The following is a 57,671-nucleotide window of genomic DNA, read 5'->3' on the forward strand; positions in this document are numbered from 1 at the left end:
ATGAGCTGGATCCGAAACTGAACAGGGACCCACGTTATACAGCCAGCATCATCGGTCAGGGAGATATGTTTGTCAATGAGCCCATCGACATATATGATCAAAACAGTCCCATGTTCCATGAAAAAGAACGTGCCAGCCGCTCGGGTTACTGGTTCAGAAAATTTGTAGACGAAACAGATGCATTCAAGGATAATGGCAATATGTACTTCCCGATATTGAGATATGCCGAAGTACTTTTGACATATGCAGAAGCCCGCATTATGATGAATAATATTGACAACCTTTCGAAAAGCTGTATTAACCAGATCAGGACCAGGGCCGGTCTCGATATGAAAGAAGCGGATGTTACCTTACCGAAATATGCGGCTTATACACAGCAGCAATGGATCGACCTGATCAGAAATGAGCGGAGAATAGAACTGGCTGGCGAGGGAGTAAGATATGATGATATCTTAAGATGGAAAATCGGAGACCAGGTAATGACTAAACCCGCTCTCGGACATACCCGGCTGGTGAACGGAACCCTTGTTTCACTAAAGATAGAAGACCGTTCATTTCAATCGCGTAATTATTTGTGGCCGTTTCATTCGGGCAGTTTGAAAATTGAACCGGGGTTGACGCAGAATCCGGGATATTAATCTGATTTATATCAAACATATATAAGTCAAGGGGCCGTCTCTTCTTTTGAGGCGGCCCCTTGTTTTTTGCCGGTCGACAGATGATCAATGAGTTGCGCGGACTGTTTGATGGCAGCTTATCTATTTCAGGAAAAAATTGTTTTTCCTGTTCTGTTTTGTTAACTTCAGTATCTCGAAATGACCGATGTATTACGCCATTATCTATATTGATCCCGTAGCCTCCATGCCAAGCAAGATATAACCTGAAATATTACCCGTAAAATCCGCCAGTTATGAAGAAAAAAACCTCCCTCCAAAAGAAAATGTCTTTTAACAAGACAATGATAGCATCCCTCAGTTCGCAGCAGCAGGCAATGATGGCCGGTGGCTTGCCTCCTATTACCAAACAGGCCGTCTGTCAGGATCAGACCTATGCCGTTTCCTGTGAAACTATCCGTTTCACAGCTGACCAGTGCGTTTCCTGCTAGTATCATCAATTTTATATCGCAATGGATCTGTATTGACGATCGGGATGGCCGCCAACAGTCGTTAGCTTTTTCTACAATTTTTATTCTTTTACCCGGCCTGCCCGGATGGTATGTTATTGCCCAAAATATCCACTAAAACAATAACCATGAAAAAGAAACAAGTATCTCTCCAGAAAAAACTGATCCTCGGTAAATCTACCGTGGCAACCCTGAACGCAAGCCAGCAACAACAGATCGCTGGTGGTCTCCCTACGATTACCAGAATCATCGACTGCCCTTCCAATGCTGACACCTGCGCGACCATCCCTCCCGGAGGTCACATATGCCAGTTCTGCGTTACAGCAGCATAGTGGGTCGGTAAAACGTTGTTTTCCACGGCCGCATTGTCCGAATGGATAATGCGGCTTTGCTCTTTTGATGTGCTTTGTAAGCTTCCTCCTGGCAGACTACCGTTTTTTTGTGCTATAAACACATTCAGTGTCGGTTACCTTGGTTGGATATAAACCAGGCTTGATTCACTTGAAATTACAACGTTATGCCGCCGTCGATAACGAATTCGCTGCCGGTAATATAGGAAGCGGCATCATCGCTGAGGTAAACCACTAGTTTCGCCACATCATGCGGTGTCCCTACTTTACGAAGCGGGATGTTTTCAGCAGACAATTTATCGAACAAGGCATCAGCTGAAGCCGCATCCAGCCCGTTCTTGCTCAACACCGCAGTACGGGTAGGGCCAGGACTCACAATATTCACCCGTATCTTCCTGGGTGCCAGCTCCGCCGCAGCCGTTTTCGCAATGGAGTTCAAAGCCGCCTTGCTAGCCTGGTAGATCGAACTATGTGGTTTATAAGTACTGGCCACAATGGACGACAGTATCACTACCGATGCTTCTTCTGCCAGCACCGGGATAAACTTACTAAGGGTGAAATAGGCGCCCTTAAAGTTGATATCCATTACATTGTCGAAATTCACTTCCTCAGCATTCTCAATCAACGTACTGTCGCCTACTATCCCGGCGTTGATAAACAGAATATCTACCTTGCCATAGTCCTGCTTTACATGCGCCACCAGCGCCTCGGTATCTTTTATACTGGACTGGTCCGCCACGATAGGTACGGCGCCAATCTCCGCGGCGGCTTTTTCGATCGCTTCCTTCCTGCGGCCGGTCACGATCACGGTGGCTCCCAGATCCACCAGAGCCGATGCTGTTGCATATCCAATGCCGCTGTTGCCTCCGGTTACTATCGCTACTTTGTTACTGAATTTTTTCATGATTGAATATTTTATGTCAAAGGTATTAGCAAAATGGTATACATTTGTAACCAGTATCACGAAGTATACCAATCAACACTACCGATCATGCACAGAAACCAACCAGAAGAACTCCGCGCTTTGCAGGACACCCTATACTTTATCGGCGGCAAATGGCGTCTCCCGATCATTAACTCCATTTGTGCCGGCAACCGCCGCTTTCGGGAAATAGAGCGCAGCATTCCCGGTATCACCACCCGCATGCTATCGAAGGAGCTGAAGGAAATGGAGATGAACAAGCTGGTGAAGCGCACTGTATACGATGCTTCCCCTGTACTGGTAGAGTACGAGCCTACCGAACATTGCCGCACCTTTGGCAGCATCATCACTGAAATGATAAAATGGGGCAAAGCCTATCGTAAGATCGTCACGAAAAAACAATGATTCCGGAATACTCACCTTCCCGGATGTCCTGTTGAGCCCCTATTATGTCCACTTCCCCGGAATGCAGTTGGCGTACCTGGTCACTATTCCCCAATTTTGTGTCATCAATCACCTAAAACACATTGACCATGACACAGAAATCCACTCTCATCACTTACTGGACCGGCGCATCTCTTTTATCCTTATGGTTTGGCGCCAGCGGATTCTTCGAGCTGACCCGTAATCCCATTGTATGGGAGATCACGCAACAACTGGGTTATCCTTCACATTTCATTTATATCCTTGGCGTATTTAAACTCACCGGAATCGGAGTACTGCTGGTACCCAACAGGCTGCTCCGCCTGAAGGAATGGGTATTTGCCGGTATTTTCTTTGACATCCTTTTTGCTTTCTTCTCCAAAATTGCCGTGCTGGGCTTTCCCGCCACCATAGACGCGATTATCGCTTTCACCATCGTTAGCGTGACCTATACCATGTTCCGGAAATTATACCCTGCCACGTTCGCAGTGGCAGCACCAGAAACACGCTTGGCGGACATTTGAGCATGAAGCGGAAAGTTTAACAAAAAGCCTGGCGTTCTCTTCGTCAGGCTTTTTTAATGCGATAATGTATGGCTGTATCAACGTGAAGCATTTGGAAAACAATAACAAAAATCTGTACCTTCCATTCATGTCAACATCCTACTACAATATTCGCGGTTACAAGGGCTTCTGGACAAGAATATTTCTCCCGCTCTCTCAACACGATGAAAAATATGCAACAAAAGCAGAAGAGATGCTTGGGGAATATCTTCGCTATTTGCCTTATAATAAAAAAACATTGTTGAGCTTTACTATTTATATCGAGCCTTCCATCGATTACTCCAGGCAATCGGATAGCCGCCTGGAATCCGGCTGGGATATGCAGTGTCACATTGACTATGATATCTTTACCAGGGCAAATCCACAGGAAAAACTTTAAATTCGATTTACAAAAACTTCAGTCCTATCTTACCAATAAGCTTGCTCACAAACAATTTGGACAAGGACTTACAGAGGTTTGTTTCCGTTTTGGGATCTTCAAATTTGATGGCCAAGCCACCTCTTATTTCGAAAGCAGTGAAAAAAACCTAGCCTACAGTACTAAAACGCAATCTCTGTACATAACAAGAAATATAGATTACAATATTATTGCAAAACTTAATAAAGACGAGCTGTTCAAGTATTACAAAGAAATCTTCAGGGAAAATATTGAATTAATAGCTGCCTCGCGAAAAGTTCCAAAAAAATTTGACCTCGCAGCTTTCAAACAATCGTTCTACAACTACCTTGACGCCTATATGCCATAACAGTGGTTAATGATGGATAAGACCTGTATAAATGCAGAAGTGATACCGGATACCGATATCACTTCTACATTAGTAATATGATTTGATCGATTATAATGTTGATGTAGGTTCGTCTGTATGCGTTACCGTAGTATCGCCTTCCAGTTGCTTTTCTTCTTTCTTACGACCGAATAATCTTTTTACAAATCCCATCAGTGCAACGAATCCCAGAAGAATAAATTTCCAGCCGGCCGCCAGGAACTTTGCGATGATGGCGAAGAATCCCACTTTAGCGAGTACCTTGCCGGCTACCAGTCCACCAATAGTCCATGCCGCCACATTATCAATCTTCGGATCAAAATCGAAGTAGGTATTACCCTCCGTGAAAGTAGCCATGTGCAATACTTTATCAATATCTGCCTTTACCAGGGGCAGTTCACGCATGGTACATACCGCATTCAGCGACAGGATGCCATGACGACCCAAAATACGGATCTGGTAGTTAAGCGTATTAGTGCCATCCTGATCACCGAAATGGATTTCCTTAGCCCAGTGCAATACTTTGTTTTTCTTGTCGTAGTAAGGTGTCTGAGCCCATCCTACCAGATGAATGCCTGGATAACCTTCTTTTAAACGTTGTTCATTTTCCTCCTTCTCATCTTTCTGCAAGTTTTTCAACATTTCATTGTAATCGATTTTTTCGGCATCATCATCTTTTACGTAGCCGACATCTTCGTATTCCACCACGAAAGCATAGCTGCTATCGGTGAAGGGATCTGACTTTTCGGGGAAGATCATACCAAGTGCATTCGCCGCACTGGACTCCGGATTGCCCCACAACCTAGTTAAGACAAACTTACTCTGTTCCTTATTCAGGAACTTAAACCCTGCAGGGATTTTGATCTCCGCCCTCCCTCCGGGGAGTTGAATAAGACCGGTTTCATACTTTTGGGCTTTGCGGATAGAGTCCACCAATTTGTCCATCTGCTGTTGGTAAATTTCGGCAGAATCACGTACAGGGGCTGCTTTAAGACATAGGGCTACAAATAGCAAACTAGCCAGGTATAGGTACTTTAACATAAATAAATGAATATTTCAGGCGGCAAAAATGCAACAAATATTTTAAACAAGAAAGTGGCTGCCGCTGAATATCGACCGGCATTACTTTCCTGAGCGTAAACCCACCATATTTCCTTCTGTATCTTCAATTAAGGCGATAAACCCGAAATCGCCTATCTCTTGTTTAGGACGGATAATTTTACCCCCGGCGGCTTCTACACGGCTCAATTCCGTATTGATATCTTCGGAATGAAAGTACACCAGGGTACCACCGATACCGGGCTTTGCCACATCCAGCTTCACCAAGGCACCACCTGCCCCTCCATTCATCTGATCACCAGGAAAAGCCGCATATTTCATTTGCGAATGTCTTTCATTATCTACAGGTATATCCGTTAATTCACATTGAAGTACGGCCGTGTAAAATTTCTTTGCTCTTTCAAAGTTTGAAGTATAAATCTCAAACCAATTCACTGCATTTTTCATTTTGTTCTGCTTTAAAGTTATTTAACACAGCAAAACTAGCCCCAATAATAAAAAGCAGACTTGCCATATGGCAAGAAATACTATTCACAGGAAATTTCTCTCCGGATTCTGCTTAATGAAGTATCAGTAATACCTAAATAAGAGGCAATATATTTTAATGGAGACTGGATAATAATCTGAGGTCTTTCTTTTATTAGATTGAGGTATCTGTCAGTAGCACTGGTTGTCAATGTACTGATGGAGCGCTGTTTCAAAAGAAATAACTGACTTGTTGCCCATGTTCTTCCCCACTCTCTCAGCCCTTCCACTTCACCAAGTAACTTCTGAAAAATATCATATTCTATTCTCCAGGCGGTAACGTCTGATATCGCTTGAAAATTTTCCATTGACGGCATTCTGTGAAACAGTGAAAAAGATTCTATTAGTATCTCTTTTGGGCAATAATACTCAGTAGTTATTTCATTGCCATTATAATCATAAAGGAATGACCTTGACAAACCTTTTTCAATGATATAAAATTCCTTGGCAGTTTTACCACTTTCCAACAGTAGCGTTCCGCCCGGAAATTGAATCCTGGTATGTGCTTTTCGGATCTCTTCATAATCATCCTGTTTGATGAGAGGATGATTGTAAATTGTTTGAAAAAAATCTATTTCCATTGAAAGGTATTATCGGTAATGCATCAAAAATCACTCCCTGCAAATGTAGAAAATCCATATGCATTTCCCAGCCTTTTCGGGGTAGTCTCACATATTCTCCACTCTTTATTTGTAAAAAACCGGCAGCCCTGCATTCGGTGTGATACCGGGATGCAGGGCTGTTAACGGCTTTGTCAGGTTTAATTTTTTATAAAGGTAACGGCACTGTTCCTTTTGCTGCCATCACCACTGATCTGAAGTATCCAGGAGCCGGTCGGAAGACGGCTTACATCCAGCTGTACGGTATGGGATCCATCATGAGATGCTACATAATACACCTGTTTTATACGCTCTAATGTAGTACTATGGAGGATTGACAGATAGAATTTTCCTCCTGCCGGTGCGGAGAATTTCACATTCAGCACATTACCGGTAACAGGATTGGGATACACTACCGCATTGTTGACAGCCTGACTGATGGCTGCTGTGGCCCCACAATCCCGTATGTATGTCCAGGGCTGTCCTGCTCCGCTGTTCAGGTCGGGTTGATTGTTTTGAGTCCACCAGTTAGCTTTATAGATTTTGTTTTTATAAACAGCCTGGTCGCCGGAAGAATAGGCTTTAGATGATATCCATTCGGCAATACCACTACAGCCGGTATCAGTCCGTGGGCCGCTGGTACAGGCGCCCAGCAGTTCCCAGGTGTCGCTGCTGCCAGGTACGCTGGCACTGCCTGCCCACCACTTATTGCGGTAAATATTGTTGTTATAGAGTACAATATTTCCTGCAGTAGTGTAGTTCTGGGAGGCTTGCCACTGCGGGAGATTGGCGCAACCTTCAAATGTACGGCTGTTCCATACTGCAAAACTTACGGTAGTGATAACTGTATCCAGTCCATTTCGTATACCCCTGGCCGTTGCAGTATATTTACTGTATGCAGGTGGCGTCCATTGTATAACAGAATCATTGAAAAGCTGGCCATTTACAGTGATCTGGATTTTACTGATCTCATTGCGGGGATCATTTTTGGTAACGGCCAGGGTAACCGGGCCTAATGATGTAGTGGAAAGGATTCCATTGGCGGGTTGCAGGAAACGGATAGATGTAAGGCTGGCACATTCTCCATTGTCAACGGTGAATCTGGACATACTGGCGCATCCGCAGTTGGCAGTATTATTACCACCGTTAAGTTCCAGGCTTACCTGCTTGATGGTGGCATAGCGCTGGTAGTGTGCGATACGGCTCAGCGCTTTGGTATTTTCCTGTCCGCTGCCGCATTCGATACCACCATTAATGATATTAACGGTAGCACCAAATCCTGGCTTGATGCCGACGGCTTGTTGGGCTGGTGTGGGTGTCCATTTGCCTGGAATCATTACATCATGGCACGACGGTTTGGGATACTGAGGAGCCATCCAGAACCAGATACCCGTTTCGAAGGCTATAGCGCCATCCTGTATCACTTTTTCAGGGTTGGCCAGCAATACGTTTTTGTCGCCGAATATCAGCTCACTGGCCTGGCCATAGTTGTAGTTGTAGCTGAGCTGAATAGGCCCCCTGCCATGATACGATTTTCCCGGTGCGGGAGGGTACATGGTATTGGTCTCATCCCGGTAACCGATGTTGTTGGTTCCTTCGTAACCTTGTTCTTCGCGGAAATACAATCCCCAGGCGTATTGCCCGCCTGGTGCTGTGGGCCAGCCTCCGGTTGTTTCCTGGGATATGTTGGCCAGGAAGGCTACCAGCTCCCTTTTCCGGGCATTAACATCGCCTTCGCTCACAAATGTGCCGTAGTCCAGCACCTGTGTAATAATGGCAAGCCCGTTCCAGGTAGGATCATTGAAACCGGGATCAGTTCTGATCACTGTGGTGACACCCGTGGTCTTATCAGTACGGGTGATCCGGTAATAATCAGTACCACAGCGTCTTTCCAGCAGTACTTTAATGTTAGACATACGCCGTACAGCTTCCACGAAGTTGTTGTAGGAGTAAAAATCCTTGGCCAGACTGGTGGGCAACGTCCCGGCGCCAGTGCGATCGTCCGGATTAAAACGGTGAGGAAATAGTACATCCCATTCCGCACTGCTGATCAGTGAGGAAACAGATGTGTCGACGGCAAACGGTGCGCTCGTTCGATTTGCTGATTTGTAGCTGGCCGAAGTGCGCGACCAGCATAACAGGCACAGAAATACAGTGATAATCAAAGGGCAGATTTTCATAACTAGCTAAATTTGAAGAGTGGGAAAATGATCATTAAACTACAACCCCTCATTGCTACGATACAGCAGCCCTGGTGGAAAAGTATAATTGTTACTGATACACTTAAAATTCCATAGGCAACTGCAGCACAAAGGCTATTGGGCTGTTGCGGCCACAAAATGCAACCGATAATCATTTGTGTATGGCTAAAAAAGTATTAGGGCGGTAATAGAAGAAGACTAAGACAGCAATTTGAAGCACCGGCCCTTAACATTTTAAAACACTCTTCAGCTATGGTATGATCAAAATAACTTCGTGTTAAATGGTTAAGATTTGTATATAATCTGATAATTTCTATCCAATGTATCCATCTTTAATATGGCACATTTGTATTACCTGCTTATGCCGCCTTGCTTTTCGTGTAAGACCACGTCATCGCATCCACATTATCACCTGATATCAGGGTAATAATATGAAAGCACACCGCAATACGCCATAACCCCGCCATGTCTGACACAGGCATGCTTTGCAGTATTTACAACAACAATATCGAATGCCCTTACCATTGTTTTATCATTTAATCAAAGTATATAACACCTATTAGCATGAAAAAGAAGACAGTAAAAAAATTAAGTCTGAAGATGATCAAAGTTGCCCAGTTAAGTCCAAATGGAGCTCAATTCATTCTGGGTGGTGACTCCGCCCCCGGTGCTCCTACAAGCCCTACCTCCAGGACTACCGGTCCTGTCGGCCCTCCTACTGCGCCACCTGATCCATGTGCTTCCGGAACCTGCACAGTAGCATGTCCTCACGGATGGTAATCTCCTGATAAAGGCCTGTCTTTCAAAATAAGCCTCCTTCAGGTTATCAGATGGGCACTTTAATTACCTTACAATATAGTCTGACAAAAAAGCCTTCAAGTCCAAAGACTTGAAGGCTTTTTAACTACTGGCGGCCAGCTGTGCATCAGCAAAGGTATTAGCAGCCAGATAATTCTTTACTGACTGAATTATTAATTAATATCGGTGACACAAGGCGGTCTCCATGTAAACACACAATTGGCAGATCCTTTTATCGCTACATTTGACCGATCAGGTTTACTTAAGCCGGCAACGGTGATTTTGCTCAGCGTCAATTTTTTTTCGCATTGTTTCTTCATCGTAATTGGATTGGGTGAAGGTAATAATTTAGCAATATGAATATATTGATTGTTGTTATGGGGATTGGCACCGATGTTAACCGTTTCTTTGCTAAAATTAACCGGGCTGCGGCGATCAGGCGCAACAACCATGGTACCAATCCTATTTCCTCACGTCAGCCGGGCAAAAATAAAGGTAGAAAAGGATAAAACGACATTAGTATACCAGGGTTAAAATTCCAACATTTGTATGTTCGCATAGGAAGTACATTCCCTTACCAATGTAAAATATCGAAATGAAAAACAGACGTCTCATCACACATCTGCTGCTTTTTTTGGTTGTCTTGACGGTAATAACCACGTTGCCAGCTACCGCGCAGATAAATTTCAAAACAAAACAATGGAGCCTTCAGCTGGATGCATCCGGAAAGATGACCAGTATGAAGAGTATTGCACTTCAAAAAGAGTTCCTGTTTGCAGACAAGGCCACCGCACTGATGAGCATAAAAAAAGACGGGGAAATTCACGCTCCCCGGAGCTGTGCCTGGAAAGCAAAAAACTCGGAGCTGGTGTTATCTTATCCGCAGATTGGCGTGGAGGCAAAAGTAAAAGTGCAGTGTAACGACAATTACATCAGTTTTGAACTAATAAAATTGACCATGCCTGAAAATGTGGATCTGGTGCTGTGGGGGCCCTATCCTACTATCATAGCAGACACTATAGGTGAAGTAGTCGGGGTTGTCCGTAGCAGAGAATTTGCCATTGGTATCCAGGCGCTGAATGTAAAAACACTAGGCGGTTACCCAAATACAGAAAGTGATATAGAACCTTCGTATGATGTATTTGAAGGCGGCAACAAAGTGGATGTAAAGGAAGATGACATGAACAAGCAATTGTTTAGGGGAGACGTAGCGCGCCCTACTGCTTACGGATCTGTGTTACAAGCGTATTGCCGCAACCGCCACAAGGACCGCGTTATTGAAAACTGGGGAAATACCGCTTACCTGGCTCCCACATTCAATGATGGCGGGGTTATTGGCAGTAAGATCGCGCTTTTCGGAGTAGCTAACGCAGATGTACTGCCGACCATTTCGCAGATTGAAATCGCCGAAGGATTGCCGCATCCATTGCTGGATGGTGTATGGGGAAAGCAGGCTTCGCACGCTTCCGAATCGTACCTGATCATGGACTTTGGCGTTGACAACCTGCAGGAAGCAATGGAGGCAACCAAACAGGCAGGCCTTCGTTTCCTTTATCATGGCGATCCTTTTGAGAACTGGGGACATTTTAAACTGCATACCAAAGCATTTCCACAGAACTGGGCCAGTATGAAGCAGTGCGTTGAAACAGCCAAGGCCAAAGGAATACGATTGGGTGTACATACATTATCCAACTTCATTACCACCAACGACCCTTACGTAACTCCGATACCAGATCACCGGTTGGCCAAAGTGGGTTATTCGCGCCTCAGCGCCGCTATCGACGCCAATACAAAGGAGATTGGGATCGAGAACCCAACATTCTTTAATCAGTTTCAAAATAATACGTTGAAGTCCGTTGTCATTGGAAATGAAATTATACGTTATGGAACTGTATCCGCGGCTGCACCATGGAAACTGCTCGATTGTCAGCGCGGCGCCTTTGGCACCTCCGCAGTAGCACATCAGCAAAATGATACGATAGCCAAGCTGTTTGATCATCCTTATAAAGTATTCCTTACCAATTATGCACTACAGGAGGAAATGTCGAAAACCATTGCACGCCTTTTTAATGAGACAGGCCTGATGCAGATATCTTTCGATGGGCTCGAAGGCTGCTGGTCTTCCGGCATGGGACAATATGCCAGGCAACTGTTTACCAAAACATGGTACGATAATCTTAAACCCGAACTGAAGGGAAAAGTTATTAATGATGCCAGCATGCCCGGCCACTACTTCTGGCATATTTACACCCGGATGAACTGGGGTGAGCCCTGGTATGCAGGCTTCAGGGAAAGCCAGCTGCAATTACGCCTCAGGAACCAGCAGTTTTTCCGTCGTAATCTGATGCCTTCCATGCTGGGATGGTTCAGCCTGCGTCCTGAAACAACACCGGAAGACATAGAATGGATGCTGGCTCTGGGTGCCGGCTATAACGCCGGCTTTGGACTGGCTACCAGTCTGGAAACGTTGCATAAACACGGAATGAAAAATGAGTTGCTGGGATTGATAAAGATATGGGAGCAAGCCCGTATGAAAAACATTTTCAGCGAAGCACAGAAAGAACAAATGCGGAGTTTAAAGCATGAATTCCATCTGGAGACATCCGGCAATAATGGGTATAAATTAACACCGGTGTACAATGCATACTTCAAACATACTCAACAGCTAAAACAGCCAGGAGAGCCTGTTTTTTCAACATTTAAGTTCAATAATCCGGCAACTGCCCAACCCATTTCCTTTATTATTACCCTGGCTGCCGGGAAGGACTATGATCCGGATGTAACCTTCGATCAGATATCATTAGCCATCAATCAGCAGAATGCATTGGTATTGCCGGTGAGCCTGAAGAGAAACCAGATCCTGAAATCTGACGGCAAAACTGTAAGATTATACAATCGTCAATGGCAACTGCTGCAAACCATTGAATTGAATCAACCTTTACCGGTTTTATCCAATGGTATGAATGAAATTATTTTCGATGGGAAATATTCAGGTGAAAACGGCGCCGATGTAAAGCTGGAAATCCGTTCCAATGGTCAGCCTGAGTTGATTGGAGAAACCCACTAGATCAGCATCATACATGGACTTTTAAAAAAAGGGCGGACTTTTATTTTTTAATACATTTTCATACAACATTCTGAGATCTGAACACTTTTCCCCCGCCACTGCGAGGGAATTTTGTGTACATTAAATTCTTGGAAAAATGAAAATCGTACTTACCGGCTCGCTCGGGAATATCAGTAACCCGCTCGTTGAAATACTGGTGAAGGAAGGTCACCAGATTACCCTCATCAGTACAGATCCCAATAAACAGGTCCGGATACAGGCCATAGGCGCTCAACCCGCTATTGGTAGTATCCAGGACCTGCCTTTTCTTATCAAGACCTTTACGGGGGCAGATGTTGTTTATTGTATGAACCCACTGGATTTCGCAGCACGAGACCTGGACGCATGGAACGGAAACATGGATAATTATATCCAGGCTATCAAGGAAACAGGGATAAAGCGTGTAATCGTGCTCTCCGGGTGGGTCTCGCACCTGCTGAATTCCATCCAACCGGAGAAAAATTTTGAGACCCTTAAAGACGTGTCTGTTACCTTTGTGCGACCAGGACCTTTTTACACTAATTTCTATCACCTGAAGGATATGATCCGGCACCAGGGCATGATTGTATCCAATTATGGCGGAGAAGATCTGATAGCTTTTTCGGCTCCTGAAGACATCGCTGCTGCTATCGCGGAAGAGATCAATACCCCGGCAGCTGCAGGCTTGAAAGTGTTATACGTGGCCAGCGAGGAGCTTACCTGCACACAAGCGGCACAAATTGTAGGAGAAGCCATTGGAATACCCCACCTCCAATGGATAGCATTTCCCGGAGAACAGGTAAAACAAGCGCTCGAAGCTACCGGCGTATCGTCTGAGGTTGCCGGATTATTGGTAGAAATGCAGGAAAATATGCACAATGGGAAAGCGCAGAAGGATTATTACCTTAACAGACCTATATTAGGAAAACGAAAACTGCGGGATTTTGCCAGGGAGTACGCTACCTGGTACCATCAAAACTAAATGTTATGGCCGGAAACCTTCCCCTGAGAATAAAAAGCATTCATGAGCTATTGCGGCTGAAAGGCTTGCCTGATACAAAACATCCACTTATCAGTGTACTCAATATTGCCGAATTAAAGATGCTGCCTAAGCCTGTAGATATAATGGCGTCCACTGATTTCTATTTTATAGGTATGAGCAGGTTCACGCAGGCTTGTTTGAAAATGAAGTATGGGCAGCAGGAATATGATTTTGATAAAGGTGTGATGAATTTTATCGCACCAGGACAGGTATTTAGTTTTAATACCGATCAGGTGGAAGAAATGAATCGGTCCGGATGGATGCTGCTGCTCCATCCGGACTTTCTCTGGAACCATCCTCTCGCGTTGAAGATAAGGCAATGCGAGTTTTTTGATTATACGGTTAATGAAGCCCTGTTCCTCTCTGATGGTGAAGAGCAGACTATTAGCGGATTGTTTAAGAATATTGAGCAGGAATATAGTACTAACATCGATCAATTCAGCCAGGGAATAATTATTCCCCTTATCGAAGCCCTGTTGGGATATTCAGAGCGCTTTTACCAACGGCAGTTCATTACCCGTAAAATTACCCACCATGGCATCGTAAGACAGCTGGAAGCATTGCTGGAAATGGCTTTTTCTCAGGAAACACTGGAAGAGAACGGGATACCCACAGTAAAGGATATTTCCAGTCAGCTGAATATTTCACCCAATTATCTGAGCGGTCTGCTCAAAACGCTTACTGGTAGCAGCACGCAACAGCACATACAGGAGAAGATCATAGAGAAAGCAAAGGAAAGACTGATGATGACAGATCTGTCTGTAAATGAAATAGCTTTTGAACTGGGGTTTGAATATCCGCAGTCTTTTTCTAAGTTGTTCAAGACTAAGATGAATATTTCACCGCTGGAATTCAGGAAGGCCAGCAGGTTTTAATAGATTGATCTGGCAAAGCGTACGGGGATGTGGGTGGAGGAATAAAATAAAACAGAAGAGGCAGGTTGCCAGAAATGTTGTTTGTGTATTACCTTTGCCGGTATAAACAAAAGATATGAGTCAATTTCCACATATAAACCTGCCGTTAAAGAACAAACTGACATTCACTGCCAACCCGGTGAACGTAGTGCCATTGCCGAATGGAGAGATCCTGATGAACTTTGCGAGTCAGCCGCTGATTACAAAGCTCAATGCCAAACTTGAGATTGTTTGGGAAAAAATCATCCAGGGACAGAATGCAAACTATGTAAGTAGCAAGCTGTCTGCCTCTTCTGATGGCCGCCTGATTGCCATTGCGGGCATGACCGATATACGCATTCTCGATGCAGAAGGAACCACAGTATTACATACTGCGGAACATGGCTCCTGGGGCCGGTTCCTGGGTGCTGCCTGTTATTTCGCCAAGGATAATAAAACGATCTGGTATGTATTGCCTGGTGATGAAAATAATACAGATGAGCTGCAGGTAATGGATGTTGCTGCTTTTGAAGTAATTGCTTCTTACCCGCTGCTGGAAAGCCAACAATACGCCTACGCATTTCATGCTACACCAGACAATGACATTATCCTGCTGGAAGCCGCTGCTGGCCAGGAGGAAACCATTCTGATGCAGTTACAGCTGAACGACGGTATCGTCTCCCTGACTGAACTTACCCAATGTGATAATGTGATCATGGGCAACTTTGCACCATCCGGAAAAGAGTTTGCTATGGCCCCTCATTATGATGGGCCGTTAGAAATCTACTCCTTCCCTGAAATTGCCAGGGTAGCGGAGCAGGATCAGGTGGCTATTTTCGATGGCAGTAAAGATTTCCCTGCCGCTGAACCGGATAATATCAACTACAGTGTATTCTTTGTAGATGATAATAGCATCCTCGTAGTTTCCCAGTTTGGAAGATTGTTATTGCTGGACAGAAAAGATTTACGTTGTAAGGCAGAGGTAATGCCGGAGGGTATTGAATTTACAGCATATAACCTGGATGGTAATCCTACTACCAACCCGGATTATATCTTTGATTACAGCAGTAATATTATCAACGTAATGATTGTGCATGACAAACTGTTACTGACGACCGGTGAGGGTCAGTTGCGCAGTTATGATCTGCCAGTATGATAACAAACATTAAGGGTATCTCCTGGTTTCGGAGACACTTTTTTTTGAGGCTTATTTAAACCTGCAAAACCTGCGCTATATGCAGGTTTTGCAGGTTTTTTCTATATCAGATCAGGATTTTCCTGCCAACAAAGCATCGATCTGTGCCGCTGGTGTTTTTACAATTGCATACAGCAGCTGTACAAAATCTCTGCTTATACCTTTGATGGTGTCTTCATGAAACAGGTCTGTACTATATGCTATACTTGCGGTTAAGCCGTTTGCTGTCTCCATCATTGACAAGGTAAGATCAAGCGCAGTCATATCCAGAGCAAGGCGTTCTGCTAATACCTGTATGCTTTCTATATCAATGGCCGGTGTTTCAGGAATATTCTGCAAAGAAAACATTACCTGGAATAAAGGATGACGATACTGTTCCTGCGCTATTACAGATGCATCTGCAATATGCCCGAAGGGTACTTCCTGATGTTCATAGGCATTGAGTGTGGTTTGTTTTACCTGTAGTAAAAGTGATTCAAAAGGCAGATTACCGGCGAGATGGCTGCGCAGGGGCAGTTGATTAGCAAAAAAACCAATCAGTCCTTCCACCTCCTGCCTTGTTCTGCCTTCAATAGAGGCACCTACACAAATATCTACCTCTCCGCTAAGGTGATACAACAATACCTTAAATGCCGCCAATAATGTCATAAACAATGTGGTACCTTGTTGTTGGGATAATCCCTGCAATGCATCACTCAGCTCGCGATCAATATAAAACCGCTCTACACTGCACCCCCAGCTTTGCACCACTGGTCTTTCATTATCGAGCGGCAGTGCCAGCACTTTTACATCTACCAATTGTTTTTTCCAATAATTCAGTTGTGCAGCCAGCAGGGAGCCGGTCATATATTTACGCTGCCAGATGGCATAATCTGCATACTGTACATTTAATGAAGCCAGGTTGCCCGGGAGGTTTGTTGTATAAGCAGTATAGAGGCTAGCTAACTCCCGCATCATAATTCCCAGAGACCAGGCATCAGCCGCTATATGATGCAGCGTTATCACCAGCATATATTCGTCTGCCCCGCAAATGATCAGATGCGCACGCAATGTATGATCCCGCGACAAATCAAACGGTGTATAGACCAGCCTGTGAATATAAGCAGTGCGCGCGGCCTCGTTTTCCCGGTATTGCGGATCATCTGTAACTGCCAGAGACCATAATCCTTCATCCATTACCACCTGGTACAGGTCTTGCCCAGATGTACCTATATCACAACGGATCACCGTACGTAATATTTCATGACGGTTTACAACATGCTGAAATGCTTTTTCAAGCATTTCTCTGTTTACCTCACCTTTGATCTTCCATAATATTGGAATATGATATTGTATACTACCTACCTGCTGGTCAATGTGCCATAGGTATTCCTGATTAAAGGACAACGGAATACTACCGGAACGGGAGTATACTTCAATAGGTGCTCCTGCCAGACCCGTAGCTTCGTTTTCCATATAAACAGCAAAGTCCGCAACAGTGGCGTAACGGAATACCGCCTGTATAGCTAACTCCTTATTCATTTTTTTACGCAGCATAGCTATTAAACGCATTGCCAGCAAAGAATGTCCTCCCAACTCAAAGAAATTATCGTATATACCTACCCGTTGTACCTGTAATAGTTCCTCCCAAACGGAAGCGAGTATCGCTTCAGACTCATTACGCGGAGCTACATATGAATTTGACGACAATGTATTCATATCAGGGTCCGGCAGCATTTTTTTGTCGATCTTGCCATTCACCGATAAAGGAAGCTGTTCCAGTTCCATCAGTAATGAAGGTACCATATACTCCGGCAGTTTGCTTTTCAGAAAAGAAATGATCTCTTCTCTCCTGAAATCCTTACGTGGCACTACATATCCCACGAGTTTTTTATTTCCATTTTCATCCATTTTAGCAGTAACAGCAGCGTGGCTTACAAATGCACATTGTTGCAATACCCGCTCTATTTCGCCCAACTCAATCCGGTAACCGCGTATTTTTACCTGCCCGTCCATACGACCAATCAGCTCTACATTACCATCAGCTAACCACCTGGCCTGATCTCCGGTGCGGTACATTTTTCCACCATCCGCTATAAAGCTGTCTGTTACAAACTTTTCTTTATTAAGCAGCTCATTATTGATATATCCCCTGCCTACACCAGCTCCGCCAATATATAATTCTCCGGCTACACCCACCGGAACACAGCGTTTGTATTCATCCAGTATGTAATATCGTACATTATGCATCGGACGGCCTATTGGCACTACCTGGTAGTGGTCGGCTATTCCTTCAAAAAAAGAAGCATCAATAGCAGTTTCCGTTACGCCATAACTGTTTATTATGCGTATCCATTTGCTGTAATGCTCATACAAATAATGATAATCCGCTTTTTTACAGATATCAGAACCAACTATCAAAAGCCGCATAAAAGAGAAATCAAGCCCCTCATCCGTAACATATTTCAACAGGTGAATAATCAATGCTGGTGTAGACTCCAGTGTATCTACACGATATTGCTTCATCATGCTGTATAAATAATTCACGTCCAGCTTTTTTTCCTCGCTGACCAACAACAGTTGACCACCATTAAGCAATGCCCGGCAGTATTCTGCTGTAAATACATCAAAAGAAACGGAAGCCAGTGACAGCACTACCGGAGGCTGTTTATCAAAGCCAAACTGATAACGCCAACTATAGCAGATATTCAATATATTCCGGTGTTCTATCATCACTCCTTTAGGGGTACCTGTAGAGCCAGAGGTATAAATCACATAAGCCAGGTTGCCCGGCTGCAATGTTATTTCCGGATTGTTGATTGTACATGCTGATATCTCACGCTCCAGTTTGTCGGTGTTAATGACTTTTACAGCAGCATTAGTCTGTAAACTAACAGGGCAGGCATTATTACACACCAGTATTCCGGCTTTACAATCTGTCAGCATGAAAGATAAACGCTCCACAGGCAAGGCAGGATCCAACGGCAGATACGCTCCGCCGGCCTTCAATATGCCCAGTATACCTATTATCATAGCAGGACTCCGGTCAGTGCAAACAGGCACCAGTGTTTCTTCTTTCACGCCTGCATGTCTTAAATAATGAGCCAGCCTATTAGCTTTTTCATTTAATTGCCGGTAAGTGAAATGCTGATCTTCATATAACAGGGCTGTATGCTCAGGTGTAAGTGCTGCCTGTTCTTCAAACAGCGATACAATTGTTTTTGCAGTATCCTGCGAATGTACCGTTTCCGTATCATTAAACGCTGTTACCAGCAGCTGTTCTTCAACGGTATTCAACATCTCTAATTCACCCAACCCGGTTTCCGGCGCTTTAACGATAGCATGTAGCAGCCGTTCGAAATGGCCGGTCATCCTGACAATGGTATCTTCGGAGAACAGGTCGGTACAATATTCCACCTTCCCTGCTAATCCATTCCTACCTTCTTCCATAGAAAAACTGAGGTCAAACTGTGTAGTGGTTTGTTTCATTTTCTCGGAGGATAAATGCAGGTCTCCCAAATGGAGGTCCGGCGCTCCAGGTGTATTCTGCAAGGCAAACAGGACTTGGAATAACGGACTGCGGCTCATATCACGCTCTTTTGCCACTACTCCCACTATTTTCTCAAAAGGTATTTCCTGATGTTCATAGGCACCTAAAGTTGTTTCTTTTACCTGTTGCAATAATTCTGTAAAACCAATGGTATTATCAAGATGACTACGCAATGCCATGGTATTGATAAAAAAGCCGATCAGGCCCTCTGTTTCCTGGCTGGTTCTTCCTGCAATGGGGCTACCCACGCAAATATCTTCCTGCCCGGTGTAACGGTACAACAATACTTTGAAGGCCGCCAACAAGGTCATAAACAACGTACAGTTATGTTCCAGCGACAATGCCCGCAACTGCCCGGATAACTCCTCATCCAATCTGAATATAAGGCTCGCCCCCGCCGCACTTTGAATAGCAGGCCGCGGATAATCGGTCGGCAATTGCAATACTGCCACACCAGACAATCGGGTTTTCCAGTAATCGATTTGAGCTTCCAAAAATTCTCCTGACAGATATTGCCGTTGCCAGATGGCATAGTCTGCATATTGTACATTCAGTACAGGCAGATTTGCCGGGCGGCCGGTTGCATATGCATCATAAAATTCTATGAGCTCCTTTACAATTATTCCCGTAGACCAGCCATCAGAAGCAATATGGTGCAGGGTTACCACCAGCACATGCTCTTCTTCTCCGAGTACTATCAGGTGTACCCGCAGCATATGATCTTCAGACAAATTAAAAGGTTGATGAACAAGTACCTTCACATAAGCCGGTAATGCTTCTTCGCTGCAGGAAGGATCATCAATAACCTGTAACTCCCATTGATCTTTATCCAGCACCACCTGACAGGCATTTCCTTCTTCATCCTCCCGTATCACGGTACGTAATACTTCGTGTCTGTTCACGATACTTTGTAATGCAAAGGCCAGTGCCGGCTTGTTCATCTTTCCTTTCAACCTCAGCGCAATCGGGACATGATACTGTATACTACCCGTCAACTGATCAATAAACCACAAACGTTCCTGGCTATACGAAAGCGGGATACGCGCCGCTCTTTCCCTGGCTTCAATGACAGGCAACAACAAGCCTGTATGCTGTTGCTGCAGGTATCTGGCAAGCCTGGCAATAGTAGGATAAAGGAAAAAGTCCTTCACCTTTAACTCTACTTCCATCATTTTCCGGATAGCAGACACCGCACGGGTGGCCAATAATGAGTGACCGCCCAACTCAAAAAAATCATCATAAATACCAACACGTGCTATTCCCAATACACTTTGCCAGATATCAACCAGTTGCCGCTCTGCTGCTGTCACTGGTTCCTGATAGTTGATCAGGCTCTTGCTCTGCATATCTTCCCGCGTGCTTAAAAACTTCCGGTCTATTTTTCCGTTATTAGTCAGCGGTAGTTGTAACAAGGCTATCAGATCGGCAGGCACCATATAGTCGGGCAATCGCTGTTGTAAATTTTTTCTGATGTCCTGTGCCAATGATTCGGTAATATCTGCATACAACGGAATATTGGAGATAGTATGATTCCTGGTATCAATGGTATCATTATAAACCGATGTAATAAATCCTTCTGAAGGCACCTTCTCCAGCAATAGATTCATTTTTAACGGATCGGCATCCAATAAAAAACTGCAGGTATATCCTTTTGCACGGGCCAATGCCAGCCATTCATTCACGACTGTCATGCACCGCGCCGGCTGCTCTGCATAAGTTAAAAGATCTCCGACAGTGTGAACAGCCAGATCTTTCAAACCTTTTTCCAGTAGTATTTCTTTCCATAACCTGGGATCCGGCACACCTTTCAGGGCGATAACCGGTTCATCATCATACAACTGCTGCAGGATGTCCTGCCCTTCTTTTATCTCTTCCCAGTATTGCCACCGGGGAGTTATCATTTCCTTCTCAATACCAACATAAATGATTACCGTATAGCGGTATAAACTCAATTCATTGATATAATCTCCTTTTTGCTTTTGTATATCCACGTAAGTGATCTGCGGATAAATTGTTTGCAGCTGATAAAAATATTCCGGCGATAAACACAGCTCTTCCTCTTTCAGCATCTCCTGTTCTACACCCCAGGCAAATTCCCGGATGCTGGTTTTCGGCTGGAATTTTCCGGTAGTCAGGCGGGTTTTAAAGAGCCTCAACAGCCGGTTATCACGTATATCGCCTAAAACTATACGTCCTCCGCCATTTAAGTAGGAAATAGCTTTGTCCAACACATCAGACAAATACTTTTCTCCCGGGAAATATTGTACAACTGAATTTACAATAACCAGGTCTATCGCCTCATCCGCATCCAGACTAAGCTCATGTGCAGCGCCCACTTTTAGTATGGTAGCCGGATATTCCCGTTCTGCCATACTGATACGATGACGAATAGCTCCTACTGAAACAGAAGAGAAATCTATACCCACATATTTTTCGATATGTCCTACCAGCTGATAATAGATCAATCCTGCGCCGCAGCCTATTTCCAGCACATTGGCCGGCCGTGCCGATAATATGACCGCTACAATATCATGCAACCATTCCCGCATTTCCCCAACAGGGATAGCCTTACCGGTAAAACTATCATTCCAGCCTGTAAGGTTGAATTCTGCCGCTGTTTCGCCTGCCTCTTCAGTTTTGGTGTATTCTGTTTCCCATAGCTCATGCCAGTTCTCTTCCTGTTGATTATACAACGATACCTCTTTTTGTTTTACTGCCTGCATGTCCGGTACATAATAACTCACCAGTCTTTTCTGGTTATTATCATCGGCCCTGACCAATACCACTGCCTGGCTGACTGATTCACTTTGGCGTAGCAAATGTTCTATTTCTCCCAGCTCTATCCTGTAACCGCGGATCTTTACCTGGTGGTCTATCCTACCCAGGCATTCTATGTTACCATCAGGTAACCATCTGCCCAGATCACCTGTCCGGTAAAGCTTTCCGCCTGATTTATCAAACGGATTAGCTACAAATTTTTCTGCTGTTAATGCCGGCAGATTCAGATAACCACGCCCCACTCCTACTCCGGATACACATATTTCTCCGGTTATACCAATCGGGCATAATTGCAGGTCGCTGTCCACTATGTAAACCTGTAGATTTTGTACAGGCTTGCCCACTGGTATGTTTGCTCGTTCAGGACTTTCATAAAGAAAATAGTGACAGATATCATCCGATGCTTCCGTAGGCCCGTAGGCGTTGACCACCGGAATCTTTCCATAGTCCGGGTGAGAAAACCATCGCGACAGCAACGGCTGACTAACCGCTTCTCCCGTTACCAGCAGGTATTTCAGATGACTAAGTGGTACACTTGTTTCTTCCTGCAACAACATAGACAGATAAGAAGGCACCAACTCCAATATGGTAATACCATCTGTTTCTATCAGTCCGATCAGATAACCTGGATCATAAATGAGATCCTCCCGGTAAATGACGCAGCATCCTCCGCACAATAATGCCGAAAACATCTGCCATACAGATATATCAAAAGTATAGGATGCCGTAAAGGCCAGCACTGTATCCTGGTCTATACCCAGATCATTTATCTTGGCATATAAATGATTCAGCATGCCACCATGTTCCACCATGACGCCTTTCGGATGACCGGTAGATCCCGAGGTGTAAATCACATAAGCCAGATCGCGCGGGGATGGTATCCCGCTTACTAACGATATCGCATCAACGAAAGGCAATTCCACTACATCTTCTACCACTACTATATCCACAGCCGGATTCGTTGGTATTTTATCTTTCCCGTAACGGCTACCCACCACAATGGTTGCCTTACTATCTTCAAGTATATACGCCATACGGGCCGCAGGATAAGCAGGATCTATCGGCACATAAGCGCCTCCTGCTTTCATGATCCCCAGCAGGGCTACCAGCATCCAGGGTGAACGTTCGGTGCAAACAGGCACCAGCTGATCTGCTTTAACACCGTTACTTACCAGGTAATGCGCCAGCTGATCTGACTGCCTGTCCAGCTCCCCGTAACTAAGCTGGCTGCCTTCAAACCAAACTGCAACGGCATCAGGTGTACGCGCAGCCTGTAAGCCAAACAATGCCGGCAATGTTTGATCATGCGGAAACTCAACGGCTGTATCATTAAATGTTGTCAGTAATTTTTGTTCTTCCGCCTGGCTCAGCATAATAAACGAACTGATATTGGCGTCAGGCGCCTGCACAATAGCCTGTAGTAACTGCACAAAATGATCCATCATCCGCGATATGGTATCATTGCTAAACAGGTCTGCACAATACTCCACATATCCGCTTAATCCCGCTGGCTGTTCAACAAAAGAAACCCCCATATCAAACAACGTCGTGATGTGATCTACAGGATCGGAGGATAATTGCAGATCTTTTAAATTTATACCTGGTGCATCTGGTGTATTAAACAATTCAAATATCACCTGGAACAAGGAAGTTCTGCTCATATCCCTGTTTTTCTCGACCACCTCTACGATTTTCTCAAAAGGAATTTCCTGGTGATCATAAGCTTCCAGTGTAGTTTGTTTCACTTGTTTCAACAAAGTTGTAAAAGCAGGATCATCACTCACATCTGTACGCAACACCAGTGTATTGATAAAGAAACCTATCAATCCTTCCAGCTCCACCTGCGGGCGGCCTGCGATAGAAGTACCTACACAAATATCTTCCTGGTCACTGTACCGGTACAACAATACGTTAAACGCAGTCAGTAAAGTCATAAAAAGTGTAGTACCCTGCTGACGTGACAATGCCTGCAGCTGATCCGACAACTCGCGGCTAAGTCTGAAATGATAACCAGCACCACGGGTACTTTGAAAAACCGGGCGCGCATAATCAGTCGGAAATTGCAGTGTGGTAATATCTGCCAGTTTATTTTTCCAGTAACCAATTTTTTGTGCTAATATTTCTGCAGACAAATATTCACGCTGCCAGATGGCATAGTCAGTGTACTGAATATCTAATGCGGGTATTTGTGCCGGACGATTGTCCACACCAGCACTATACAATTCTGCCAGTTCTTTTACAATAATACTTTTCGACCACGCATCAGATGCAATATGATGCATAGTTACTACCAATACGTATTCTTCTGCTGCCAGTACTATTAAATGCGCCCTCAGCATATGATCCCGTGACAGATCAAACGGCATGTTGATTAACGATCTGGTGAAATCCTTCAAGGCGGCAGGATCATCTCTATATTCGGGTTTACTTACTACTGTCAGTTGCCAGGAGTCTTTATCCTGTACCCGCTGATAAGCAACACCATCCTGCTGTACCATCACAGTTCGCAATACTTCATGGCGATTCACTATTTCCTGCAAGGCATGCGCCAGCGCGCCACGGTCCAGCTGTCCGCTTAACCGCAATACATGTGGCACATGATATTGCACACTACCCGTCAGCTGGTCAATAAACCACAAACGTTCCTGGCTATACGATAATGGTATCTGTGCCGGACGCGGATCATAACGTCTGATCCCCGGTAATACAGGCCGGCCTGATGTTTGGTCCAGATGTGCTGACAAGGAGGCTATCGTTGGATAATCGAAAATATCACCTATAGATACTTCCACCTCCATCGATTTACGGATAGCAGACACCAAACGGATAGCCAGTAAGGAATGACCCCCTAAGGCAAAAAAGTTATCCAATCGTCCTGCATACTCCAGCTCCAACAGCGAGCACCAAATAGCTGAGAGCAACTTCTCTGTTACACTCTTGGGTGCGTCATAATCAGCCCCCTGTACTTCCTTCACCGGCGTACGCAATGATTTCCTGTCTATTTTACCATTGGATAACAACGGAAATTTGTCCAGTACCACCAATCCGGATGGAATCATGTAGTCTGGCAAATGTTCCTGCAAGTACGCATCCACAGCGCTTCTACTGTAATCAGCTGCAGTAACCAGATAGCCAGTCAATCGTTGCAGACCACCCTCTTCTCCATGGCATACCGCTACTCCCTGTAGCACACCGGGAGCCCCTTCCAGCACACGCGCTATCTCTTCCAGTTCTACACGATAACCACGGATCTTCAACTGATCATCTCTTCTACCTAAAAACATAATATTACCATCCGGTAAATATTTTACGATATCTCCTGTTCGATAAAGACGACCACCAGTACTAAATGGATCGGCTATAAACCGTTCTGATGTTAGCGCTGCATTATTCAGATAACCAGCGCCTACTCCATCACCACCAATAAAGAGTTCCCCCGGAATACCCACCGGACATAGCTGCAAGCGTTCACTCAGCACATAAACACGGCTATTGGAAAAGGGTCTACCGATAGGAATATGCTGGTCATATACCCGGTCTCTTTCCACGATATGCAATAATTTCCCTATAGTCGTTTCCGTGGGCCCGTAGTGATTTACCACCATGCAGGTGCCACGGGAAGAAAATATACGGGTGGTTACATCTGCGTCCAGCACTTCACCACCAAATATCAGCAGTTTGGCCGGCAGCAGTAAATTGACTGAAGACAAGGCTTTCCAGTGAGATGGTACTATCTTCAAACAATCGATCGAATGCGATGAAAAATAGGTCTGTAATTTCTCACTATCATTGATCATTCTCTTTGTGAACAGATGCAGACTACCGCCACTGGTTAATGCATGATATAGTATCGTATTACCAAGATCGGTGGCAATGCCCGCCAATAAAGCAAATGAATGACAATCAGTTATTGGTAAAGCCGCCTGTAATCCTGATAAATAATCCAGCAGGTTACCATGTGTGATCATCACACCTTTCGGATTACCGGTACTCCCGGAAGTATAGATCACATAAGCCAAATCGGAAGCACACAGTGTTGAAGACACAGCCTTAACAGGGTAACGACGGAGGATATCCATATCCCCATCCAGTGCGATAATATGATCCACGGTACTGGTTTCAACCAATCCCCGGCAGGCATCGCTGCTGACTACTACCGATGCCCCTGTATCCGTCAACACATAACCGATACGCTGCGGATAATCAGGATCAACCGGTACATAAGCGCCTCCGGCTTTCAGAATACCCAACAGTCCCACAATCATCTCCGGCGAACGCTCTATACACAACACTACCAATGAACCTTTTTTAACGCCCAGGTAGCGCAAGTGACAGGCCAATTGATTGGAACGTTCTTCCAGCTCACGATAACTCAGTGCAGAGGATTCAAACACCAATGCAGTGGCTGACGGAATACTGGCCGCCTGGTCGGAAAATAAATCTGCGATATTGTCTTTCGCTGCTACAGGCGGTACAACAACATCTCCACTAAATACGTCTTTTAACAGAACCGTTTCTGCGGCTGGCAACATAGACAACAGACCTATTTCCTGCAACGGATTTGTTACAACAGATAACAACAGTTGTTCAAAATGTTTTGCCATCCTGGCAATCATTTCTGCGCGGAATAAATCACTGCGATAGGTAATACCAATATGTAACCCATCTTCATTTTCAGTTATCGAAAAGTTGATGTCAAACTTGGCAGCTGCCTGGTCTGTTGTATCTCCGGACAATACAACATTACCTAAACGAAGCACTGGTGTACTGTTCCCCTGCTGCATCACAAACATTACCCTAAACAAGGGATTCCTGCTCATATCCCTTTCCTTTACTACTGCTTCCACCACTTTTTCAAACGGCGCATCGGCATGATCATATGCATCAAGGGTCGTAGTTTTTACCTCCTGTAACAGTGATACAAAAGTGGAATGCCCCTGCACATGGCTACGCAGCGCCAGCGTGTTGACAAAAAATCCGATCAATCCATCCAGCACCTGTTGTGGGCGGACCGCTGTAGAGCAACCTACACAAATATCAGCCTGTCCGGTATAACGATGCAGCAATACCTTGAAAACCGCCAGCAACGCCATAAATAAGGTAGCCCCCTGCTGATGCGATATTTCTGCCAGTTGTTTAGATAAATGACTATCAATACCAAAAGTAATTTTTGCACCATCCGTACTTTGCACAGGAGGCTGCCTATAATCAACAGGCAGCTCTAATTGCTGTACACCAGTCAGCTTTTCTTTCCAGTAATCCAGCTTTTTATCCAGTACTGATCCTGACAAATAATTCCGTTGCCAGATAGCATAATCCACGTATTGAACGGGTAGCGGCAGCAACTGTGGTATGCGCGCTGCTGTATAGGCTTCATACAACACTGCCAGTTCCCGTACAATAATGTTGACAGACCAGGCATCCGCGGCAATATGGTGCAAGGTGATCACTAGTTGATATTCTTCTTCACCAAGCACTATTAAATGCCCGCGCAACATATGACTGGCAGACAAATCAAACGGGGTATTAATCAATGTTTTTACATACGCCTGCAAAGCTGCATGATCGGTTTGGTATGTCAGCTCATCTACTATATGTAATTGCCACTGGTCCTTATCCAGCACACGTTGGCAGGCAATGCCATCTTCCTGTTCAATTACTGTGCGCAATACCTCATGCCGGTTTATGATCGTTTGCAAGGCGCGTGACAAAGCAGCTATATCCAGGTTGCCTTCCATCCGCAATACGGCGGGGATGTGATATGGCATACTGCCCTCCATCTGATCAATAAACCACAAACGCTCCTGGCTATACGATAATGGAATACGCGCGGGTCTGACAACAGATACAACAGGTGGCAATGATGACTGACCATGTTGTACCTTTATATGAGCAGATAATCCGGCTATAGTAGGATACAGAAACAGATCTTTCATAGATATTACCATGTCCAGTTCTTTCTGTAGCACAGACATCAGGCGCATTACCAACAGTGAATGTCCTCCCAGCTTAAAGAAATTATCGTGTATACCTACCAGTGATACGCCCAATACATTCTGCCAGATTTGCGCCAGCTGCTGTTCTGTTTTATCACGTGGCGCCACATAGTCTATCCTGTGCCGCTCTTCCCCATTGGGTTGCGGCAATGCCCATTTATCAATTTTACCATTGGCGGTAAGCGGAAACTCAGGCAAAGCAACCATGAAGGCCGGTATCATGTATGCAGGCAACTTACTTTCCAGGTAAGCATATATTTCTTCCCTGTCAAACACACCGTGAGGCACAATGTAGCTTATCAACCGGTTGTATCCTTGTTGCTCCCTATCCACCACCACTACTGCCTGTTTTACCAGGGGACATTGTTCCAGTACCAGCGCTATCTCGGCCGGCTCAATCCTGTAACCACGAATTTTCACCTGCTCATCCTTACGGCCAAGATATACGATAGTACCATCCGGCAACCATTTCGCTATATCTCCCGTCGCATACATTTTCCCCCCTGCCTTACTGAATGTATCTGCTATAAATTTTTCTGTTGTCAAATCCGGGCGATTTAAATACCCGCGGGTAACTCCCGCACCGGCTATATACAATTCACCTGCCACCCCTATAGGGGCCAGCGCGCCGTGTGCATCCAGGATATACGCCCGCACATTGGGTAATGGCGTACCAATTGGCAGGGTAGATAGCTGATCCAGGCTGCCCGGCTTATAATGATGTATAGTAGCCGATATGGTCGTTTCTGTAGGTCCGTAAATGTTATAAAAGTCAACGAAACTACTCCACTTTTCAGCCAGTGTTACCTGGCACTGTTCACCACCGGAAATAACCCGTTTCAACCCATTATAACGGCCTGGCGTGACCTGTATCAGAAAACCATTAGTAGCTTCCAGGTGAGTGATTCCCTGCTCTTTCAGCAACTGTTCAAACAGGTGAATATCCAACAATGTTTCTTTGTTGATTAAAACCAAAGCCGCACCATTCAACAATGCAAAGAATATTTGCTCTATAGCAGCATCAAAGCTACAGTTAGAGAGCAACAGTACTCTTTCTTCCTTTTTAATATCGTACACCTTACTCTGGCAATATATAAGGTTTACCAGTGACCGATGTATTGCCTGTACCCCTTTAGGTTGGCCGGTTGATCCGGAAGTATAGATCACATAGGCAAGGTGTTCAGGAGAAGGTCCGGTTGTCAATGGGGTGGCAGGATACGCATGAATACAGCTCCATTCTCCATCAGCCGGAACAATCTCTGCCTGAGGCGCGGCGGCTTTTAATACAGGAGCCAGGCTCTGGTTACTTAATATCATATTGACACCAGTATCTGTCAATATATAACTGATTCGTTCTGCAGGATATTCGGGATCTATGGGTATATAGGCGCCACCAGCTTTCATGATACCCAATATCCCTACTATCATTTCCAACGACGGCATCATACAAACCGCCACCGGTATCTCCGGCGTAATCCCTTTGCTGCGCAGGTGATGCGCCAGTTGTGATGATCTTGTATCCAGTTCGCTGTAGGTGAGTGATGCAGCTCCCAATAATACAGCAGTGGCACCGGGAGCAGCTGCAGCCTGTGATGCAAATAGATCCACTACCGTTTTATCTTCGGGGAAAGTGGTGGCCGTATTATTAAACGTTATTTGCAACTGCTGTACTTCATCAGCTGTAAGCAGTGTAAGTGTACCTATCTGTGCATGTGGGGTTGCTACAACGGACCGTAATAACTGCTTAAAATGATCCGCCATGCGCACTATCGTTTCCCTGCTGAACAGGTCAACATTATACACGATGCTTCCACTCAATCCTGTTGCTGTTTCCAGAATAGAAAGAGATAAATCCAGCTGCGCTGTGACACGATCTACTTCTACCGGCAGTAACGTCACCTCGCCTAAACGAAGCGCCGGTACCGGCGGCGTGTTCTGCAGTGAAAACATCACCTGGAACAATGGATGCCTGTCCATATCACGCTCCTTCACCACTGCTTCCACTATTTTTTCGAAAGGTACCTCCTGGTGATCATAAGCGGCTAAAGTGGTTTCCTTTACTTGCTGTAATAAAGAAATAAAGGAAGGATGATTACTCAGATCGCTGCGTAATGCCAGTGTGTTGATAAAAATACCCACCAGCCCTTCCAGCTCCTGCCGGTTCCGGCCAGCTATAGGGCTGCCAATACAACTGTCCTCCTGACCGGTGTAGCGATACAACAATACCTTAAACGCAGCCAGCAAGGTCATAAAGAGTGTGGCGCCCTGTTGGTTGGATAATTGCCGCAACTGATCCGACAGCTCACGATCAAGGCTAAACGCAACAGTAGCCCCCTCATTACGCTGTACGGCCGGACGTACATAGTCTGTCGGTAATTGCAGGGTAGTTACGCCTGCCAGCTTACTTTTCCAGTATTCCAATGTTGATTTCAACAGGGGCACCGATAAATAATCCCGTTGCCAGATCGCATAGTCTGCGTACTGGATGTCCAGTGATGGCAATACTGCAGGATGACCTGTTATATAGGCATTGTACAGTTCGCCCAACTCACGAACGATAATACTCATAGACCAACCATCGGCTGCAATATGATGCATCGTTGCTACCAGTATGTGTTCCGCTTCACCTAAACGGATTAAATGTGCGCGCAGCATATGATGCGCGGATAAGTCAAAGGGGATGGCGATCAATGATTGAATCAGCGATTGCAATGCTGCCTCATTTTCATAATAAGCCGGTTCATCTATCTCTGTTAGCTGCCAGTTATCTTCTTCCCGTATGCGCTGATAAGCTGTGCCCGCTGTGGTGTATATCACTGTGTGTAACACCTCATGCCGGTTTACGATGGCTTGTAATGAATGTATGAGCGCGGCTTTATTCAATGGTCCTCTTAGCCGTAATACGGCTGGTATATGATAATGTGTGGAACCTTCCAGCTGGTCTATAAACCACAGGCGTTCCTGGCTATATGACAAAGGAATATTTAGTAGTCCTGTCCTGGGAATGGCGGTGATATTTTTATCCGCAGCCATATCCTGTTCACTTTGCCCGATCTCATTCAGATAGGCTATTAATTGAGCTTTATTATGTTTCAGTTCGTACAGGAAGGAACTGTCAATTTCTTTTTCCTCATCCAGCTGTACAATCAATTCATCATTATCAATAGATATTTTTATCCCGTTTTCGCTGGCCTTTTCCAATAGAGCAATGGTCGCTGTTAATTTATCCTGAGACATATTTAAGGGTTTAATAAAGATAGAAATAGACGTTTCCGGTTATAGTTTAATGGTCTTTACATTTTTGGGGGTAACAGCCGCCGCATGCTGAATAGCGCTGATATGCCTTGCCATGGCTTCAATAGTAGCAAGCTGAAAGAATAACTTAACAGATATTTTTATATCAAACGTTTTTCGTATGGCAGCGATTAAACGAAGTGCCATCAGAGAATGGCCTCCCAGCTCAAAGAAATTATCGTATATGCCTATCTGTGATATTCCTAATAGCCCGGTCCAGATATCTGCCAGGGTACTTTCTGTTGCAGTACGTGGTGCCACAAACTCATGTGCAGACAATGCGGCGCTGTCCGGCGCAGGTAACGCCTGCTTGTTAACCTTACCATTAGCCGTGAGCGGTAATTGATCCAGTGCGATTAATATGCCTGGTATCATGTACTCAGGCAGCTTGTTACGGAGATAATCCATGATACCCTTTCTATCAAAATCACCTGCAGGCACAATATAGGCTACCAGTTGTTTATGCCCGGCATGATTATCTCCCCTTACCACCACCACTACCTGCCTAACCAGCTCACATTGTTGCAGCGCACTTTCCACTTCACCCAACTCTATACGGTAGCCGCGGATCTTTACCTGGTCATCTGCCCTACCCAGGTATTCAATATTGCCATCAGCCAGCCAACGGGCAATATCCCCAGTTTTATATAATCTGGCATCCGGAAGGGTACTGAATGGGTCTGGGAGAAATTTTTCAAGTGTACCATTCGGCCGATTTAAATACCCTCTTGCCACCTGTACACCACCGATATACAGTTCACCGGCTATTCCTATTCCACAGAGCCTCTTTTGTGCATCCAGAATGTACAGTTGTGTATTACTGATTGGCTTACCAATGGGCGGCAACAGTCTTTCCTCATAGTCTGACGCCACTATTTCATAGGCACTTACTACGTGCGCCTCCGTAGGTCCGTAATAGTTATACAACCTGGCATCGGCCCTGTCCATTAATTCCCTGATATCTTCGCTCAGGCGTAATTGTTCTCCTGCCGTAAATATTCCTTCCAGGCTACGCGGGTATATAGTGGCTGCTTTGACGTACTCACATAAATTTTTCAGCACCACATATGGCAGGAACAGATAATTAATATGATATTGTTCTATCAATCCAAGCATTTCACTCATATCCCTGCGTTTTCCTTCCTCAATGAGGTATACGGTACCACCAAAGCAAAGCGGTAAAAATATTTCCTGGAAGCTGGCATCAAAATTCAGGCTGGCGAATTGCAACACGCGTTTTCCGGAGATATCGCCGAGCTCTCCCTTCTGCCATAGCAAAAGATTTAACAGCGCACCAGCGGTCATCTCCACTCCTTTTGGCTGACCGGTAGTGCCGGAAGTGTACAATACATAGGCCAGGGAAGTTGCCGCTGTTGCTGCCGGCGGATCATATTTCAATGCAGCAGCCAGCTGCTCCCAATCACTATCTATTACTATCAGCTCTAAATCAGGATACATATTTACTTTCTCCCGGCAGGCATGGCTGGTTAACAGGATTTTGCTGCGAGTATCAGCAATCATATATTGAATGCGTGCCGCCGGATATTCAGGATCTATCGGCACATAAGCACCTCCTGCCTTCAGTATTCCTAATATGGCCACTACCATATTCAACGATCTTTCTATACAAAGAGGCACCAGCGTATCTGCCCCTACGCCTTTGCTGCGCAGGAAATTCGCTAAATGACTGGCACGCGTGTCCAATGCCTCATAACTCAGGGTTTCGTCTTCAAAAACCACTGCAGCCGCTGCTGGCGTAAGTGCCGCCTGTTTCGCAAACAAATCTGTGATAGTTGTATCAGGATAGGATACTGTAGTGGCATTAAATGTTTTCAGTAATTGTTGTTCCTCTCTTTCATTCAGCATCTGCAGGGTGTCTATGTTATCCGCAGGCGATGCTGCAATGGAACACAATAATTGCTCAAAATGAGTCAGCAACCGGACAATAGTATCTTCTTTAAACAGATCTTTACTGTATTCCACACTTACTTCCAACCCATCCTGTTCTTCTGCAACAAAGAATGTCATATCAAATTTTGAAGTGGAATACAGCAAAGGATCAGCCGAAAGCTGTATATCCGGCAAACGTACCTCCGACAAAGCATTGTTCTTTTTCCAGACAAACATTACCTGGAATAAGGGATTAAGACCGACTTCCCGCTGCTTTACCACCGCTTCCACTATTTTTGCAAAAGGCACTTCCTGGTGTGCATAAGCGTTTAACGTAGTAGTTCTCACTTGTTGTAACAATGTCGTAAAGGAAGGATTATTACTCAGGTCATTCCGCAGCACCAGTGTATTGACAAAAAAACCAATCAGCTCTTCCAGCTCCTGAAGAATCCTTCCGGATACCGGGCTTCCCACACAGATATCCGTTTGCCCGCTATAGCGATACAACAATACCTTGAAAGCCGCCAGGATTGTCATGTACAAGGTAGCATGATGCTCCCGGCTCAGTTGCTGCAATTGCAGTGTTACTGCCGGATCAATCCTGCAGGAGACGAGTCCGCCACATATGCTCTGCATAGCCGGCCGGGTATAATCCACAGGCAGCGATAATACCGCTGCTCCCTCCAATTGCTGTTTCCAGTATGCCAGCTGTTGCGCTGCCATAGCACCAGACAGACATTCCTGTTGCCACAATGCATAATCTGCATACTGAACAGGTAATACGGGCAGTTGCACAACATGACCGGTAATATACGCTGTATATAATTTCACCACCTCACGCACTAAAATATCCTGCGACCATTCATCTGATGCCATATGATGTGCCATTAATATCAACAGGTGTTCCGCTTCCGTAAGCGGGATCAGGTGAGCGCGCAGCATATGATCTTCAGACAGGTTAAACGGCAACTGAATTAAACCTGTTATATACTCCTTCAACTCCGGTGAACCATCTTTAAATAAAGTATCCGTCACAGTTACCAATTGCCATTGATTTCTGGCCAGCACCTGCTGAGAGGGTTGACCGTCCTGCTCTACTATCACAGTTCGCAGTATTTCATGACGATTCACTATTTCCTGCAGCGCATGCGTCAGCGCCTCACGGTTCAATTGTCCTGTTAACCGCAATACATGTGGCACATGATATTGCACACTGCCCGCCAGCTGGTCAATAAACCACAAACGTTCCTGGCTATACGATAAGGGTATCTGCGCCGGACGTGGATCATAACGTTTGATTCCCGGTAATACCGGCCGCCCCGATGTTTGGCTCAGATGCGCTGATAAGGAGGCTATTGTTGGATAATCGAAAATATCCCCTATAGATACTTCCACTTCCATCGATTTACGGATGGCAGATACCAGACGGATAGCCAGTAAGGAATGACCCCCTAAGGCAAAAAAGTTATCCAATCGTCCTACATGGTCCAGCTCCAGCAGCGAGCACCAGATATTTGAAAGCAGCTCTTCGGCTACATTTTCGGATGCAACATCATCTGATTCCCGTACTTCCCTCACGGGATCCGGTAACGATTTCCGGTCTATCTTACCGTTGGATAACAACGGAAATTTGTCCAGCACCACTAATTCGGATGGAATCATGTAGTCTGGCAAATGTTCCTGCAGGTACGCATCCACAGTACTTCTACTGTAATCAGCTGCAGTAACCAGATAGCCGGTCAATCGTTGCAGACCACCATCTTCTCCATGGCATACCACCACTCCCTGTAGCACGCCGGGAGCGCCCTCCAGCACACGCGCTATCTCTTCCAACTCTACACGATAACCACGGATCTTTAGCTGGTCATCTCTTCTACCCAAAAACATAATATTACCATCCGGTAAATATTTTACGATATCTCCTGTTCGATAAAGACGACCATTATCACTAAACGGATCGGTTATAAAGCGTTCTGATGTTAATGCTGCATTATTCAGATAACCAGCACCTACACCATCACCACCAATAAAGAGTTCCCCCGGAATACCCGCCGGACATAGCTGCAAACGATCGCTCAGCACATAAACACGGCTATTGGAAAAGGGTTTACCGATTGGAATATGCTGGTCATATACCCGATCTCTTTCTACGATATGCAATAATTTACCTATAGTCGTTTCCGTGGGTCCGTAGTGATTTACCACCACGCAGCTGCTACCGGAGGAAAATATACGGGTGACTACATCGGCATCCAGCACTTCACCGCCAAAAATCAGCAGCCTGGCAGGCAGCAGCAAATCGCCAGAGGACAAGGCTTTCCAATGTGATGGCACTATCTTCAAACAGTCGATCGAATGCGACGAAAAATATGTTTGTAATTTTTCACTGTCGTTGATCATTTCCCTGGTAAACAGATGCAGACTGCCCCCACTCGTTAATGCATGGTATAGTATAGTATTACCCAAATCCGTAGATATGCCTGGCAGCAAGGCAAATGAGTGACAATCAGATACCGGCAGGGCCGCTTTCAGGCCTGATAAATAATCCAACAGGTTGCCATGGGTAATCATCACTCCTTTCGGATTGCCGGTACTCCCGGAAGTATAGATCACATAAGCCAAATCGGATGCGCGCACTGTTGAAGCCATAGCCTTTACAGGGTATCGACGGAGGATATCTATATCCCCATCCAGTGCTATAATATGATCCACGGCACTGGTTTCAACTAATCCCCTGCAGGCATTGCTGCTTACTACTGCCGATGCAGCTGTGTCTGACAGCACATAGCCAATACGCTGCGGGTAGTCAGGGTCAACCGGCACATAGGCTCCTCCTGCCTTCAGGATACCCAGCAATGCCACCATCATCTCCGGAGAACGCTCAATGCACAAGGGCACCAGCGTTCCGGTTTTAACCCCCAGGTGGCGCAGGTGATGTGCCAGCTGATTGGACCGTTCTTCCAACTCCTGATAACTCAGCGTGGATGATTCAAAAACCAATGCAGTGGCTGACGGGGTGCGCGCCGCCTGAGCGGAAAACAAATCAGCCATATTGTCGCCCGCTGCTGCACGCGGCACAGCTACGCCGTTACCGGATACTTCCATCAACCGGCTGGCTTCCGCCGCCGACAACATAGGCAACAGGCTTATTTCCGCTAATGGGTTTTCTACAACAGACAACAACAGCTGTTCAAAGTGTTTTGCCATCCCGACAATCGCTTCAGCACGGAATAAATCACTGCGATAGATGATATCAACGTGCAGACCATCTTCATTTTCCGTAACAAAAAAAGTCAGATCAAACCGGGCAGCCACACGATCAAAGGGCAGTACAGTTAAGTCAACCTCTCCCAAACGAATCACTTTTAAAGCAGGTGCATGTTGCATTACAAACATTACCTGGAACAAGGGATTCTGATGTGAATCCCTGTCTTTTACCACTGCCTCCACTATCTTTCCAAAAGGTGTATCCTGATACTCATATGCCTCAACCGTACTTGCCTTCACCTGCTGCAACAGCGATATAAAAGTGGGATGTTTACTCAGATCACTACGCAGCACCAGTGTATTGAGAAAAAATCCGATAAGATCTTCCAGCTCCTGTTGCCGCCGGCCTGACAGAGAATAACCGGTACTGATATCTGTTTGTCCGCTACACCGGTATAACAGCACCTGAACAGCCGTCAGCATGGTCATGAACAGCGTGGTATCCTGTTGGCGGGATAATTTCTGCAACTGGTCAGCTATATAACCAGGAAGGGTAAACGAAACCCCTGCGCCATTTGCACTTTGAGCAGTGGATGCTCTGTCAGCAATAGGCAATTGCAACGGTGTATTGTCCGACAGTTTCTCTTTCCAGTAATCCAGTTTCTTCGCTAACTTTTCTTCTGATAAATCATTTCTTTGCCAGATGGAATAATCCGCATATTGAACGGGTAAAGGAGAAAGTTCCGGAGCCTCACCCTTTGCATAAGCATTATACAACAACGCCAGCTCACGCACTATGATACCAGAAGACCAGGCATCTGATGCGATATGATGCATCGTAACCACCAGGATATGTGTTTCAGAGTCCTGTGGTATTAAGTGTGCCCGCAACATATGATCCGCAGATAAATTAAACGGCGTATCGATCAGGGCTTTTATATGTTCCTGCAATGCCGCTGTATCAGCTTTACAACGGGCATCATCAACAATGGTTAATTGCCATTGATCTTTATCCAGCATACGCTGGCAGGCAATACCCTCACTTTGCTCAATCACCGTACGTAACACCTCGTGCCGGTTAACAATAGTTTGTAAAGTACGCGACAATGCAGTTCGATCCAATGTACCTTTCAACTGTAGCACAGCCGGTATATGATACTGCGTGCTGCCTTGCAGCTGATCGATAAACCACAAACGTTCCTGGCTATACGATAAAGGAATACGTGTGGATGCTGTTCTTGCGGCAGGAGTTATTTTATTCCCTCCTGTTATCGCTGATCTGTTTTGTTTTTCCCGCTGCAAATAGGTGATCAGGTGCGCTTTATTTTGTTTTAACTCACTTAACAAAGCACCATCGATACTTCTTTCTTCACGTACTTTCACTACCAGTTCATCTTCGTGAAGAGATATTTTCACACCATTTTCACTGGCTTTTTCCAACAAAGCTATTATGTCAATTAGTTTACGATCAGACATGTAATTTTTTTTTAAAACGTGATAGGGGTGAGCACTGTTTTATAGTTGAATAGTTTTGAAGCCATCATCTTCAGATAGGTTGTCTGACTGATTCACACTGATATATCTTGATAATCCTTCAATGGTGGGCAATTCAAAGAAAGTGCCCATTGACATTTCTACCTGCAGTGTTTCACGGATCCTGGTGACCAAACGGATGCTCAGTATGGAGTGACCACCCAGGTCAAAAAAGTCATCGTATATCCCTATAGGACTGGTTTCCAACAACTCTTCCCAGATGTTTACCAGTTGCTGTTCCAGTTCATTACGAGGTCCAACATGGTTACCGGTTAACAGTGGTTCCTTATGGGGATCCAGCAATGCCTTTTTATCGATTTTTCCATGTGCTGTTAAAGGGAATTCTTCCAATGCTACCAGTGATGTTGGTATCATGTATTCCGGCAGCCTGCTTTTCAGATAAGAAAGAATGCCATCCCGGTCAAAATGTCCTACAGGCACTACATACCCCACCAGGTAACGATTGGAGGAATCTGCACTATCCTGTCTGGCCAATACAACCGCCTGGCGTACCAGCGAAGAAGCAAGGAGTGCGCTTTCTATCTCGCCCAGTTCTATGCGATAACCATGCACTTTTACCTGATTGTCGCTTCTGCCAAGATATTCAAGCATACCATCAGGCAACCATCTGCCCAGATCGCCCGTCCTGTAAATGTTTGTGTCGGAGAAAGCGTTTGAGATGAACTTCTCCGCCGTCAGCTCAGGACGGTTCAAATACCCCCTGGCAACGCCACTACCACCAATGCAGATCTCTCCTATCACACCGATGGGTACCATTTCCTGGTTCATATCCAGCACGTATAATTGTACATTATCCAATGGCCTTCCGATAGATATACTGCTGTTCCCCTCCGTAAAACTTTCGCGGTTATTGAACCAATACGCACTACAGGCGACAGTAGCTTCCGTAGGACCATACATATTAATGAGCGTGATCTCCCTGTCGAGGTCCAGCAAAAACTGAAGATGAGCAGCGTCCAATGCTTCCCCTCCCACTATATACCTCCCGGTCAGATACTTTCCTGGTCTTGCTTTCATGGCTTCCTGCAACAATGGCAAATGTGCAGGCGTTAATTTGATAAAATCATACGGCGCATATTGCCACAAGGCAGCATCCTCAAATACTTCCGCCTGTTGCCTGGTTCCTATCACAATGGATTTTCCGTAAACGAGTGGCATAAATAATCCTGTAACAGCCCCGTCAAAGCAATAAGAGAGATGTACAAAAGTACCTGCTGTATCTTCATTCACATCGATACAACAGGTTTTATTGTTTAACAGGAAATTCAATAAATGCCTGTGCTCAATCATTACCCCTTTAGGCTTTCCTGTACTACCGGAAGTATATATTACATAAGCCAGGTTTTCCGGCAAAGGATAAGCAGGTCTGGTAGTTGTGCAGGCAGCTATTTTTTCGCGTTCATCCTCATCGTCCAATACAATGATATCAATAGCTGGAAGTGCCGGTTTACTGCTCTTGTTTGTGATTACTACTTTTGCCCCTGTATCCTGTAATATATAGGTGACCCGCTCTGTGGGATACAGAGGGTCCATCGGTACATAGGCTGCACCCGATTTCCATACCGCCAGTATTGCTATCAGCATTTCAAAGGAAGGCGTGATGCAGAGTGGTACCAGCGTTTCAGCACCTACCCCTTTACCTGCCAGGTAACGCGCCAGCTGACTGGTCTGCTCATCCAATTCCCGGTAGGTCATCGTTTTATTCTCCAACCTCAGTGCAATGGCATCCGGAGTATGAAGTACATGCTGTTCAAATAAATTTATGAATGTCTCATTGGTATAATGTGGGTTATCCGCCGGCAGCGCGCCGGATACTTCCATCAATTGCGCGGCCTCATTGATACCAAGCATAGACAAGGTGCCGATAGGCGCTTCCGGTGTTGTAATGATAGACTGTAATAACTGCTCATAGTGATGCAGCATACGGATAATCGTGTCTTCCCTGAATAACCCTGTACTGTATGTTACAGTACCAGATAAGCCATCAACAGTTTCCTGAATAGCAATGGTAATGTCAAACTGGGTGGTGGTGTCTTCAATAATTATATATTCCAATTGTGTATTTCCCAAACGCAGCGCCGGAATTTCAGGAATATTCTGTAATGAGAACAATACCTGGAACAATGGAGTTGTGCTCATATTCCTTTCCTTCACTACCGCATCCACTACTTTTTCAAAAGGTACATCCTGGTGCGTGTATGCATTCAACGTGGTTACTTTTACCTGCTGCAGCAGCGCAACAAAAGAAGGATTATCGCGCAGATCACTGCGCAGGGCCAGCATATTCACAAAAAAGCCCACAAGCCCCTCCACCTCTTGCCTTGACCGGCCTGCCACTGCGCTGCCTACACAAATATCTTCCTGCCCGGTATAACGATACAGCAACACCTTGAAAGCAGCCAGTAATGTCATGTAGAGTGTAACACCCTGTTGGCGGGATAATAACTGCAGCTGTTCAGACAACCCTGTATCCAGTTTAAACTCCCTGCTGGCGCCCTGTGTACGCTTAGCTGCCAGGTGTTTATAATCAACTGGTAACTGCAAACGGTCCACACCTTCCAGCTGTGATTTCCAGTAGCTTAATTTATCAGTCAATACATCGCCTGATAAATATTGCCGCTGCCAGAGCACATAATCTGCATACTGGATGTCCATAGCTGGTAAAGATGCAGTAACACCGGCAGCATACTCATCGTACAGCGCCACCAGCTCACGTACTATGATACCAGCGGACCATCCGTCCGACGCGATATGATGCATGGTTATTATCAGTATATGTTCTGATGCACCTTTCACCAGTAAATGTGCGCGCAACATATAATCTTCTGACAGATTAAACGGACGACTGATCAGTGACTGTATGTAATGATGCAATGATGTGGTGGTATCCTGATCTGCCGGTAGTTCTTCAATGACCCATTGCCAACCCGCCGTATCCATCACATACTGATAAGCATTATCCAGCTCCTGCCGTATCACGGTACGCAGCACCTCATGTCTCTGAATAATTCCACGTAGTGCATTTTCCAGTGCTCCCCTGTTCAGATCTCCCTTTAAATGCAGTGCGTATGGCACATGGTAATGTACACTACCTTCCAGGCGGTCAATGAACCACAAACGTTCCTGGCTATACGATAATGGAACATAGGACGGTCGCGTCTGTGCTGCTACAATTGCCGGCAACACTTTTCCGGCGGAAAGATGTTCCAGGTGAGCCGCCAGTACTGAAATGGAAGGATAGTCGAACACATCTCCTATAGGCACTTCCAGTGAGAGCCTTTTGCGGATAAGTGATATCATGCGGATCACGAGCAGTGAATGCCCTCCTATCTCAAAAAAATTATCATCAATACCTACCTGGTCCAGTTCCAGCAATTCCTTCCAGATGCCTGTCAGTGCCCATTCCATCTGACTGCGTGGCCCGGTACCCGTTTGCCCGGCAACAGCTTCATACTCCATTGCCAACAGTGCCTTTTTATCTGTTTTCCCATGCACGGTTAGTGGTACCTCCGCTACAGTTATCAATTGCGTGGGCACCATATATTCTGGCACCCGGTGTTTTAGCCAGGAGAATACACCTGCCCTTTCAAAACCACTACCAGGTACTATATAGCCTGTCAGCTGATAACTGCCACTGCTGTCCTTTTTGGCCAATACCACCGCCTGGCTTACGGTATCATATTCCTGCAATACACTTTCCACTTCGCCCAATTCTACCCGGTAACCGCGGATCTTCACCTGGTCGTCTGTGCGGCCCAGGTACTCAATGGTGCCATCTGCCAGCCAGCGCCCGGTATCTCCTGTGCGATACAAACGTGTAGTGTTGTCGTTACTAAATGGAGACAGGATAAATCTCTCTTTTGTCAGTTCCGGCAGATGTAAATAACCACGGGCCAATCCTGCACCACCAATAACGATCTCCCCATATACGCCTACTGGCACCTTATTCGTATAGGCATCCAGGATATACAGCTGTACATTGTCTATTGGTTTACCAATAGATATGCCATTGCGGTTGCCACCTGTATAGGATCCGGTATGCAACAGGAAAGTGCTGCAACCCACCGTTGCCTCGGTAGGTCCATATTCATTGATCACTTCCACACTGGCTGCATGTTCCAGGAAATAAGCCAGATGAGCCGGCAGCAGCGCTTCTCCTCCTACTACCAATCGTTTTGTAAATAATTTCCCGCCATTTTTTTCTGTGGCCATCGCGAGTAAAGGCAAATGGGCGGGTGTTAGTTTGATAAAATCATATGGCGCATATTGTTGAAACAAACTATCCTCAAACACAGCAGCACCAGTATTGTTACCTATCACCACTGTTTTACCGGATAATAATGGCATAAACATAGCGGTCAGAGAAGCATCAAATGTGTAGGAAAAATGTACAAAGCTGCCTGTTAATCCGCTGTTGTCATCTATATAAGCAGTTTGATTATTCCGCAGGTAGTTCAGTAAACTTCCATGTTCGATCATTACACCTTTAGGACGGCCTGTGCTGCCGGAAGTGTAAATAATGTAGGCTAACTGCCTGCTATCGGGTGTTTCCAGCACCTCGTTCCCGGCTGCTATATCCGGCAATGCGGCTTCATCATCCAATGCAATGAGGCATAAACCAGATGTATCCAATAATTTTGACAGGCAGGCCTGGCTGCTCACAACTATACCAGCGGCCGTATCTGAAAGGATGTAACTGATCCGTTCCTGTGGATAATCGGGATCTATTGGTACATAAGCGCCGCCCGCTTTCCATATTCCCCATATAGCGATCAGCATCGCGGCAGAACGCTCCATACAAACCGGCACCAGTGTTTCAGCCTTCACTCCCTGGCTGCGCAGGTAATGCGCCAATTGATCGGAACGCCTGTTCAGTTCCTCATAACTAATAATGGCATCTCCACCTATGATGGCTGTATCCAATGGATGTTCCGATACCTGTGATGCAAATACATCCAGTATGGTATGCTCATCCCGATGCAAAGAAATTACGGTGGTATCATTAAATGCGGCCAGTTGCTGTTCATCTCCTGTAGTGATCATCGGCAAAGCGCTGATCCTTGTACCTGGCGACTTTACCACTGCCTTTAACAGCTGCTCAAAATGCAGCAGCATCCGGTCTATCATTTCCCCACTGAACAGGTCTACAGCATATATCAGATTACCGTTCAAGCCCTCTGCATCTTCCTGTATATTCACGGTGATATCAAATTGCGTCGTAACCTGTGCTATATCCAACGGGGAAAGTTGCACGCTACCGAGGCGGAGTGCGGGTATCGGCGGTATATTCTGTAGTGAGAACAATACACGGAACAGTGGATTCCCTTTCACGTCCCTGTCTTTCACCACTGCTTCCACTACTTTTTCAAATGGTACATCCTGGTGTTCATATGCCTCCAGGGTGGTTGTCTTCAGCTGTTGCAATAGCGCTGCAAAAGTAGGCTCACCGGCCAGGTTACTACGTAATACCAACGTGTTCACAAAGAAACCTATCAGGCCTTCAGTTTCTTCCTGTGTTCTGCCTGCTATAGGACTGCCCACGCAGATATCTTCCTCACCACTGTAGCGGTATAACAACACTTTGAACGCCGCCAGTAATGTCATAAATAAAGTAGTGCCTTGTTGCAAGGATAATTGCTGTAGTGCATCCGTAAGCTCTCTGTTCAGCCGGAAACTGCGGCCAGCACCTTTGTTGCGCTGTACCAGCGGTTGGGTACCATCTCCCGGCAATTGCAAGGAACCCACCTCTTTCAGTTTATTTTCCCAATAATTCAATTTTCCGGTCAGTACTTTTCCTGATAAATACTGACGTTGCCAGACAGCGTAATCCGCGTACTGGATAGGCATATCGGGTAATACCGCCACACTACCCGTTGTGTAAGCTTCATACAATGCTATCAGCTCTTCCACTACGATACTGACAGACCATCCATCACAAGCGATATGATGCAGCACAATAAGTAGTACATGCTCATTTTCACCGGATACGACCAGGTGCGATCTCAGCATATAGTCCATTTCCAGGTCAAATGGCGTTGCAATCAGTGATGCTACATAGCTTCTCAGCGCGTCAGACGACTGTCTGTATACTGGTAGGTCCGTTACCGTTAGTTGCCATTTATCTTTATCCAATATATGTTGATAAGCAACACCTTCTTCCTGCCTTATAACGGTACGCAGCACTTCGTGACGATTCACAATATCCCGTAGAGCATTGGATAATGCGGTTATATCCAGTGCACCGGTTAATCTTAAAGCTGCAGACAGATGATATTGCACGCTTCCTTCCATCTGATCGATAAACCATAAACGTTCCTGGCTATACGATAATGGAATTATTGCCGGTCGCTGGCCAGCCTCAATAGCCGGCAGCAACAAAGCAGGCTCCATCTCCTGCAGATGTATTGCTAAATCAGCAATGGTGGGATAATGGAACAGTGATCTTACTGCTAATTCTACCTGTAACCTTTTTCTTATCATCGCTACTAAACGCATCGCCAGCAGGGAATGTCCGCCTGATTCAAAGAAATTATCATATATGCCTATAGCTGGTTTATGCAATAGTTCCTGCCACATACCAACCAATACATGTTCCGTTTTATTACGGGGAGCTACATACGCATTCGTTAATATTAGTGTGTCATCAGCATCTGGTAGTGCTTTTCTGTCAATTTTTCCGTGTGATGTTAAGGGAAATTCTTCCAATGCCACCAGTGATGCCGGCATCATATATTCCGGCAGCCTGCTTTTCAGATAAGAAAGAATGCCTTCCCGGTCAAAATGTACTGCAGGCACTACATATCCCACCAGGTAACGATTGGAGGAATCGATACCATTCTGTCTGGCTAATACAACTGCCTGACGCACCAGGGTAGAAGCAAGGAGTGCGCTTTCTATCTCACCCAGCTCTATGCGGTACCCATGCACTTTTACCTGGTTGTCGCTCCTGCCAAGATATTCAAGTGTACCATCAGGTAACCATCTGCCCAAATCGCCCGTCCTGTAAATGTTTGTGCCAGGGAAAGAATTTGATATGAACTTCTCAGACGTCAGCTCAGGGTGGTTCAGATACCCCCTTGCAACACCGCCACCACCAATGCAGATCTCTCCTACCACACCGATTGGTACCATTTTCCGGTTCATATCCAGTACAAACAACTGCACATTATCTATTGGCTGGCCAATAGATATACCATTGCTCCCCTCTGTAAAACTTTCGCGGTTAGTGAACCAATACGTACTACAACCTACAGTGGCTTCCGTAGGACCATATTCATTGATGATGGTGATCTCCCTATCCTGGTCCAGCAAAAATTGAATATGAGCAGTATCTAATGCTTCTCCACCCACTACAAACCTTTGGGTCAGATACTTTCCTGGCCTGGTTTTCATGGCTTCTTCCAGCAATGGTAAATGAGCAGGCGTTAATTTGATAAAATCATACGGTGCATATTGCCACAAAGCAACATCCTCAAACACTTCCACCTGTTGCTTTGTACCTATTACAATAGATTTTCCATAAATCAGCGGCATGAATAATCCAGTAACAGCAGCATCAAAGCAATAAGAAAGATGAATAAAAGTACCTCCGGTATCTTCGTTCATATTGATATACCGGGTTTTATTGTTCACCAGGTAATTCAATAAATGCCGGTGCTCAACCATTACCCCCTTAGGCTGTCCTGTACTGCCGGAAGTATATATTACATAAGCCAGGTTTTCCGGCAAAGGATAAGCAGACGTAGCTGCTGTTGTATAAGCGGCTATCTTTTCACGCTCATCAGCATCGTCCAATACAAGGATATCAATAGCCGGAAGTGCTTGTTTACAGCGCTTGCTGGTGATCACTACTTTTGCCCCGGTATCCTGTAGGATGTAGTTGATCCGTTCTATAGGATATACAGGATCCACCGGCACATACGCTGCGCCAGATTTCCATACAGCCAATATTGCGATCAGCATTTCAAAAGAAGGAGTGATGCATAGCGGCACCAATGTTTCTGCACTCACCCCTTTACTGGCCAGATATTGCGCCAGCTGATCCGACTGTCTGTCCAGTTCCCCGTAGCTAAGCTGGGCGCCGTCCAAGCGGACGGCCACAGCATCCGGCGTACGCGCGGCCTGTAAGCTAAACAACGCCGGCAATGTTTGATCTTGCGGAAAGGCTACTGCCGTATCGTTAAAGGTTGTCAGTAGTTGCTGGCGTTCATGAGGAGTCAATAATTCCACTTCTTCCAGGTTACCTGCTTCATTATTCAACAGCTGCAGCAATACATGTTCAAAATGGCCTGCTATTTCCTGTGCATAGGCTTCTTCCAGCAATGCCGCATTGTAGTTGAATCGGACACTGATCTCTTCTCCTGCTACAATAATGATATTTAACGGATAATTGGTGTGTTCATGAAATCCGGTATTTTCTATCTGCAAATGCCATGACTGAGATAACAGCACCTTGTTTACAGGGTAATTTTCGAACACCAGTAACGTATCAAAAAACTCTCCCTGTATACCAGTCCATTGCTGGATACTACTTAGCGCAGTGTACTGGTATTTCCAACGCTGCAACTGCTGTTCCTGCAATGCCTGCAACCATTTTACGGTACTACCTGAAGTGATGGCTGCATATAATGGCAGCGTATTGATATACAAACCTACACGTTGTTCTACATCCGGTAAATCTTCCGGACGCCCCGACACCGTTACACCATACACCACATCATCGGAACCAGTATAGCGATACAACAGGTAAGCCCATACCCCCTGCATCAATGTATTCAGGGTAATATGATGACGTTGCACATAACGTGTTATGCGGCTGGTTGTCTCTGCATCCAGCAGTAATGGCATGTCTTTATAAATACCAGCACCTTTGGTCCGTTCTGTAGTAGCACCAATGAATGGCAGCAGACTACCTTTTTGCACGGCCGACAAATAATTTCTCCAATATGATTCCTCCTGTTCACTATCAACACGACTGATATAACGGATGTAATCAGCATAACTGTCTTCAGATGCAGCCGGAAGCTGTCTGCCTGTATACAGCAACTCATAACTGTTCAGTAATTCCTCCACCAATACCGGCAACGACCAACCATCCAGTATAATATGATGGAAAGTCAGCAACATCCGGTAACGGCTATCCGTCAACTTTATCAAACCAATACGCATCAGTGGTGGTACACCAAAATCAAATCCTTTGCCCTGATCAGCAAGCTGGTATTCATTCCATGCCGCTTCCTTCGCCGCTTCGCTCATCGCCGAGTAATCCAGTATGGTTACCGGTAATGATGCTTCATGATATACACTTTGAACAGGAATATTGAACTCATTATAATAAAATCCGCTGCGCAGTATACTATGACGCCGTAACAGATCCTTCCAGCACTGCAGCAATATCTCCACATTCAGATTCACCAGGTCACAGGAAAACTGGGCAATATAACTGCCTGTTCCTTCATCATACAATCCATGAAACAACATTCCTTCCTGTAAAGGGCTCAACTTGTACAAACCAGCTACCTGCGGGCGTCTTGGGGCATCTTTCCATTCAGTATCCAGGAATTCATCCAGCTCCTTATTGCTAACAATACCCTCCAAACCATAATCAGCGGGCGTATAAACGGTGAACAGGCCTGCCTGTGCCACACAGTGATCTATCAGGGCTTGAAGCTGTAACAGGTAAGTATTGGCCAGATGCCCTATCGTTGCCGATTCAAAATGGTGCGTACTATATCTCCACTCCAATACCAGTTCCCCATTTTTGACAATACTGTTAATTGATAATTTCTCTTCTACCGGGTAATCCGCACCAATAGCAGATCCTGTCGATTCAGCAGCCATACTTAAGTTATCACCGCTGCTGATGATATTATCCAGCTGGCCCAGGTAATTAAACACTACATCCCATGGGTTCTTTCCTGTTGAAAGCCCTGTTTTGCTGATGTATTTCAATACACCGTATCCTATACCTTTATCCGGTATCTGACGCAACTGTTCTTTTACTTCTTTCAACAAAAGACCGGCTTCACCAGCGGGATTTCCGTTCAGTACAACCGGATAAAGACTTGTAAACCAACCTACGGTATGACTGGTATCTATTCCCAGTATCTGGTCTTCCCTGCCATGGCCTTCCAGGCCGATTGATATGCGGGGAGCACCATTCCAGGCAGATAAAGTAGCAGCCAGGGCACACAACAATATATCGTTGATTTCAGTGTGATAGGCTTGTGGTGCTTCCTGCAGTAACTGCCGTGTATACCTGCTTTCCAGCTTCACTGTATGCACATCGGTATCTGCCATAACAACCTTGCCATCGTACGCTTTATCTGTCCGTAGCGGCACATAGCCGTTTGTTACCTGCTCCCAGTATGGCTGCTGACGCAGCAACCGGGGATGTTGTCCATATTGCACCAATGCCTCAAAGCTTTGCCGGTAAGCACTGCTTTTCCGCACCAGCATCTCCTTATCTTCTTCACCTTGTAATAATAAGACCAGGTCTTCCAACAGTATACGCCAGGATACGCCATCTACGGCCAGGTGATGGATAACGAACAACAAGCGGTTATGCGGTTCACTATCAGGCGTTAACAGCAATACAGCTTTTACAAGTATTCCCTGTTTAATATCCAGGCTGCCCTGGTAATGTGAACCATATTCTTTTATCTTATCTGCAAGATCTTCCGGGGCTACTGCCTGCAGATCCACTACCTCCGCAGTTCCTGTGTAACTGCCATATTCCTGTTCCCAACCATGATCAGTATGGGAGAATACCAATCGTAATGCATCATGGTATCGTACTAGTCCGGCTATAGCACGGGATACCAGCGCAGATGATATTTTTTTATCTATTGCCAGTAACAGGCTTTGGTTGTAGGGTATTGTTGCCGTAGTATCTTTTTCAAAATACCATTGCTGTATAGGCAGCAATCCGTATTTACCATCGCGTACCACCTGTTCGGCAGTCGCCTGCATATTGCCTGATATGCGCAACAGCTGTGTGAGCTGGCTTATCGTGGGGGCAGAAAATAAATCACCTACCTGTAAACTATATCCCATACGCCTGGCCCGGCTCACTACCTGGATCGTGATAATGGAATCTCCTCCCAGTTCAAAAAAATTATCGTGTATACCTACCCGTTCCACACCCAGCAATTCCAGCCAGATATTAGCTAAATCTGCTTCTGTTTCATTACGGGGCGCAACATAGCTGTTCTTCAAAACCTGCGCCGCATCGGGGTCTGGCAATGCTTTTGTATCTATCTTTCCATTTGCATTCACCGGAAATGCTGCTATTGGTATCAGCCGTGCCGGAATCATATATTCCGGTAATCTTTCCTTCAGGTAAGTGGTGATTTCTTCCGCATTGAAAGTACTATGAGATACTATATACCCCACTAATCGTTTATGTCCGTTCGTATCTGTATTGGCTACTACCAGTGCCTGGTTTACCAATGCACACTCCTGTAATATATTGGTGATTTCGCCCGGTTCTATACGATATCCGCGGATCTTTACCTGGTCATCCATACGTCCCAGGTATTCAATATTTCCATCCGGTTGCCATCTGCCTACATCTCCTGTTCTGTATAACCGGTTTTTATCATACGGATTAAGGATAAATTTTGCAGCTGTTTGTTCAGGCAAATTCCAATACCCCCTGGCAAGATTGGTTCCTCCAATACAAATTTCCCCCTTTACACCTATAGGACATAGGCCGCCATTAGCGTCCAGCACATATACCTGCACATTGGCAATCGGCTTTCCTATCGTTACAGTGCTGTCTTCCCTCACAGGGTTATCTGTAGTAGTGGTACAAACTGTATTTTCAGTAGGACCATATGCATTTATCAACCGGATACCTTTTGCTGTAATATGCTTTACATCTTCCCGGTTCAATGCCTCACCTGCAGAAACAATCGTCTTAACCGGTCCCAATACCTCTCTCACGGTATGCAGGTAAGACGGAGGCAGCGTAACTACTTCTACCTGGTACTTATTCACAAGCGCCGAAAAAAGTTCTGCTGACAACAGTTCTTCTTTCTTCGGGACTACCAGTGTTCCACCGTGTAATAAAGTCACAAATATTTCATAACAAGACGCATCAAAACCAACAGAAGCAAACTGCAGCACCCTTGTGCCTGTTTGCATCTGAAATATGTCAAGCTGGCTGAAAGAAAGATTTACAACGCCCCTGTGCTCTATCATTACCCCCTTGGGTTTACCGGTAGAACCGGAAGTATAGATCACGTAAGCCAGGTGAGATGCATGGATATCAGCAGGGAAAGGTGTTTGCGGATAGGCAGCTATAAAAGGTCCTACCTCATCCAGTATCACCACATGGGTACCCTTATCTGTATCCGGTAGTTTAGACAGACAGTTACTACTGCTGAGGATAATATTTGCGCCTATATCTTCCAGTATATACGCGATCCTGGCTGCCGGAATATCCGGATCAACAGGCACATAGGCTGCTCCTGCCTTTATGATACCCAGTATAGCGATGATCATTTCGGTCGACCGCTCTATGCAAACGGGTATCAGCATTCCTTCTTTTACGCCTTTTTTGCCGAGATAATGTGCCAGCTGATTAGAGCGGATATCAAGCTCACGATATGTCAGCATTTCTTCCTCAAACATCAGGGCCGTGACTTCAGGCGTCGTCAATACCTGTTCTGCAAACAGACCGATGATGGTTTTATCAGGTGAAGTATATGCTATAGCGGTATCATTGAACTGATGCAATAGCTGGTATTCCTCTCCTGGAGTTAAGAGGGTCAGCGTATTGATATTGTTGTGCGGTGCCTGCACCGCAGCCAGCAACAGCTGCTCATAATGAACGAGCATGCGTGTGATCGTTTCGCTGCTGAACAGTGCAGTGCTATATTCCACATTGGCGACCAATGAGCCATCGCGGGTTTCGAGCACATAAAAATTCACATCAGCCATGGTAGTAGTCTGCTCATGGGGTTCCAATGTCAGCTGCAATTCTTCTGTGCTAAACCGGGATACATCCGGCATATTTCCCAGCCTGAATATCACCTGCTCCAGCAGCTTCCCGTCCTGTTGCCGGTTCCTGGCCACTGCACCTACTACTTTTTCAAAAGGTAGTTCCTGGTGCTCATAGGCCGCCAGGGTAGTTTCTTTTACTTTTTGCAATAACGCAACGAAGGTGGGATTATCACCGGCATTGGTACGAAGCGCCAGTGTGTTAACACAGAACCCAATCATCGCTTCTGTTTCGGCTATCATTCTTCCCGCAATAGGGCTGGATACGCAGATATCCTCCTGTCCGCAGTAGCGGTATAGCAGTACTTTAAATGCCGTTAACAGTGTCATGAAGAGGGTGGCGCCTTCCTGCCGCGACAATGCCTGTAAACGTTCCGGCAATCCATCGGGTAGCCGGCGTATCTCCTTTGCACCACGGCTGCTTTGAGCAGCGGGTCGTGTATAGTCGGCAGGCAGTTGCAAGGGGGTTACACCTTCCAGTTGTTTTTTCCAGTAAGCCAGTTCACTGTTGAGTTTATCACCAGCTATACGATTATGCTGCCACAGGGCATAATCTGCATATTGCATGGATAGCGGCGACAATTGTGGTAATCGTCCTGCTGCATAGGTATTGTATAAGGTTATCAGTTCCGGGAGAAATACCATCTCTGCAGACCAGCCGTCAAATGCAAAATGGTGTATTTTCAAAACCAGCAGATGTTCCGTTGCTGCAAGTGGGATCAGATGCGCACGTAACATATAGTCACGTGTCAGATCCATTGGGCTGTCGATGAAAGTAGTAATAAAGCGCTGCAACTGCTGCGGATCATTCAACCGCTCATCTGCTATTGTCAGCTGCCAGTTGCTGGCAGGCAGTACCTGCTGATAGGAATGATCACCTTCATAAGCGATAACCGTCCTGAGTACTTCATGGCGCGTTACAATATGCTTCAGTGCTTCCTGCAAGGCACCACGGTCCAATGTCCCGTTAAATCTTATCACAGCAGGTATATGATACTGTACACTACCTTCCAGCTGATCTACAAACCATAAACGTTCCTGGTTAAATGACAAGGGACTACGTGTATTCGTAACGGATGTTTGTTCCTCCTGTATAGCCTCCCCATTTACATTTACCTCCGCTTCAATATAGCCCGCCAGCAGTTCGAGTGTAACCTGCTTTTCAAACAGCTGCCGCACAGAAATAGTGATTTCATATCTTTTGCCGATACGCCTTGCCAGGCCGCTTAATATCAATGAATCAGCGCCCAGCTGGATTAAATTAGCGCCTACATCAATGTTTCCGGAAGGTATCTTCAGCGATTTCTCCAATGTATTACTGATATACGCCAGTATCGATGCATAGTTTCTTTCAGATGCAGCTGCTATTCCGACAATATCATCGGCTTTACTGCTGGCAGGAACAATTGCTACCGGCAGCTTTTCGGTATTGTCTGTTGCCCAGTAGCGCTGTCGCTGAAACGGGTAAACAGGCAATAACACCTTGTGGTAACCAGGCTGATCATAAAACGATTCCCAGTTCACCGATACCCCGTTTATGTATAAAGCCATCAAACTCTTGAGTACAATGGACCAGGAAGATTGCCCATAGCGCATGCTTGGCAAAAGACAATCTTCTTCATAAGCTGCTGTGAGGTGTACCATTGAGAGGAGATTGGGTTGTGGCCCCAGCTCCATCAGTATATCTGTATCCAGCGCCTTGATCGTTTTTATGCTTTCTGAAAACTGAACGGGTTGCACAATATGGTCACACCAATAAGATGCTCTCGTTACCTCATCCGTGACTACCTTACCGGTAATATTGGAGATCATTTGCAGTGAGGGCGTATGATAGGTGATACGATTGGCCACCTTGTAAAATGGCTCCAATACGGGTTCCATCAGTGGAGAGTGAGATGCTTGTGCAATCAGCAATTCCCGGCTATTGATACCCTCTTTTCCGAATGATTGCAATGCGGCGGACACGGCGCTTTTCTTTCCTGATATGACAGTCAGCTCAGGGCCATTTACAGCCGCAATGGCCAGGTCTTTTCCATATTGCCGGATAGCAGCCGCCACTATCACTTCCGCGGCAAACACGGTAGCCATACTACCGTACCCCTCCCCCTCCTGCATCAGCCGGGCCCTTTCTGTTACGAGGGTCAATCCATCATCCAGGCTAAATACACCTGCTACGTAGGCAGCCGCATATTCACCAAGGCTGTGCCCTGCCACTATAGACGGGGATATGCCCCACGACTTCCACATTTCTGCCAGTGCGCAGGAAATGGCATATAACGCCGGCTGGAGATAAATCATTTTCTGCAGCAGTTCATTAGCCGCTTCCATTTCCATTTCATAGAGCAAAGCAGTTAAAGAGATATTCAAGCTTGATTGCAGGAAAACATCACAGTGATCAATTATACGTTTAAATACTGCATTATGCCTGTACAACTCCCTGCCCATATTCCAGTATTGCGATCCGCCACCGGTAAACAACCATGCGATCTTTCCAGACCGGTTCATTACACTTCCCTGCAGCAGCCCTTCTACGGGTGTATCCTCTACGGCTGCATGCAGGTATTCGCGCATTTCTGCCTCGTTACTAACAGGAAAGGCCAAACGATATTTAAAGCTATCGCGTGCAACGGCGGTAGTATAAGCGATATCTGCAAATGATCCTTCCGGCAGGGCAGCATATTGCAACACCAGGGTTTTCAATGCCGCGGGCGTTTTAGCAGAAAGCAACAAAGGATAAGCCGGCAATACCGGTTGTTCTTTGCTGACAGCTGCTTTAACAGCAATACCTTCTTCGAGGATTATGTGTACATTGGTGCCACTCAAACCAAATGAGCTCACCCCTGCGCGTCGTTTATCCGTTGCCATTGTCCATGGCGTCATTTCATTCACCACCTTCACTGCCATTTCTTTCCAGGGAATTAACCTGTTAGGCTCATGACAATTAAGACTACCTGGTAACTGCGCATGTTGCAGACTGAGCACCGTTTTTATAAAGCCGGCAATGCCGGCCGCAGCTTCCAGGTGCCCGATATTTGTTTTAACAGCACCCACCAGTAATGACTGAGCGGCAGACCTGCCATGCCCATATACCGCCTGTAATGCCTGTATTTCAACAGGATCCCCCAGGCGGGTACCAGTACCATGTGCTTCTACATATTGTACGCTATCCGCGCTGAGCCTTGCACTCCGCAACGCTTTTCTGATAACCTGCTGCTGCGCAATACCATTGGGTGCGGTAAGTCCGTTGCTCAAACCATCATGATTAACAGCCGAACCTGCAATAACTGCCAGCACATTATCGCCATCAGCTAATGCATCCTGCAGGCGCTTTAATACAACGATACCACATCCCTCTCCTCTTACATACCCATCTGCGCTATCATCAAACGTTTTGCACAAACCCGATGGTGAAAGGGCCTTCATCCTGCAAAGCTTAATAGTCGTTTCCGGAGACAACATAAGATTAACGCCACCAGCCAGCGCAAGCGAACATTCTCCCAGCATCAGATGCTGGCATGCCTGATGAATGCTTAGTAGTGAAGAAGAACAAGCTGTATCCAGCTGTACTACAGGGCCGTGAAAATCCAACAGATAAGCAATGCGTCCTGCAGCAACACTTCTTTCAATACCCAGCCCGCTGAATGCATCATCAAAATAAGTAGCATCCGTTGTGCTGTGAACAATTTGCTGATAGTCATCTGTTCCCATCCCTATAAAAACACCGGTTTCACTTCCTCGCAGCTTTGAGGGAGAAAGACCTGCATTTTCCAGCGACTCCCAGCATACTTCCAGCAGCAGTCGCTGCTGTGGGTCCATACAAGCCGCCTCTTTAGGTGAGATGCCAAAAAACATAGGATCAAACCCATCTACCTGGTCAATAAACCCTCCGTGACGAATATACATCCTGCCCGTAGCATCCTCATTTTCATCAAAATAAGCATCTGCATCCCAGCGGTCCTTTGGGATAACGGTAATGGCGCTACGCTGCTCACTTAACAGATCCCAGAAAGCAGCCGGGGTATTGACACCACCGGGAAAGCGGCATCCTATACCTACGACGGCGATACGATTGTCTGTGCTTTTTTTATTTGTGTGAGCAGTAGCACTTTCATTGTTTTGTTGTACCGGTGGCCTTGTGACACCTGACAGATAACCGGCAAGGTCATTTATAGTAGAAAAACTGTAAACGATGGTTTTGTCAATGCTTATCTGCAGAAACTCCTCCAGGTCTCCTGCCAATGCGGTGGCCTGCAGAGAAGACATGCCATATTCTGCAAATGGTGTATCAGCTGACAATGCTGATTCTGACAGGTTAAAGCGTTTTTGCAACCATTGTGTCAACCATTGACGCAGCATTGCAGCTTGTTGCGGATTGGCGGCGGGTGGCGCCGGCGCGGCAGTCCGCTCTGTTACTTGCGGTGCCGGAGTCCTGTCGTTTTCCTGCGCTATTTCCCGGATGATTTTATCGTATAGTCCCTTGCGGTAGTCTTCCACAAACAGATAACGTTTGATCTTACCACTGGTGGTTTTGGGAATCTTTCTCACCGGCAGCACATGTTTCACTTCCAGCCCCAGTTTACCGATACATCTTTTTACTTCTTTGATAACCGGTAAAAATTTCTTTACAGTAGATTTAAACAACACAAATACCACAATGGATTCCGATCCCGTGTCTTCGTCGGGAACGCCACAGGCAACCACTTTCCCGGTTTCCATGCCATCCAGTTGTTCAAGGGTATGTTCTATATCATGCGGATAAACATTACCACCATTGATAAAAATGATATCCTTCACACGACCTACCACAAACAGATGCCCGTCCTGCATAAAGCCCGTATCACCGGTATTCAGCCAGCCATCTTTTCTGATGACGGCCTGGGTAGCAACTTCATTGTTGTAGTAACGGCTGGTAACAGCATCTCCCTTAATCCACAGAACGCCCATATGCCCATCTTTCAATGGTTTTTCCCGCTCGTTGCGGATTTCCACCGTAACACCATCAATTACCTGTCCCAGATCCACTATCTCTACACTTTCTCTGATATTTTCTTCCGATCGTATACCCGTTACCGGTTGCCCGATAGAGAGCGCATCACGGGGCACTGTTATACTGTTGAATGGCTGGTGAATGCCGTAGAAAGTCACTTCCAGCGTAGCTTCCGCGAGCCCGTATCCTGCACACATGGCCTGCGGATGCAATCCGAATCCGCCCATAGTACTCATGAACTCCCTGCATAGATTAGCGGATACCGGTTCTGCGCCGTTCAGGATAATCCTCACACTGGAGAGGTCCAGCCCTGTACCTTTTTCAGGTGTGAACTGATTGAGGTAATATTTATATCCGAAGTTGGGAGAACAGATAACGGTAGCCCGGTGTTCAGAGACCTTCTGCATCCATAACAAGGGATTTCTAATAAAAAGGTCAGTAGGTATCAGATATTGATTTACGCCGGCTCCTGCAGGGAAGAGATGGAAGCCTATCAGGCCCATATCGTGTGTCAGCGGCATCCAGCTGAGATAGCTGTCATTTTCAGTACACTCGTGCGCCGACGTAGCTGCATAAATGTTGGTGATCAGGTTGCGATGCGTGAGCACCACCCCTTTCGGATTACCGGTGGAACCAGAAGAGAACTGCAGGAAGGCCACATTCTCAGGGGTAGCGGGATAAATAGTACCGGCGCCGGAAAAGCGTTCCAACTCTTCGATAAACAATACGTTCTCAAAACGCGGCGCATCTGTACTATCAGAAAAGGCCGCGTTGGTGATTTTCTCATAGTGGACACTGCTGACACACAAGGTAGGATTATTGAGGAAGGCCCTTATTTTCAGCAGCTTCTGAGCATTTTCGCCCTGGTAGGTGACTGCAACCGGCACCGGTATGATACCGCCCAATATACAGGCCCAGAAAATCTGTATGAATGTTCTGTAATCTTCTACCTGTAATACCAGTTCATCACCGGGCTTCAGTCCTTTATCCTGTAGCAGTCCCAACCATCTCACAGCAATAGAGTACAGCTGATGGTAGGACAAAAAATTCTCTTTATTACTGGCGGTGATAAAAGTTATTCCCTTATCATGGGTATCTTTAACCTTTGCTAATATAGCTGGGAGTGTTGATGGTCTTTGATTCTTATTCATAAAGAATGATTATTATCCGAGGTTTTTTTCAATAGTTGTATTGGGGAGATGGAAACAACCGCAAAAAAGTTAACACATAGTTTTCCCTGAAGCTGGCTATTAACAGCCGCCTTACATGTTTTGTTATGCTAATGGGGAACGTGTGCTCTTACCCTTGCTTAAATGATTTCCGCGGTGATTAATAAAATTTCCTGTTGTGACAATAGGTTTTCCATCAGCAAATAGCCGTTCTCATGGAATAAGGTTTCCATTGCTTTTGTTAAATGCATACTATTATTGTTTTACGCAGATATATCTGAGTTTCCGTTAAAAAATATGGTAACAAAACTGACAGTAATAATGCTCATGAAAAATAAGGTCCATAGCTCACTCACCTCCCGTTAAAAACAAGGCAGCTTTAGGAATAATCACAAGGCGTCCGCCTCACTGAGCTACAGTCAGCGTGTGATCAAATAAAAAATAAATGGGAAATTCTGATCAATAAACTTGCATGTAAATCATAATGCACGGAGAAAAAATCGTACTTAAGCAACAAGTTTAGCAAAAAAGGCTGTAGAATATTAGATTAACGGCATAGTTTTCAAAAAGATATCTGATGTTCGGTGTTATCTCCTCAACTTAATTTCAATAAGGTTATTTTGATATCATTTTCTATTCCTCAAAATCAGCTATCTAAATGTAGTAAAAAAAAGAGAAAACAAAAAAGTTTATAGCTGTTTTACATAATAACGACATTTT

20 protein-coding genes (1 of these 20 only partly in view) are annotated in these 57,671 nt (G+C 45.6%); 12 read left to right on the forward strand and 8 right to left on the reverse strand.

What is annotated here, in order from left to right; genetic code table 11:
- The 3 genes from KD145_RS03680 to KD145_RS03690 form a co-directional block, all read left to right on the forward strand.
- Nucleotides 1–638: the end of a RagB/SusD family nutrient uptake outer membrane protein gene (locus KD145_RS03680; protein WP_212004558.1), read on the forward strand. 964 nt of this gene lie to the left of the window's left edge; the window shows 638 of its 1,602 coding nt (coding positions 965–1,602); its start codon lies beyond the left edge, outside the window; it ends in the stop codon at nt 636–638.
- A gap of 272 nt (nt 639–910) precedes the next feature.
- The gene (locus KD145_RS03685; protein ID WP_212004559.1) at nt 911–1,105 is read left to right on the forward strand and encodes a class I lanthipeptide; all 195 of its coding nucleotides are present in this window, start codon (nt 911–913) and stop codon (nt 1,103–1,105) included.
- A gap of 146 nt (nt 1,106–1,251) precedes the next feature.
- Nucleotides 1,252–1,455: a class I lanthipeptide gene (locus KD145_RS03690; RefSeq protein WP_212004560.1), complete on the forward strand. Its 204-nt coding sequence runs from the start codon at nt 1,252–1,254 to the stop codon at nt 1,453–1,455.
- Between the two features lie 175 nt (nt 1,456–1,630).
- Here the strand turns inward: KD145_RS03690 and KD145_RS03695 are convergent, their stop codons facing one another.
- Complete coding sequence (locus tag KD145_RS03695; RefSeq protein ID WP_212004561.1) at nt 1,631–2,377, reverse strand: SDR family oxidoreductase; 747 nt, start codon at nt 2,375–2,377, stop codon at nt 1,631–1,633.
- 87 nt (nt 2,378–2,464) lie between these two features.
- Here KD145_RS03695 and KD145_RS03700 point away from each other — a divergent pair, with 87 nt between their 5' ends.
- The 3 genes from KD145_RS03700 to KD145_RS03710 all read left to right on the forward strand — a co-directional run bounded on the left by KD145_RS03700 (nt 2,465) and on the right by KD145_RS03710 (nt 3,760).
- A complete protein-coding gene (locus KD145_RS03700; RefSeq protein ID WP_249219731.1) occupies nt 2,465–2,800 on the forward strand; it encodes a helix-turn-helix domain-containing protein in 336 nt (111 codons plus the stop codon).
- A 128-nt stretch (nt 2,801–2,928) separates the two neighbouring features.
- Nucleotides 2,929–3,342 carry a DoxX family protein gene (locus tag KD145_RS03705; RefSeq protein WP_212004563.1) on the forward strand — a complete coding sequence of 138 codons (414 nt, stop codon included), beginning with the start codon at nt 2,929–2,931 and terminating at the stop codon, nt 3,340–3,342.
- Nucleotides 3,343–3,469: 127 nt separating this feature from the next.
- Entirely contained in the window at nt 3,470–3,760 is a 291-nt protein-coding gene (locus KD145_RS03710) for a hypothetical protein (RefSeq protein ID WP_212004564.1), read from the forward strand.
- A gap of 457 nt (nt 3,761–4,217) precedes the next feature.
- Here the strand turns inward: KD145_RS03710 and KD145_RS03715 are convergent, their stop codons facing one another.
- The 4 genes from KD145_RS03715 to KD145_RS03730 form a co-directional block, all read right to left on the reverse strand.
- Nucleotides 4,218–5,186 carry a DUF2167 domain-containing protein gene (locus KD145_RS03715; protein WP_212004565.1) on the reverse strand — a complete coding sequence of 323 codons (969 nt, stop codon included), beginning with the start codon at nt 5,184–5,186 and terminating at the stop codon, nt 4,218–4,220.
- An 81-nt stretch (nt 5,187–5,267) separates the two neighbouring features.
- Nucleotides 5,268–5,651 carry a VOC family protein gene (locus KD145_RS03720; protein WP_212004566.1) on the reverse strand — a complete coding sequence of 128 codons (384 nt, stop codon included), beginning with the start codon at nt 5,649–5,651 and terminating at the stop codon, nt 5,268–5,270.
- A gap of 80 nt (nt 5,652–5,731) precedes the next feature.
- Nucleotides 5,732–6,310 (reverse strand): Crp/Fnr family transcriptional regulator, encoded by a 579-nt coding sequence (locus tag KD145_RS03725; RefSeq protein WP_212004567.1) that lies wholly within the window; start codon nt 6,308–6,310, stop codon nt 5,732–5,734.
- Between the two features lie 179 nt (nt 6,311–6,489).
- The gene (locus KD145_RS03730) at nt 6,490–8,508 is read right to left on the reverse strand and encodes a glycoside hydrolase family 19 protein (RefSeq protein WP_212004568.1); all 2,019 of its coding nucleotides are present in this window, start codon (nt 8,506–8,508) and stop codon (nt 6,490–6,492) included.
- 585 nt (nt 8,509–9,093) lie between these two features.
- Here KD145_RS03730 and KD145_RS03735 point away from each other — a divergent pair.
- From KD145_RS03735 to KD145_RS03760, 6 genes are all read left to right on the forward strand, one after another.
- Nucleotides 9,094–9,309, forward strand: coding sequence for a hypothetical protein (locus KD145_RS03735; RefSeq protein ID WP_212004569.1), 216 nt, complete (start codon nt 9,094–9,096; stop codon nt 9,307–9,309).
- Nucleotides 9,310–9,683: 374 nt separating this feature from the next.
- Entirely contained in the window at nt 9,684–9,836 is a 153-nt protein-coding gene (locus KD145_RS03740) for a hypothetical protein (RefSeq protein ID WP_212004570.1), read from the forward strand.
- Nucleotides 9,837–9,922: 86 nt separating this feature from the next.
- A complete protein-coding gene (locus tag KD145_RS03745; protein WP_212004571.1) occupies nt 9,923–12,394 on the forward strand; it encodes a hypothetical protein in 2,472 nt (823 codons plus the stop codon).
- 136 nt (nt 12,395–12,530) lie between these two features.
- Nucleotides 12,531–13,394, forward strand: coding sequence for an NmrA family NAD(P)-binding protein (locus KD145_RS03750; protein WP_212004572.1), 864 nt, complete (start codon nt 12,531–12,533; stop codon nt 13,392–13,394).
- Between the two features lie 5 nt (nt 13,395–13,399).
- Nucleotides 13,400–14,329: an AraC family transcriptional regulator gene (locus KD145_RS03755; RefSeq protein ID WP_212004573.1), complete on the forward strand. Its 930-nt coding sequence runs from the start codon at nt 13,400–13,402 to the stop codon at nt 14,327–14,329.
- Nucleotides 14,330–14,444: 115 nt separating this feature from the next.
- Nucleotides 14,445–15,503 carry a hypothetical protein gene (locus KD145_RS03760; RefSeq protein ID WP_212004574.1) on the forward strand — a complete coding sequence of 353 codons (1,059 nt, stop codon included), beginning with the start codon at nt 14,445–14,447 and terminating at the stop codon, nt 15,501–15,503.
- Nucleotides 15,504–15,614: 111 nt separating this feature from the next.
- Here KD145_RS03760 and KD145_RS03765 read toward each other — a convergent pair whose 3' ends face one another.
- From KD145_RS03765 to KD145_RS03775, 3 genes are read right to left on the reverse strand one after another with little or no spacing between them, the layout of a single operon-like run.
- Nucleotides 15,615–31,082, reverse strand: coding sequence for a non-ribosomal peptide synthetase (locus tag KD145_RS03765; RefSeq protein ID WP_212004575.1), 15,468 nt, complete (start codon nt 31,080–31,082; stop codon nt 15,615–15,617).
- Nucleotides 31,083–31,121: 39 nt separating this feature from the next.
- The gene (locus tag KD145_RS03770; protein ID WP_212004576.1) at nt 31,122–37,712 is read right to left on the reverse strand and encodes a non-ribosomal peptide synthetase; all 6,591 of its coding nucleotides are present in this window, start codon (nt 37,710–37,712) and stop codon (nt 31,122–31,124) included.
- 39 nt (nt 37,713–37,751) lie between these two features.
- Nucleotides 37,752–56,933, reverse strand: coding sequence for a non-ribosomal peptide synthetase/type I polyketide synthase (locus tag KD145_RS03775; RefSeq protein ID WP_212004577.1), 19,182 nt, complete (start codon nt 56,931–56,933; stop codon nt 37,752–37,754).
- Nucleotides 56,934–57,671 lie beyond the last annotated feature (738 nt).

The organism is Chitinophaga sp. HK235, from assembly GCF_018255755.1.
Classification (GTDB): Bacteria; Bacteroidota; Bacteroidia; order Chitinophagales; family Chitinophagaceae; genus Chitinophaga.

What these genes read in the sequence shown, in the direction of transcription:
- KD145_RS03685 (WP_212004559.1), top strand. Translation starts at nt 911, where the DNA reads ATGAAGAAAAAAACCTCCCTCCAAAAGAAAATGTCTTTTAACAAGACA.
- KD145_RS03705 (WP_212004563.1), top strand. Translation starts at nt 2,929, where the DNA reads ATGACACAGAAATCCACTCTCATCACTTACTGGACCGGCGCATCTCTT.
- KD145_RS03715 (WP_212004565.1), bottom strand. Translation starts at nt 5,186, where the DNA reads ATGTTAAAGTACCTATACCTGGCTAGTTTGCTATTTGTAGCCCTATGT.
- KD145_RS03750 (WP_212004572.1), top strand. Translation starts at nt 12,531, where the DNA reads ATGAAAATCGTACTTACCGGCTCGCTCGGGAATATCAGTAACCCGCTC.
- KD145_RS03690 (WP_212004560.1), top strand. Translation starts at nt 1,252, where the DNA reads ATGAAAAAGAAACAAGTATCTCTCCAGAAAAAACTGATCCTCGGTAAA.
- KD145_RS03770 (WP_212004576.1), bottom strand. Translation starts at nt 37,712, where the DNA reads ATGTCTGATCGTAAACTAATTGACATAATAGCTTTGTTGGAAAAAGCC.
- KD145_RS03730 (WP_212004568.1), bottom strand. Translation starts at nt 8,508, where the DNA reads ATGAAAATCTGCCCTTTGATTATCACTGTATTTCTGTGCCTGTTATGC.
- KD145_RS03775 (WP_212004577.1), bottom strand. Translation starts at nt 56,933, where the DNA reads ATGAATAAGAATCAAAGACCATCAACACTCCCAGCTATATTAGCAAAG.
- KD145_RS03755 (WP_212004573.1), top strand. Translation starts at nt 13,400, where the DNA reads ATGGCCGGAAACCTTCCCCTGAGAATAAAAAGCATTCATGAGCTATTG.
- KD145_RS03760 (WP_212004574.1), top strand. Translation starts at nt 14,445, where the DNA reads ATGAGTCAATTTCCACATATAAACCTGCCGTTAAAGAACAAACTGACA.
- KD145_RS03735 (WP_212004569.1), top strand. Translation starts at nt 9,094, where the DNA reads ATGAAAAAGAAGACAGTAAAAAAATTAAGTCTGAAGATGATCAAAGTT.
- KD145_RS03725 (WP_212004567.1), bottom strand. Translation starts at nt 6,310, where the DNA reads ATGGAAATAGATTTTTTTCAAACAATTTACAATCATCCTCTCATCAAA.
- KD145_RS03765 (WP_212004575.1), bottom strand. Translation starts at nt 31,082, where the DNA reads ATGTCTCAGGATAAATTAACAGCGACCATTGCTCTATTGGAAAAGGCC.
- KD145_RS03745 (WP_212004571.1), top strand. Translation starts at nt 9,923, where the DNA reads ATGAAAAACAGACGTCTCATCACACATCTGCTGCTTTTTTTGGTTGTC.
- KD145_RS03710 (WP_212004564.1), top strand. Translation starts at nt 3,470, where the DNA reads ATGTCAACATCCTACTACAATATTCGCGGTTACAAGGGCTTCTGGACA.
- KD145_RS03695 (WP_212004561.1), bottom strand. Translation starts at nt 2,377, where the DNA reads ATGAAAAAATTCAGTAACAAAGTAGCGATAGTAACCGGAGGCAACAGC.
- KD145_RS03740 (WP_212004570.1), top strand. Translation starts at nt 9,684, where the DNA reads ATGAATATATTGATTGTTGTTATGGGGATTGGCACCGATGTTAACCGT.
- KD145_RS03700 (WP_249219731.1), top strand. Translation starts at nt 2,465, where the DNA reads ATGCACAGAAACCAACCAGAAGAACTCCGCGCTTTGCAGGACACCCTA.
- KD145_RS03720 (WP_212004566.1), bottom strand. Translation starts at nt 5,651, where the DNA reads ATGAAAAATGCAGTGAATTGGTTTGAGATTTATACTTCAAACTTTGAA.